The sequence below is a fragment of the Marinobacter sp. SS21 genome (genome assembly GCF_028369065.1).
Taxonomy (GTDB): Bacteria; Pseudomonadota; Gammaproteobacteria; order Pseudomonadales; family Oleiphilaceae; genus Marinobacter.
In genome coordinates this window covers 1-57,671 of record NZ_JAQNDA010000017.1, presented here as the reverse complement: position 1 = coordinate 57,671, position 57,671 = coordinate 1, and the positions used below count along the sequence as shown (strand labels likewise).

The 57,671-nt window shown below is 60.3% G+C and carries 45 protein-coding genes and 1 tRNA gene (1 of these 46 running past the window's edge); 29 read left to right on the top strand and 17 right to left on the bottom strand.

Annotation, left to right across the window (positions count from 1 at the left end; all coding sequences use genetic code 11):
- Nucleotides 1-1,369, bottom strand: the start of a protein-coding gene (gene purL / locus N6L25_RS17005; protein WP_271982808.1) for a phosphoribosylformylglycinamidine synthase. The gene continues 2,537 nt to the left of window position 1, outside the view; the window shows 1,369 of its 3,906 coding nt (coding positions 1-1,369); it begins with the start codon at nucleotides 1,367-1,369; the stop codon falls past the left edge of the window.
- A 459-nt stretch (nucleotides 1,370-1,828) separates the two neighbouring features.
- Here purL and mltF point away from each other — a divergent pair, with 459 nt between their 5' ends.
- Nucleotides 1,829-3,349 carry a membrane-bound lytic murein transglycosylase MltF gene (gene mltF, locus N6L25_RS17000; protein WP_271982805.1) on the top strand — a complete coding sequence of 507 codons (1,521 nt, stop codon included), beginning with the start codon at nucleotides 1,829-1,831 and terminating at the stop codon, nucleotides 3,347-3,349.
- 19 nt (nucleotides 3,350-3,368) lie between these two features.
- Here the strand turns inward: mltF and N6L25_RS16995 are convergent, their stop codons facing one another.
- Entirely contained in the window at nucleotides 3,369-3,848 is a 480-nt protein-coding gene (locus N6L25_RS16995; protein WP_271982802.1) for a regulatory protein RecX, read from the bottom strand.
- 155 nt (nucleotides 3,849-4,003) lie between these two features.
- On the opposite strand from N6L25_RS16995, the gene N6L25_RS16990 reads away from it, so the two are divergent.
- A complete protein-coding gene (locus N6L25_RS16990) occupies nucleotides 4,004-6,442 on the top strand; it encodes a DUF349 domain-containing protein (RefSeq protein ID WP_271982799.1) in 2,439 nt (812 codons plus the stop codon).
- 65 nt (nucleotides 6,443-6,507) lie between these two features.
- On the opposite strand, the gene N6L25_RS16985 is transcribed toward N6L25_RS16990, so the two are convergent.
- Nucleotides 6,508-6,780 carry a late competence development ComFB family protein gene (locus N6L25_RS16985; RefSeq protein ID WP_271982796.1) on the bottom strand — a complete coding sequence of 91 codons (273 nt, stop codon included), beginning with the start codon at nucleotides 6,778-6,780 and terminating at the stop codon, nucleotides 6,508-6,510.
- A gap of 255 nt (nucleotides 6,781-7,035) precedes the next feature.
- On the opposite strand from N6L25_RS16985, the gene N6L25_RS16980 reads away from it, so the two are divergent.
- The 4 genes from N6L25_RS16980 to N6L25_RS16965 all read left to right on the top strand — a co-directional run bounded on the left by N6L25_RS16980 (nucleotide 7,036) and on the right by N6L25_RS16965 (nucleotide 13,881).
- Nucleotides 7,036-8,244: an acetyl-CoA C-acetyltransferase gene (locus N6L25_RS16980; protein WP_271982793.1), complete on the top strand. Its 1,209-nt coding sequence runs from the start codon at nucleotides 7,036-7,038 to the stop codon at nucleotides 8,242-8,244.
- A 32-nt stretch (nucleotides 8,245-8,276) separates the two neighbouring features.
- Nucleotides 8,277-10,427, top strand: a complete 2,151-nt coding sequence (locus N6L25_RS16975; protein WP_271982791.1) for a 3-hydroxyacyl-CoA dehydrogenase NAD-binding domain-containing protein — start codon at nucleotides 8,277-8,279, stop codon at nucleotides 10,425-10,427.
- A gap of 414 nt (nucleotides 10,428-10,841) precedes the next feature.
- Complete coding sequence (locus tag N6L25_RS16970; RefSeq protein WP_271982828.1) at nucleotides 10,842-13,010, top strand: carboxy terminal-processing peptidase; 2,169 nt, start codon at nucleotides 10,842-10,844, stop codon at nucleotides 13,008-13,010.
- Nucleotides 13,011-13,053: 43 nt separating this feature from the next.
- Entirely contained in the window at nucleotides 13,054-13,881 is an 828-nt protein-coding gene (locus tag N6L25_RS16965; RefSeq protein WP_271982789.1) for a helix-turn-helix domain-containing protein, read from the top strand.
- Between the two features lie 6 nt (nucleotides 13,882-13,887).
- On the opposite strand, the gene mtnA is transcribed toward N6L25_RS16965, so the two are convergent.
- Complete coding sequence (mtnA, locus tag N6L25_RS16960) at nucleotides 13,888-14,964, bottom strand: S-methyl-5-thioribose-1-phosphate isomerase (protein ID WP_271982786.1); 1,077 nt, start codon at nucleotides 14,962-14,964, stop codon at nucleotides 13,888-13,890.
- A 217-nt stretch (nucleotides 14,965-15,181) separates the two neighbouring features.
- Here mtnA and N6L25_RS16955 point away from each other — a divergent pair, with 217 nt between their 5' ends.
- From N6L25_RS16955 to rdgC, 8 genes are all read left to right on the top strand, one after another.
- The gene (locus N6L25_RS16955) at nucleotides 15,182-16,522 is read left to right on the top strand and encodes a TRZ/ATZ family hydrolase (RefSeq protein WP_271982783.1); all 1,341 of its coding nucleotides are present in this window, start codon (nucleotides 15,182-15,184) and stop codon (nucleotides 16,520-16,522) included.
- Between the two features lie 56 nt (nucleotides 16,523-16,578).
- Nucleotides 16,579-17,307 carry a bifunctional 2-polyprenyl-6-hydroxyphenol methylase/3-demethylubiquinol 3-O-methyltransferase UbiG gene (ubiG, locus tag N6L25_RS16950; RefSeq protein ID WP_271982780.1) on the top strand — a complete coding sequence of 243 codons (729 nt, stop codon included), beginning with the start codon at nucleotides 16,579-16,581 and terminating at the stop codon, nucleotides 17,305-17,307.
- A complete protein-coding gene (gene gph / locus N6L25_RS16945; protein WP_271982777.1) occupies nucleotides 17,304-17,969 on the top strand; it encodes a phosphoglycolate phosphatase in 666 nt (221 codons plus the stop codon). Before ubiG ends, gph begins: the two co-directional genes overlap by 4 nt.
- Before the next feature lie 53 nt (nucleotides 17,970-18,022).
- On the top strand, nucleotides 18,023-18,772 hold the full coding sequence (locus N6L25_RS16940; RefSeq protein WP_271982774.1) for a YciK family oxidoreductase: 750 nt from the start codon (nucleotides 18,023-18,025) through the stop codon (nucleotides 18,770-18,772).
- Between the two features lie 16 nt (nucleotides 18,773-18,788).
- Entirely contained in the window at nucleotides 18,789-19,025 is a 237-nt protein-coding gene (locus tag N6L25_RS16935) for a glutaredoxin family protein (protein ID WP_271982771.1), read from the top strand.
- A gap of 59 nt (nucleotides 19,026-19,084) precedes the next feature.
- The gene (yaaA, locus tag N6L25_RS16930) at nucleotides 19,085-19,855 is read left to right on the top strand and encodes a peroxide stress protein YaaA (RefSeq protein WP_271982768.1); all 771 of its coding nucleotides are present in this window, start codon (nucleotides 19,085-19,087) and stop codon (nucleotides 19,853-19,855) included.
- Nucleotides 19,856-19,871: 16 nt separating this feature from the next.
- Nucleotides 19,872-20,072, top strand: a complete 201-nt coding sequence (locus N6L25_RS16925; protein WP_271982765.1) for a DUF2788 domain-containing protein — start codon at nucleotides 19,872-19,874, stop codon at nucleotides 20,070-20,072.
- 88 nt (nucleotides 20,073-20,160) lie between these two features.
- On the top strand, nucleotides 20,161-21,090 hold the full coding sequence (gene rdgC / locus N6L25_RS16920) for a recombination-associated protein RdgC (protein WP_271982763.1): 930 nt from the start codon (nucleotides 20,161-20,163) through the stop codon (nucleotides 21,088-21,090).
- 11 nt (nucleotides 21,091-21,101) lie between these two features.
- Here rdgC and N6L25_RS16915 read toward each other — a convergent pair whose 3' ends face one another.
- Nucleotides 21,102-23,846, bottom strand: a complete 2,745-nt coding sequence (locus N6L25_RS16915) for a bifunctional acetate--CoA ligase family protein/GNAT family N-acetyltransferase (protein WP_271982759.1) — start codon at nucleotides 23,844-23,846, stop codon at nucleotides 21,102-21,104.
- 235 nt (nucleotides 23,847-24,081) lie between these two features.
- On the opposite strand from N6L25_RS16915, the gene N6L25_RS16910 reads away from it, so the two are divergent.
- A complete protein-coding gene (locus N6L25_RS16910; RefSeq protein WP_271982756.1) occupies nucleotides 24,082-25,008 on the top strand; it encodes a histone deacetylase family protein in 927 nt (308 codons plus the stop codon).
- 7 nt (nucleotides 25,009-25,015) lie between these two features.
- On the opposite strand, the gene N6L25_RS16905 is transcribed toward N6L25_RS16910, so the two are convergent.
- Nucleotides 25,016-25,912 (bottom strand): flagellar protein MotY, encoded by an 897-nt coding sequence (locus N6L25_RS16905; protein ID WP_271982754.1) that lies wholly within the window; start codon nucleotides 25,910-25,912, stop codon nucleotides 25,016-25,018.
- 199 nt (nucleotides 25,913-26,111) lie between these two features.
- Between N6L25_RS16905 and pyrC the strand changes: the two genes are divergently transcribed.
- The 3 genes from pyrC (at nucleotide 26,112) to N6L25_RS16890 (ending at nucleotide 30,686) form a co-directional block, all read left to right on the top strand.
- Complete coding sequence (pyrC, locus tag N6L25_RS16900; RefSeq protein WP_271982752.1) at nucleotides 26,112-27,149, top strand: dihydroorotase; 1,038 nt, start codon at nucleotides 26,112-26,114, stop codon at nucleotides 27,147-27,149.
- Nucleotides 27,150-27,185: 36 nt separating this feature from the next.
- Nucleotides 27,186-27,848, top strand: coding sequence for a ribonuclease T (gene rnt / locus N6L25_RS16895; RefSeq protein WP_271982750.1), 663 nt, complete (start codon nucleotides 27,186-27,188; stop codon nucleotides 27,846-27,848).
- A 141-nt stretch (nucleotides 27,849-27,989) separates the two neighbouring features.
- On the top strand, nucleotides 27,990-30,686 hold the full coding sequence (locus N6L25_RS16890; RefSeq protein ID WP_271982747.1) for a hypothetical protein: 2,697 nt from the start codon (nucleotides 27,990-27,992) through the stop codon (nucleotides 30,684-30,686).
- A 72-nt stretch (nucleotides 30,687-30,758) separates the two neighbouring features.
- Here N6L25_RS16890 and N6L25_RS16885 read toward each other — a convergent pair whose 3' ends face one another.
- Nucleotides 30,759-31,361: a peroxiredoxin gene (locus N6L25_RS16885; protein ID WP_271982744.1), complete on the bottom strand. Its 603-nt coding sequence runs from the start codon at nucleotides 31,359-31,361 to the stop codon at nucleotides 30,759-30,761.
- Nucleotides 31,362-31,831: 470 nt separating this feature from the next.
- Nucleotides 31,832-33,817, bottom strand: coding sequence for an SDR family oxidoreductase (locus N6L25_RS16880; RefSeq protein ID WP_271982742.1), 1,986 nt, complete (start codon nucleotides 33,815-33,817; stop codon nucleotides 31,832-31,834).
- A 376-nt stretch (nucleotides 33,818-34,193) separates the two neighbouring features.
- Here N6L25_RS16880 and N6L25_RS16875 point away from each other — a divergent pair, with 376 nt between their 5' ends.
- Nucleotides 34,194-34,493: a hypothetical protein gene (locus N6L25_RS16875; RefSeq protein ID WP_271982739.1), complete on the top strand. Its 300-nt coding sequence runs from the start codon at nucleotides 34,194-34,196 to the stop codon at nucleotides 34,491-34,493.
- Nucleotides 34,494-34,518: 25 nt separating this feature from the next.
- Entirely contained in the window at nucleotides 34,519-37,365 is a 2,847-nt protein-coding gene (locus N6L25_RS16870; protein ID WP_271982736.1) for an insulinase family protein, read from the top strand.
- Here N6L25_RS16870 and N6L25_RS16865 read toward each other — a convergent pair whose 3' ends face one another.
- The 3 genes from N6L25_RS16865 to N6L25_RS16855 all read right to left on the bottom strand — a co-directional run bounded on the left by N6L25_RS16865 (nucleotide 37,366) and on the right by N6L25_RS16855 (nucleotide 39,370).
- Nucleotides 37,366-38,022: a TIGR04282 family arsenosugar biosynthesis glycosyltransferase gene (locus N6L25_RS16865; RefSeq protein WP_271982733.1), complete on the bottom strand. Its 657-nt coding sequence runs from the start codon at nucleotides 38,020-38,022 to the stop codon at nucleotides 37,366-37,368.
- A complete protein-coding gene (locus N6L25_RS16860; protein ID WP_271982730.1) occupies nucleotides 38,012-38,719 on the bottom strand; it encodes a TIGR04283 family arsenosugar biosynthesis glycosyltransferase in 708 nt (235 codons plus the stop codon). Before N6L25_RS16860 ends, N6L25_RS16865 begins: the two co-directional genes overlap by 11 nt.
- Before the next feature lie 294 nt (nucleotides 38,720-39,013).
- Nucleotides 39,014-39,370, bottom strand: coding sequence for a hypothetical protein (locus tag N6L25_RS16855; protein ID WP_271982727.1), 357 nt, complete (start codon nucleotides 39,368-39,370; stop codon nucleotides 39,014-39,016).
- Between the two features lie 317 nt (nucleotides 39,371-39,687).
- On the opposite strand from N6L25_RS16855, the gene N6L25_RS16850 reads away from it, so the two are divergent.
- Complete coding sequence (locus N6L25_RS16850) at nucleotides 39,688-41,655, top strand: AarF/UbiB family protein (RefSeq protein WP_271982723.1); 1,968 nt, start codon at nucleotides 39,688-39,690, stop codon at nucleotides 41,653-41,655.
- A 105-nt stretch (nucleotides 41,656-41,760) separates the two neighbouring features.
- Nucleotides 41,761-41,837: transfer RNA gene (locus N6L25_RS16845), tRNA-Arg, on the top strand.
- Nucleotides 41,838-41,999: 162 nt separating this feature from the next.
- Here N6L25_RS16845 and N6L25_RS16840 read toward each other — a convergent pair.
- The gene (locus N6L25_RS16840) at nucleotides 42,000-42,434 is read right to left on the bottom strand and encodes a nuclear transport factor 2 family protein (protein ID WP_271982721.1); all 435 of its coding nucleotides are present in this window, start codon (nucleotides 42,432-42,434) and stop codon (nucleotides 42,000-42,002) included.
- Nucleotides 42,435-42,618: 184 nt separating this feature from the next.
- Nucleotides 42,619-43,680, bottom strand: a complete 1,062-nt coding sequence (locus N6L25_RS16835; protein WP_271982719.1) for an acyltransferase family protein — start codon at nucleotides 43,678-43,680, stop codon at nucleotides 42,619-42,621.
- Nucleotides 43,681-44,001: 321 nt separating this feature from the next.
- Here N6L25_RS16835 and N6L25_RS16830 point away from each other — a divergent pair, with 321 nt between their 5' ends.
- The gene (locus tag N6L25_RS16830) at nucleotides 44,002-44,643 is read left to right on the top strand and encodes an MBL fold metallo-hydrolase (RefSeq protein WP_271982717.1); all 642 of its coding nucleotides are present in this window, start codon (nucleotides 44,002-44,004) and stop codon (nucleotides 44,641-44,643) included.
- 61 nt (nucleotides 44,644-44,704) lie between these two features.
- On the opposite strand, the gene N6L25_RS16825 is transcribed toward N6L25_RS16830, so the two are convergent.
- Complete coding sequence (locus N6L25_RS16825; RefSeq protein WP_271982712.1) at nucleotides 44,705-45,970, bottom strand: alkane 1-monooxygenase; 1,266 nt, start codon at nucleotides 45,968-45,970, stop codon at nucleotides 44,705-44,707.
- A 255-nt stretch (nucleotides 45,971-46,225) separates the two neighbouring features.
- Here N6L25_RS16825 and N6L25_RS16820 point away from each other — a divergent pair, with 255 nt between their 5' ends.
- Both N6L25_RS16820 and N6L25_RS16815 read left to right on the top strand, forming a co-directional pair.
- On the top strand, nucleotides 46,226-47,425 hold the full coding sequence (locus N6L25_RS16820) for an MFS transporter (RefSeq protein WP_271982710.1): 1,200 nt from the start codon (nucleotides 46,226-46,228) through the stop codon (nucleotides 47,423-47,425).
- Between the two features lie 72 nt (nucleotides 47,426-47,497).
- Nucleotides 47,498-48,133 carry a hypothetical protein gene (locus N6L25_RS16815; RefSeq protein WP_271982707.1) on the top strand — a complete coding sequence of 212 codons (636 nt, stop codon included), beginning with the start codon at nucleotides 47,498-47,500 and terminating at the stop codon, nucleotides 48,131-48,133.
- Nucleotides 48,134-48,163: 30 nt separating this feature from the next.
- Here N6L25_RS16815 and N6L25_RS16810 read toward each other — a convergent pair whose 3' ends face one another.
- Entirely contained in the window at nucleotides 48,164-48,784 is a 621-nt protein-coding gene (locus tag N6L25_RS16810) for an L-threonylcarbamoyladenylate synthase (RefSeq protein ID WP_271982704.1), read from the bottom strand.
- Nucleotides 48,785-48,794: 10 nt separating this feature from the next.
- Entirely contained in the window at nucleotides 48,795-49,127 is a 333-nt protein-coding gene (locus N6L25_RS16805; protein WP_271982702.1) for a BolA family protein, read from the bottom strand.
- Between the two features lie 136 nt (nucleotides 49,128-49,263).
- Between N6L25_RS16805 and N6L25_RS16800 the strand changes: the two genes are divergently transcribed.
- The 4 genes from N6L25_RS16800 to N6L25_RS16785 all read left to right on the top strand — a co-directional run bounded on the left by N6L25_RS16800 (nucleotide 49,264) and on the right by N6L25_RS16785 (nucleotide 56,790).
- Nucleotides 49,264-51,414, top strand: coding sequence for a DNA topoisomerase III (locus tag N6L25_RS16800; RefSeq protein ID WP_271982825.1), 2,151 nt, complete (start codon nucleotides 49,264-49,266; stop codon nucleotides 51,412-51,414).
- Between the two features lie 394 nt (nucleotides 51,415-51,808).
- Complete coding sequence (locus tag N6L25_RS16795) at nucleotides 51,809-52,525, top strand: response regulator transcription factor (protein WP_271982699.1); 717 nt, start codon at nucleotides 51,809-51,811, stop codon at nucleotides 52,523-52,525.
- A 1-nt stretch (nucleotide 52,526) separates the two neighbouring features.
- Nucleotides 52,527-54,182, top strand: a complete 1,656-nt coding sequence (locus N6L25_RS16790; RefSeq protein WP_271982696.1) for a FecR family protein — start codon at nucleotides 52,527-52,529, stop codon at nucleotides 54,180-54,182.
- Between the two features lie 34 nt (nucleotides 54,183-54,216).
- Nucleotides 54,217-56,790 carry a CHASE2 domain-containing protein gene (locus N6L25_RS16785; protein WP_271982692.1) on the top strand — a complete coding sequence of 858 codons (2,574 nt, stop codon included), beginning with the start codon at nucleotides 54,217-54,219 and terminating at the stop codon, nucleotides 56,788-56,790.
- 31 nt (nucleotides 56,791-56,821) lie between these two features.
- Here N6L25_RS16785 and N6L25_RS16780 read toward each other — a convergent pair whose 3' ends face one another.
- Nucleotides 56,822-57,154: a fibronectin type III domain-containing protein gene (locus tag N6L25_RS16780; RefSeq protein WP_271982689.1), complete on the bottom strand. Its 333-nt coding sequence runs from the start codon at nucleotides 57,152-57,154 to the stop codon at nucleotides 56,822-56,824.
- Nucleotides 57,155-57,671 lie beyond the last annotated feature (517 nt).

The following is a 57,671-nucleotide window of genomic DNA, read 5'->3' as shown; positions in this document are numbered from 1 at the left end:
CCATGGAGGATGCCGCACCACCGCCCAGGCCGATCAACATTGAGGGCCCGCCGAGGACGATCAGCTTGGCGCCCACCGGAATATGGCCCTTTTCCACATGCTCCGGGCGAATGTTGCCCATACCGCCAGCAATCATGATCGGCTTGTGGTATCCCCGAACTTCTTCCCCGTCGGGGCCGGAAACCGCTTCCTCGAAGGTTCGGAAATAGCCTGCCAGGTTGGGGCGACCAAACTCGTTGTTGAACGCCGCACCGCCAATGGGGCCTTCGATCATGATGTCCAGGGCAGAGGCAATGCGTTCCGGCTTACCGTAGCTGCCTTCCCAGGGCTGCTTGTCACCCGGGATGTTCAGGTTGGATACGGTGAAGCCCGTTAATCCCGCCTTGGGCTTGGAGCCACGACCGGTTGCGCCTTCATCACGGATCTCACCGCCAGAGCCGGTTGCCGCTCCAGCGAACGGCGAAATGGCGGTCGGGTGGTTGTGGGTCTCCACCTTCATCAGGATATGGATGTCTTCCGGATGATAACGGTAAACGCCGGAAGCCGGGTCCGGGAAGAACCGACCGCCGTGACTGCCAACAATCACCGACGCATTGTCCTTATAGGCGGACAGGACACCGTCGCTGTTCATCTGGTAGGTGTTACGAATCATCGCGAACAGCGACTTGTCCTGGGCCTCACCATCGATGTCCCAGGACGCATTGAAAATCTTGTGGCGACAGTGTTCCGAGTTCGCCTGTGCGAACATCATCAATTCCACATCGGTCGGATCACGAGCCAGCCCGGCAAAAGCATCGACCAGGTAATCGATTTCATCGTCTGCCAGCGCCAGGCCCAAGTCCTGATTCGCAACTTCCAGGGCGCGACGACCTCCGGCCAGGATACCGACCGCATTCAGCGGCCGCGGCTCTTCCCGATTGAACAGCAATTCAGCGCCGCCCATTTCGTGGAACACCTTCTGGGTCATGCGATCGTGCAGCAGCGCGGCAATCTTCTCCCGCTGCTTGAGCCCCAGCTTACCCTCGGCCTTGATGTAGTAGGCCGTACCCCGCTCAATCCGGCGAATCTGCTTGAGACCGCAATTGCGGGCAATCTCAGTCGCCTTGCTCGACCAGGGTGACAGCGTGCCTGGACGGGGCACCACCAAAAAGAGGATGCCATCGGGTTGCTCGACCGGCACGCTCGGACCGTACCGCAACAGGCGGTCGAGAACCTGCTGTTCCGCCGGTGAAAGTTCGGCTTCCAGATCGGAAAAGTGCATGAACTCAGCGTATACATGCGCCACCTCGGGCACGACGGCCTGAATCTGGGCAAGAAGTTTCTGAGAGCGGAAGGGCGAAAGCGCGGGAGCGCCGCGAAGTTCCAGCATGGTCTAAACCTGTATCACGCTAATCTGGGAATCGGGTCGGGCCTTAGCGATGGGATGCTAAGACAGTCCTCGGTCTGAACGGCCGCCATAATACTGGAAAGCGGCTTCGGGATACAGAGATGAAGGCAGTGGAATCCGACTATAAGACAACTTGATTACGCTCAACAAATCGCCAAAATGGGCTCCGACGAGAACGGTACGGCGTCACAGACAGTCATTCCAAGTCAGGCTGGCCAGTGTTGGCACTGATCAAACAACATACAATTTACAACGTTTTGCACAGATCGCGACCCGTCAGATTGACCAACTGCACAGGTGTGGGCCATGATTTCATTGAGGCATGGAATGCCTGACCCGCTTTCTGTCTGGGGCCTCTCAACTAGCCAAGACCCTGTTGAGCAAGCAGTTTTGCTACTGGCCTGAGTGACGTACACCCTCGACACCGATGTACGGGAGACTATGGATTTGGCACGACTTACGCTTACCACGACGTATAGAGACATCCGTATTGGCGCCTACTGGCTGGCAATCGCCGGATATGTCCTGCTAGCAACCGGCTGCTCCCGCCCCAGCACTCTGGAAGAGATCCGTTCCGAGGGTGTACTGCACGTCATCACCAGAAACGCCCCGTCCATCTACTACGAAGATCAGCACGGCCCTGCCGGTTTTGAATACGAATTGGCCCAGCGCTTCGCCGATCACCTGGGTGTTGCGCTGAGAGTCCGAGTCGCCGAGGACAATACTGAAATCCTGTCGGTACTGGACCGTAACTACGCCCACATTGGCCTTGCCGGCCTGGCCGAAGGACCGGAGTTCGCCGAGCGTTTTCATACCGTGCCCATCGGCATGCAGGCGCAATCCGTGGTCATCTACAACCGGGAAATAAACCGCCCGCAAAGCGTTGCCGACATCGCCGACACACCGGTGCACATCATCGCCGACAGCTATCATGTTCGCCACTTGCAGGCACTACAGTCCGAGCATCCTGCGCTGGAGTGGCAACAGCACAGCGAATTGGACGCGGCCGGCCTGCTCAAGCGGGTCGAGAGCGGCGAATTGCCCGTCGCGGTCATCGCCTCCAACGAACTCGCCATCAACCACGTCTTCTTCCCGGGGGTCAAAGAAGCGTTCAGCCTGAGCGAGCCGGAAAATCTGGCCTGGCTGCTGCCGATTGAGCAGGACCCCTCACTGGTCAACGCTGCGAAGGATTTCCTGGCACAGTTAGACGCTGAGGGCACGCTGGCCCAGCTCACCGAGCGCTACTATGGCCACCTGGACCGACTCAATTACGTGGGTGCGCGCACTTTTGTGCATCATGTCCGCAATCGTCTGCCCCGCTACGAAAACCTGTTCCGTGATTTTGGCTCCAAGCACGGGCTGGATTGGCGCCTGCTGGCAGCCATAGGCTATCAGGAGTCGCACTGGCGGCCCAATGCGGTTTCTCCCACCGGCGTCAAGGGGCTAATGATGCTGACCCGGAACACCGCCAGCTACGTCGGCATCAGCAACCGCCTGGACCCGAAACAAAGCATCGAGGGCGGCGCCCGTTACTTCACCATGGTCCATGACCGCATCCCAGAGCGCATTCCGGAACCGGACCGGACCTGGTTCGCGCTGGCCTCCTACAACGTTGGCTTTGGTCACCTTGAGGACGCCCGGCGACTGACCGAGGCCGGCGGCAAAAACCCCGATCGCTGGATGGATGTCAAAGAGTTCCTGCCGCTGCTGGCACAGAAGGAGTGGTACACCAAGACCCGATTTGGCTATGCCCGAGGCCACGAGCCGGTGATCTATGTTCAGAACATTCGCCGCTACTACGACGTGCTAGCCTGGATGCGGGACCCGTCGCAGGCCACCGAGCAAGTCGCCACCCAGGAGGTGTTCGATTTAAGCGGCGAAGTCAGGACCGAGACCGGCTCCAGCGGGCAGGACCGCGCCACGCTACCCAAGGCGTTAGGCGTCACCCCCCCGACGCTTTAGGCCACACAGTGAGACTCCATCACTCCTCGTGCGGCTCAGTCGCCGCCAGTGCCCGCTCGATCTGGCTGGCGGAGAACCCGCGTTGCGTCAGGAATCGAGCCTGACGCCCCTTTTCCGGCCAATCTTCCTGAATGTCCCGCAAGCCAAAACGCCGCTCCCGCACCCTGATCGCCCTGTCACTCCAGTCATCCTGACCGATTTCCGCTAAACATACAGGGACGCCATCAACCCCCTTCTGTTGCAGCTCGCCGCGGATACGAATCGGGCCGTAGCCGGAATCCATTCGCTGACGGACAAAAACCTCCGCAAAGCGGTCGTCGCTTAACCAGCCCTCGGTTTCGAACTCATCAAGCACGGTCTCAATCAGATCGCTTGGCAGCCGCCGTTGACGCAGTTTTGTCGACAGCTCAAGCCGGCTGTGCTCCCGGCGCGCCAGTAACCGAAGCGCGACGACGCGAATCTGCTGTTCAAGGTCTTCCGGATTCATTGCTTTTGTCAATTGACTCTTTCCGCCACCGTAACCAAAGCGATAGACTAGCCCGCGACTATTGCCGAATGTACCCGCCAGCCGGCTCGACCGGCTGCGCCGATAGTGGGTGTCGCTCCCGTTTTGCCGAGCACTTGGACCTGGTTTCAATTCTGAAGGATACCGTCATGGCCGCATTTATCCAGAAGCTGTTTAAAAACCGCAAGCCGTCTCCGCCTCCAGAACCGGAAACAGCCGCACCCCAAAAACAGGATCAGCAGGCGGAATTGCGGGAACATCAAAGCCGACTCCTGGAAGGTGCCCCCAGCCAACAGCAACTGGAAGAACTGGCCCTGACCGGACTGACCGCCGACCTGCGCCGTCGCGCCGCAGCCGCCATCGATGATCGGGCCGCCCTGCAACGCCTCCTAAAAGCCAGCAAAGGCAAGGACAAAAGCGTCTATCAGGTAGTGCGACAAACGCTGCAGGGCATCCGCGATGAGGAAGAGCGGCAACGGCGAGTTACAGACCAGATCCAGGCGCTGATCAAGCAAGCGGATGAGCAGGCCCGAAGCGAAGACACCAAGCTATACCAGGCGCGCCTGGAGGCCCTGCAGAATCAGTGGAAGGAGGTCGAGCCCCAGGCCTCGCCCGAGCAGGTTACCGCATTTCTGAACGCGGTTAGTCTTTGCAGATCGCGTCAGGCAGCCCTGGCCAACGAAGCGGCCGAACGCCAGCGCCACCAGGACCAGGCAGAGCAAAGGACAAGCACCCTCACCTTGCTGGGTTCGACCCTGAACGAACTCAAGGGCCGGACCACCGACACTTTCCCATCGGTATCGGCACTGGATGCGCTGCAGAAAACCCAGGAAATCCGGTGGCTGGAGGCGACCCGCGACACCGCCGTCGAGAAAGCGGAGCAAAAAGAATACGAAGTCCTGATGCAGGCGATAAAAAGCTGCATTGCCGGCTTGCGCCGTGCAGGCCAGCAGCGGGAGGCCATCGAGCAGCTGATCGCCGATCAGGCGTCAAACCAGGGTGACCTGCATTCCCGCGCCAGCAGCCTGCTGGAAGCGATTGATTGGCCAAAGGGAATGCCGCTGCCCTCAGAACTCCAACAGCTGCGAATCATCAGCCGGGCCCGACCTGAAGAACCGGCGGCCTCCAACGACAGCGAAGACCAGAAGGCCCAGAGCGAGGCCTTGAAGTGCGCGCTGGATGCCCTGGAGGCGACCTTGGAGGCCCGCCAGCTCAAGGAGTCCCGCCAGCATTTCAAGAAAGCCCAACACCTGGCCAAATCGCTCGATCAACGCCAGCTTCGTCCCCTGAGCGCAAGACTCCAACTGCTTGGCGGCCAGCTTCGGGACCTCAACGACTGGCAGGGCTTCGCCACCCACCCCAAACAGATCGCCCTGTGTGAGCAGATGGAGTATCTGGCCGACCAGCCCATGGAGCCTGAGGCCAAGGCCGAACGCATCAAGGAACTGCAAAACGACTGGCGCAAGCTCGGTGGCTCCTCGGATCGAACCTTATGGACCCGCTTCAAACAGGCCTCCGACCGGGCTTACGAACCTTGCCAAGCCTATTTCTCGGTGAAGTCCGATCTCAAGCAGGGGCACCTCAACAAGCGTCGGGCGATCTGCGAGCAACTCCAGCAATTTATCGAGCAAACTGACTGGAACGATGTGGACTGGAAAGCCATCGAGCAGATCCATCGCACCGCGCGGGATGAATGGAAAGCCGCTTGGCCGGTGGACTTCCGGGACAACCGGTCGGTGCAAAAACAGTTCGACGATATCCTCAAACAGATCGAGAAACCGCTGAACGAAGAGCGGCAACGAAACGAACAACGCAAACAGGCCATTGTGGATGAAGCGGTACAGCTGATCAAACACGAACCACTCGCCGATGCCATGGAACGAGCCAAGGCCCTGCAAAACCAGTGGCGCAGCATCGGCATTACCCGGCATCGGGAAGACCGGAAGCTTTGGCGCGCATTCCGGCAGGCCTGTGACACCATCTTCGCCCGTCGCGATGCCCAGCGCTCGGAGCGGGAACAGCAAGTTCGCGCCGCCGACCAACAGGCCCTGGCGGAGCTGACGCAAACCTCGTCGATCACCCCGGAAACCGGCACCAGGGAGGCCGTCCGCCAGGCTCTGGACAGCCTCGCGTCGTTAAACCAGGCCGCCGTATCCCGCGCCGTGCAGGGACGGCTGAGCGAGGAACGGAACCGGCTGCACGCGCTCCAGAGCACGCTGGCCATGACGGCGCGTACTGCGCAATGGCGTGCGCAAATTGAAGCCTGCCAAGGCCATCACGAACTGGCTGAACCGCCCACCGGCTGGCACGATCTTGCCCGGCCGCTGCAAGAGCTGTCGGCGCGGGAGCTGGTGATTCGAGCCGAAATTCTGACAGCCCGGCCCTCGCCGGAAGCCGACCAGGCCCTGCGGATGGAGATTCAGGTCAAGCGTCTGTCAAACGGACTCAACGGCACTGCTGCTGAACCCCAGGCCGAGGATCTGCTGGAATCACTGGTGGCCCACTGGTGCCTGGCGGTACCGGCAGCCGACCGCAATGAAAAACTCACCCAAAGGTTGCTGGACGCGTTGGCCAGCACCGAGCGCTGAGGACACCTGCGACCAGAGAGGGACACCCCCGTGAAAACCTGAACGGCCCGGCGCTGCCGGGTCACTCAGCACTCGTCACCCCGCTGTCGCCGCAGAACGTAATCTCGGGCCTGGGCGACTTCCACTCGCACCTTCTGCTTCATCTCATCCAGCTCCTGGTCGGGCAGATAGAATCGCATATCGATGGCATGCCGGTAGTAGCGAGGCGGCAGGCGATTCAACGCCACACAGATCACGTCTGCCAGAAAATCCTCTGTATCCTCTGGCTGCCGGGCCTCATCAATGGCCTCCGCCACCAGTCGTTCATAGAAATTATCGATTGCGTCCAGTAACGACATCTTCCCCCCCTTAGCCGTTTCTGGCTTTCCCTAACCTTAGTTGTCATCACCGTAAATTGTCATCACCGAACTTATCCTGATCGAAACGGTCCTCACACAGGCCGTCTTGAGCACTTTTGCCAATTGAAATGGCAGTGCCCGTCATTACACGCCACCGGAACGAAGGGCTATCGTTAGCTGTCGAAGGATTTCGGTTACGACCGCCCGCCATTATGGCGGTCGGCCGATTACAACAACTCCAGCAGAGGAAACAACATGAGCACCGAGGCCTACATCTTCGATGCAGTGCGTACCCCGCGAGGTCGTGGCAAGAAAGACGGCGCCCTGCACAGCGTCAAACCGGTCACCCTGATGACCACCGTCCTCAAGGCATTGCAGGAAAGAAACCAACTCGATACCGCCCAGGTTGACGACATTGTCATGGGCTGTGTCACTGCCGTCGGTGATCAGGGCGCAGACATTGCCAAAACCGCGGCTCTGGCCGCCGACTGGGACGAGGTCGTTGCTGGCGTGACCCTCAACCGGTTCTGTGCCTCCGGCCTGGAAGCGGTCAACCTGGCCGCGATGAAGATTCGCTCGGGCTGGGAAGACCTGGTGGTGGCCGGTGGCGTTGAAGCCATGTCCCGGGTGCCCATGGGCTCCGACGGTGGCGCCTGGGCCATGGACCCGGCGACCAATCTGCACACCGGCTTCATGCCCCAGGGCATCGGCGCTGACCTGATCGCCACCCTGGAAGGGTTCAGCCGGAAAGATGTCGACAACTTTGCCGTACGCTCCCAGCAAAAAGCCGCCAACGCCTGGGAGAAAGGCTACTTTTCGCGCTCAATCATTCCGGTCACCGACCAGAATGGCGTCACCATTCTTGACCGGGACCAGCATGTGCGGGGCAACACCACCCTGGAATCCCTGGGCCAACTTAAACCCTCCTTCCAGATGATGGGAGAAATGGGCTTCGACGGTGTCGCCCGCGAGAAGTACCACTACGTCGAGAAAATCAATCACGTCCACCACGCCGGTAATTCGTCAGGCATAGTCGATGGCGCCACCGCCATGCTGATTGGCAGCGAAGCCAAAGGCAAAGCCTTGGGGCTAACCCCGCGGGCTCGCATTGTGGCCACCGCCGTCACCAGTACCGACCCCACCATCATGCTCACCGGACCGGCACCGGCCGCCCGCAAAGCACTTGAGAAGGCCGGCATGACCGTGGACCAAATCGACCTGTTCGAAGTCAACGAAGCCTTCGCTTCCGTAGTGATGCGATTTCAGCGGGAGCTCTCGATTCCGGATGAGAAGGTGAACGTCAACGGCGGCTCCATCGCCATGGGCCATCCGTTGGGGGCAACCGGGGCCATCATCCTGGGCACTCTGCTCGACGAACTGGAGCGACGCGAACAACGTTACGGCCTCGCGACCCTTTGCGTAGGCGGCGGCATGGGCATTGCCACCATCATCGAACGTTGCTGAGCCGACACCCGACCCTGAAAGGAGAACCGAACATGAGTGCTATTCGTTACGAACTGGGTGCCGATCAGATCCTCACCCTCACCATCGACATGCCAGGACAATCCGCGAACACCATGAATGCGGCGTTCCGGGATGCGCTGACCGATACGGTCGACAAGGTTAAAGCCGACCTTGGCAACCTCAGCGGCATCGTCATCACCTCCGCCAAGAAGACCTTCTTTGCCGGCGGCGATCTCAACGAGCTCCACAAAGTGACCCGCGACCATTCAGAGCAATTCGAAGCGATGGTCAACGGTCTGAAAGCCAGTATGCGGGCGCTCGAAACCTGCGGTAAGCCGGTGGTGGCGGCCATCAACGGCAGCGCGCTCGGAGGCGGCCTGGAAATCGCCCTGGCCTGTCACCACCGGATTGCGCTGGACGATGACAAGGTCCAGCTGGGTCTGCCGGAAGTCACCCTTGGCCTGCTGCCCGGCGGTGGCGGCACCCAGCGTCTACCCCGGATGATCGGCCTGGAAGCGGCCTTCTCTTACCTGATGGAAGGCAAGAAGGTGAATCCAAAGGCAGCCCTCAAAGCTGGCATCGTGGATGAGCTGGCCGGCTCGGTGGAGGAACTGATCGAGAAGGCCAAAGCCTTCATCGTCGCCAATCCGGCCAGTCAGCAGCCCTGGGACAAGAAGGGCTTCAAACTCCCCGGTGGTGCGCCACATCACCCTGCCATGGCACAGAAACTCGCCATCGCACCGGCCATGCTGAAACAGAAAACCAAAGGCTGCTACCCGGCCCCGGAACGCATCCTGTCGGCGGCGGTGGAAGGTTGCCAGGTCGACTTCGACAACGGCAGTCTGATCGAAACCCGCTACTTCACCGAGCTGGTCGTGGGCCAGGTTGCCAAGAACATGACCGGCACCTTCTGGTTCCAGCTGAATGCGATCAAGGCCGGCGGTAGCCGCCCGGACGGCGTTGAACGGGAGACCTTCAAGAAAGTCGCGGTGCTCGGCGCTGGCATGATGGGCGCTGGCATCGCCTACGCCACCGCCAGCCGAGGTATCGAGGTGGTGCTCAAGGACGTATCCGTCGACAACGCGGAGAAAGGCAAGCACTACTCCGAGGCCCTGCTGGCCAAGAAAGTCAGCCGCAAGCGCATGACCGAGGAACAGAAAGCCCAGGTGCTCAACCGCATCAAGGCCACCGACTCCACCGCCGACCTGGAAGGCTGCGACTTGGTGATCGAAGCGGTGTTCGAAGACAGTGGCCTGAAAGCCAAGGTGACCCAGGAAGCGGAGCCCAGGCTGGTGGACAACGGCATCTTCGCCTCCAACACCTCCACCATCCCCATCTCTCAGCTGGCGGAAGCCTCCAGCAAGCCGGAGAACTTCATTGGCCTGCACTTCTTCTCGCCGGTGGACAAGATGCAGTTGGTGGAAATCATCGTGGGCGCCAAGACGTCGGACGAAACCCTCGCCCGCGCCTTCGACTATGTCCTCCAGATCGGCAAGATCCCCATTGTGGTCAATGACAGCCGCGGCTTCTTCACCTCCCGGGTGTTCGGCACCTTCGTCAACGAAGGCATCGCCATGCTGGCTGAGGGCATCCATCCGGCCAGCATCGAGAACGCCGGGATGATGGCCGGCATGCCGGTTGGCCCGCTGGCCATCTCGGACGAGGTCAGCCTGACGCTGATGCAGCACATCCGCGCCCAGAGCAAAAAGGATACTGAGGCCGCGGGCGGCACCTGGGCTCCCCACCCCGCGGAAGCCATCATCGACCAAATGGTCAATGAGCAGGGACGTAAGGGCAAAGCGTCCGGCGCCGGCTTTTATGAGTACCCGAACAAAGGCAAGAAGCATCTGTGGCCGCAACTGGAAGCGCTGTTTGTCGACCAGGCCAAAGCCCGTGGCGTGCAACTGCAGGATCTGAAGGACCGGATACTGTTCATCCAGGCCCTCGAAACGGTGCGTTGCCTGGAAGAAGGCGTGCTGCGCTCCATCGAAGATGCCAACATCGGCAGCATTTTCGGCATTGGCTATGCGCCCTGGACCGGTGGCGCCATCCAGTTCATCAATCAATATGGCGTACGGGAGTTTGCCCAACGGGCCGAGGAGCTCGCCCAGCAGTACGGCGACCGCTTTGCGCCCCCGGCATTGCTTCTGGAGAAGGCGGAATCGGGCAGCACCTTCGCCTAACCCTCCGGCAACGAGTGTGGGCGTGCTACGCCCACATTCCCCCGCCGCCCTCGCTGTCACCGCCAGCGAGCACCTGCAAGCCACCACCCTCGGCTTGTGAACGTCCGTGTTCATCCCCATTATTTGTGTTCACCCAATTAAGGTGGTGAAACCGTGAGGCCACGGTTGCAACCGCCCAACAGGATGGACATATTGTCACATAGCGATACTGGACACCTATGGCAACCGGTCAAGCGCTTGCCTACAATGAATCAAATAGGCAGTTTCTGAGCTGGCCCTGACACATCTCCACACAGGCTAACAGTCGTGTTCCGGTTTTGCAGAACAGCCCAAGAATCTGACAGGATTTCCGGACCGTACAGACCCGCCAACAGGCCTACCGGAAACGAAACGAAGAATCAGGTACCAAACATGATGATGATTGCGGAATGCTTCAAACTCCGTGGGGGCCCATCCGGCCGGGGACGTCTTGGCCAGATCGGGCGCGCGCTGACGGTCGCCTTACTGCTAACGCCGGTGTCCGGGGTGGCCAGCCTGGATCGCGGCGCAGCCTACGAGCCAGTGAGCCCAACCGTAGACCAGGCCAGGGCGAATATCCTGATTGCTCGCCAGCTGCAGTTCACCCATTTCCGCGATCAGTCCATCGACGACATGCTCTCCAGCGAGGTATTTGATGCTTACCTGGAGTATCTCGATGGCCAGCGTATCTACCTTACTCAGGAAGACCTTAAGTTTTTCGAACCCTTGCGTTACCGGTTGGGCGCCGCACTGAAAACCGGCCAACTACAGCCCGGCTTTGATATTTACAATCTGGTTCAACAACGCATCATCGAACGGCTTGAGTACGCCCTGTCAGTGGTGGATGCCGGCATCGACAAGCTCAGCTTCGACAGCGACGAGACCCTGCTGCTGGACCGGTCCGAATCGCAGTGGGTGGCCAACCGTACCGAGCTCGACCAGCTCTGGACCAAGCGCATCAAAAATTCGATTCTCGCCCAGAGACTGAGCGGCAAAGATGACCAGCAGATTACACAAGCCCTGCATCGCCGCTATGACAGCCAGCTGACACGAACCACCCAGGTCCGCAGCGAGGACGCCTTCCAGGCTTACATGAATGCGTTCACCGGCCTGTGGGACCCTCACACGTCCTATTTCTCGCCACGCACGTCTGAGAACTTCAATATCAACATGAGCCTGTCGCTCGAAGGCATCGGGGCGGTGCTGCAATCCGACAACGAATACACCAAAGTGGTTCGGCTGGTGCCCGGTGGCCCGGCCTCCCAGCAAGGACAGCTGCAACCCGCTGATCGCATCGTCTCGGTGACTCAGGACGATGAAGACACCCCGGTCAACGTGATTGGCTGGCGCCTGGATGAAGTGGTTGACCTGATCCGGGGCCCCCGGGAATCGACGGTCACCCTGGAGGTGATTCCCGCCAACGCCTCCGACGAGACCATGACTCGCTCGATTTCCATCAAGCGGGACAAGGTGAAGCTGGAGGAACAGAGCGCCAGCAGCGAGATCATCGAGCTGGAGCGCGACTCCGCGGCCTATCGCGTTGGCGTCATTACCATCCCGACCTTCTACGCCGATTTCCGCGCGATGCAACAGGGCGATCCGAATTACAAAAGCACTACCCGCGATGTCCGGGCGCTGATCGATTCGCTGAAAGAGCAAGGCATCGACGGCCTGGTCATTGATCTGCGTAACAATGGCGGCGGTGCCCTGCACGAAGCCAACGATCTGGTCGGTCTGTTCATCGACGAAGGCCCCACCGTGCAGATTCGTAACGCCAACAACGACGTTCAGGTTCTGACCGATCAGGACCCCTCGGTTGCCTACGATGGACCGCTGGTGGTGATGGTCAATCGCATGAGCGCTTCCGCCTCCGAGATCTTCGCTGGCGCCGTTCAGGACTATGGCCGCGGTCTGGTCGTGGGCTCCCAGACGTTCGGTAAGGGCACGGTGCAGGCGGTACGTCCGCTCAACCATGGCCAGCTCAAGATCACCCAGTCCAAGTTCTACCGGGTGTCCGGCGGCTCCACCCAACATAAAGGCGTCATGCCCGATATCGCCATTCCGTCGCGAGTCGATACCAGCCGGATCGGTGAAGACGCGCTGGAGCACGCCCTGCCCTGGGATCAGATCGAAGCGGTGCCCCACGCCCGCTACTTTGATTTCAGTGGCATCATCGATCAGCTGCGCAGCAACCACGCTCGGCGATTCGAGGGCAACCCTGAGTTCCAGTTGCTGCAACAGGAAATTGATTTCCTGGAGGAACAGCGTGCCCTGCAGTCGGTGAGTCTGAACGCCGAACTCCGGGCCGTGCAGCAACACGAAATAGAGGAAACCCGTCTGACCATTGCCAATGCACGTCGCCAGATCCGTGGTGAAACGGCCTTTGCGACGCTGGAGGATCTGGAAGACTGGCAAGATCAACAGGCAGCCGATCCGGACCGCCAGGATGAAGAACTCGACTTTATCGTACGGGAAGGTGGCCACATCATGGCGGACATGCTCGAACTGGACCGACGCTTAGCCTCCCTGGAGTCGCGGAACACCATTGCCGCCAAAGCCAATTGATGGCCTGGCGTCGAATCTAGCAACCCAACTTGTAGACAGGTGCATGTCTAAAGACGACGACAAACAGCGAGCTCGAGTCCTGGAAGGGCTTCTGATGGACGCCATGCACGCCATGGCGTCCATGGAACAAGTGGAACACCTCAGCGACGTCTCCGACGAGAACAACAGGGGATTCGGCCGTAAACGGCGGGAAACACCGGCGCCGAAATCCTCCGGTCGGGAAGACGATTCCCTGATTGATCGGCTGGCCGGCATCACCGGCTCCGCATTGCGCTTTGCCTCCCGCTCCACCGACACCTCGCTCAAGGTCGGCCGGGCCTTGATGAAGTCCCAGGATCAGTTACGCATGATGCTGGCCGCGGGCCAGTCCCTGAGTGACATACGCCAGGTGCTTGGCCTGACCATGAGCGAGATGAGCGAAGCGCTGAACCTCAAGGACAAATCCATACTGGAGGCCATCGAGAACGGTACCGCCACCCTGTCGTTTGAACTGATCCTGCGACTGGCGGCGCTGGTGGCCCGAAACGATCCGATCCCCTTCATACTGCGTACCGCTCGCACCTACAATCCAGAGGTGTGGCAAATCCTTGACGACTGGGGCGTGGGCCGGCTGCCGTTGCAATTTGAGCGCGAACGCCAGTTCATCAACATCTTCCGCCGCCATGACGACGCCCGGCACCTGTCCGATGAGGGATTCAAGAAGGTACTGGAATTCACCCGCCGCAGTTTTGAGATGTCCCTTCACTTCGTTGAAGAGCAGGAACAGCAGGCCGCGGCGCTGAAGGCGCAACTGGAAGCCGAGTTCGGCCCCGCCAGCCAGGCCGGCCCCAAGACCCGCAAGGCAAACGGCGGGTCCAAGCAAGATTCCTGACCGCCGCTAACCAAACATCCGCAACATGGCGGCCGGGTCCGGCTGCGCAATCGCGCCGCGCTCCGTGACAATGACATCAATCAGCGATGCCGGGGTCACGTCGAACACCGGATTAAAGACCGCCACCTTCTCCGGTGCCAGGACTTCGCTGCGCACCTGCCGCACTTCCGTACCCTCGCGCTCCTCGATGGGAATGGCCTCGCCCGAGGCCAGCGCCATATCCACCGTGCTGGAAGGCGCCACCACCATGAATCGAACACCGTGGTGCCGGGCCAGGACAGCCAGGCTGTAAGTGCCGATCTTATTGGCGACGTCGCCATTGGCGGTGATGCGATCGGCGCCAACGATGACCCATTTCACATCGCCACCGGCCATAATCCAGGCCGCCGCGCCATCGGCATTGAGGGTCACCGGTATGTTATCCCGTTCCAGCTCCCAGGCCGTCAGACGGCTACCCTGCAACCAGGGACGGGTTTCATCGGCGTACACCCGCTGCAGGCGCCCGGTTTCATGCAATCGACGGATCACTCCCAGCGCCGTGCCATACCCTCCGGTGGCCAAGGCGCCGGTGTTACAGTGAGTCAGCACCGAGAAGGGCTGGTCCTCATCCATCACCGACATGGCGTGATCGGCCATCGCCAGGTTCGCCGCCAGGTCCTCGGCGTGGATCTGCTCCGCCGCTGCGGCCAGTTGCTGCCGGGCCTGCTCAAGGCTGCCACATTCACCCAGCACCTGCTGCATTCGGTTTAGCGCCCAGAACAGGTTGACCGCGGTGGGACGGGAATCGGCCAATTCGGCTATCGCACCGTCAAGGTCTTCCCGCCAGCTCACCTCGGAGGCCTTGAGCGCAGCCAACACCACCCCGTAGGCGGCGCTGATACCGATAGCGGGCGCCCCCCGTACCACCATGTCGCGAATGCTGTCGGCCACGCCCGTCGCGGTATCCAGCGCCAGCCAGCGCTCCTCCCCGGGCAACAGGCGCTGGTCCAGCAGCTCCAGACGATCCCCCCGCCAACGGATCGCCACTGTCCCCAGGGGACGCTCAGGCTTGGTCTGGTCGGTAGTTTGGGAGGTTTCCGACATCGTAGTGCTCCGTTGTTGATTGAAAATGGCGCCAGTATATCCGTTTTCTCAGAAAGTGCCGCCTGGGGAATTAGCGAGGGTAGCAAGGCTGGGCTGGTGACGCCCCGACACCGTGGTTATACTTTCTGCCCTGACTTAAGGCTCCTCAACCATCGACACCCCGCGTCCTTTCCCACCATGGATGGAGCTTCGGGGAACAGCAAGATAAGGCAGCAGAATGATGGCAGACACGATCGTGGCAGCGGACATCCGCATCAACGCACGCTGGGTGATCCCCATTGAGCCGGCTGGCGTTGTGCTAGAGCACCAGGCGGTGCTGATTCAGGGCGACCGTATCGCCGCCGTGGTGGACCAGCAGCAGGCCGACCGGCAGTTCCGCGCCAAGGAAACCCTCGACCTGAATCGGCATGTGGTACTCCCGGGTCTGATCAACATGCACGGCCACGCCGCCATGTCGCTGTTTCGAGGCATGGCCGATGACCTGCCACTGATGACCTGGCTGAACGACCATATCTGGCCGGCGGAAGGCCGCTATGTCGATGAGGCGTTCATTCGCGATGGCACCCGCCTGGCGATTGCGGAAATGCTGCGCACCGGCACAACCACCTTCTCTGATATGTATTTCTATCCGGAAGTAGCGGCGGAAGTGGCCCACGATACGGGCATCCGCGCGCAGATCTGCTTTCCGCTGCTGGATTTCCCGACCATGTGGGCGTCCGGCCCCGAGGAATACCTGCGCAAAGGCGCGGCACTGATCGAACGCTGGCAGGGCGATGGCTATATCATGCCCGGCATCGGCCCCCACGCGCCCTACACGGTGTCCGACGGCCCCCTGCGTGAGACCCTGGCGCTGGCCGTGGACAAGCAGGTGCCGATCCAGATCCACCTGCACGAGACCGCCTTCGAGGTGAGCGAAGCCTTGGAAAAGAGCGGCCATCGTCCCACGCAGCGGCTGGCGGACCTGGGCCTGCTGACGCCGACCACTCAGTGTGTTCACATGACCCAAATCGACGACAGCGATATCCGGCTGCTGCAAGCGTCCGGAGCCCACGTGGTGCACTGCCCAGAATCCAACCTCAAGCTGGCCAGCGGCCAATGCCCGGTGGATCAACTGCAGCGGGCGGGAGTCAACGTGGCCATTGGCACCGATGGCGCCGCCAGCAACAATGACCTGGACCTGTTCGGCGAAGTCAAGTCGGCCGCGCTGCTTGCCAAGGTAGTGGCTGGTGACGCGGCGGCCCTGTCGGCACACGAGGCCCTCGCCATGGCGACCATCAGTGGCGCCCGGGCACTGGGTCGAGCCGATGAGCTGGGCACCCTGGAAGCCGGCAAGCTGGCCGACCTCATTGCGGTCGACCTGAGCGATCCGTTCCTGCAGCCGGTCTATGATCCAGCGTCCCACCTCGTATACAGTAGCCATAGCCGCCAGGTGAGCCACAGCTGGATTAACGGCGTGCCGCAGGTTCAGGACGGCCGGCTGACCCGCATCGACGTGCCGGACCTGATGCTACGGGTGCAAGCCTGGGCCGAGCGGATCCGCGACAAGAACCACGGCTAGCCGTGCCCAGGGCACCCTTCAGCCAGACCCTATTTGACGTCAAACTGGAATCGATCATGAGTAACCAAAACGTAGACCGAAACGAAGTGGCCAAGTTTGAAGCCCTGGCCAGCCGCTGGTGGGACCCCACCAGTGAGTTCCGGCCGTTGCACGAAATCAACCCACTGCGCCTGAACTACATCGACGAGCGCGCCTCGCTCGCTGGCAAGAAGGCGCTGGACGTTGGCTGCGGCGGCGGCCTGGTATCCGAGGGCATGGCCCAGCGCGGCGCCCACGTCACCGGCATCGACATGGGTGAGGCTCCGCTGTCAGTGGCCAAGCTGCATGGACTGGAAAGCGGCATCAAGGTGGATTACCGGCAGACAACGGTCGAGCAATTGGCGGCGGACCCCGAGCATGCCGGACAATACGACGTCGTCACCTGCCTGGAAATGCTGGAGCACGTGCCCGATCCGGCTTCGGTGATCAGCGCCTGCGCCCGGCTGCTGAAGCCCGGCGGCCACCTGTTTGTCTCCACCATCAATCGCAACCCGAAGTCGTTCCTGTTTGCCATTGTGGGCGCCGAGTACGTGCTCGGGATGCTACCCAAGGGAACCCACGAGTGGCGCAAGTTCATCCGCCCCTCGGAAATGTCCAATTACCTGCGTCAGGCCAAGCTTGAGATTCGCGAGCTAACCGGCATGACCTACAACCCCCTGACCAAGGTTTACCGACTGGGCCGGGACGTGGACGTCAACTACCTCATGCACGCGGTCGACGGCCGTGATCCTGAGAGCGCATCGTGACTAACCCGCCCGCCACCGTGCTGTTCGATCTGGATGGCACCCTGGTCGATACCGCCCCAGATTTCATTCGCTGCCTGAACGAATTGCGGGTACAGCGAGGTCTCGCCGCCCTGCCCGCCGAGCAGATCCGCCGCTCGGTGTCCAACGGCGCGCGGGCGATGATTGAGGTCGGCTTTGGCCTGGTGCCGGAAGACCCCGACTACCTGGAGCATCACACCGCCTTTCTCGACCTGTACGAGGCCGGTGTAGCGGAGGAAACCCGACTGTTTCCGGGCATGGAAGAATTGCTGAACTGGCTGGAGCAGGCGACGATTCCCTGGGGCATCGTCACCAACAAGCCCGAGCGCTTCACCACCCCGCTGCTCCACGCCCTGGGCCTGGACACCCGCTGCGCCGCGGTGATCTGTCCCGACCATGTTGAACAGCGCAAGCCCCACCCGGAATCGCTGATGCTGGCGTGCAAGCAGATCGGTGTCGAGCCGGCTCACGGTATCTACGTAGGCGATCACCACCGCGATATCGAAGCCGGTCGAAAGGCCGGAATGACCACCATTGCGGTGCGGTATGGCTATATCGAGCACCCCGAAGAGATTGATCGATGGCATGCCGACCTGATCGCAGACACGGTCAACGAGCTGACAAAGCTGATACAATACCGCTAGTTTTATCGCCCAGCTGTTATAGCCAAACCTGATTTCCCTATCGGAGAGCCACTATGCAGGATTACCAAGCACCGGCCGATTTGCTGAAGGACCGCATCATCCTGGTCACTGGCGCCGGTAGCGGCATCGGTCGCGCGGCCGCCAAGGCCTACGCAGCCCATGGTGCAACCGTGATTTTGCTGGGCCGTACCACCTCCAAGCTGGAGGAGGTCTACGACGAGATCGAAGCCGCCGGCCACCCGCAGCCGGCCATCGTGCCCCTGAACTTGGAGGGAGCCGCCGTCAAGGAATACGAAGAGGTCGCCATGACCATCGAAGAAACCTTTGGCCGGCTCGATGGCGTGCTGCACAACGCTGCCATTCTCGGGGCCCGCAGTCCGGTGGAACTGTACGATCCGGAAACCTGGAACAAGGTCATGCAGGTGAATGCCACCGCTCCGTTCCTGCTGACCCGGGCAGTGATTCCGTTGTTGCGCAAATCCGACAGTGCCTCGGTCATCTTCACCTCCTCCGGTGTCGGCCGTCGGGCCAAAGCCTACTGGGGCGCCTACGCGGTGTCCAAGTTTGCGATTGAAGGCCTGAGCCAGTTGCTGTCCGAGGAACTGGACGATGACCGCCACAATGTCCGGATCAACAGCCTCAACCCCGGAGCCACCCGCACCAATATGCGGGCCCGCGCCTATCCGGCGGAAAATCCCGGGCAAAACCCGGCCCCCGAAGACATCATGCCCATTTACCTGTACCTGATGGGGCCTGATAGCGATGGGGTCAACGGTCAGCAGCTGGATGCCCAACCCAAGTAACCGGAAACACTGCCGTATGGAACTGATTTTCTACACCACGGCCCAGTGTCATCTGTGCGAACTGGCTGAGGCGCTGCTGATCAATACCCCGATGCCCGCCCCTATCCCGGTGGAAGCGGTGGACATCGCCCAGTCCCAAGCGCTGGTGACGACCTACGGCACACGGATTCCGGTGCTTCGTCGCAACGACACCGGCGCAGAGTTGGATTGGCCCTTTGACCGGGACCAGCTGCTGGACTTCCTGCGGCCCTGATGCGACGCCCGTTTCAAGCCCCCAGATTCACGTAACCGCCCCCCATAGAGGATCTCTTCATGCTGATGGTGATTTCACCGGCCAAGACCCTGGACTATGAAAGCCCGCTGGCGACCGACACCCATACCCAGCCGGATTTTCTGGACGACGCCTGTGAACTGGTGGACCAGCTCAAGACGTTGGCACCGGACCAGATCAGCCAGCTGATGCACATCAGCGACAAGCTGGGCCAGCTCAATGCCGAGCGCTATCAGCAATGGCAGCTGCCATTCACCCCGGACAATGCCCGCCAGGCCCTACTGGCATTCAAGGGCGACGTTTATACCGGGCTGGCCGCCGAGAGCTTCAGCGACGCGGATTTCGAGTTCGCCCAGCGCCACCTGCGGATGCTGTCTGGACTGTATGGCCTGCTCAAGCCGCTGGATCTGATGCAACCCTACCGCCTGGAGATGGGCACCAAATTCGAAAATACCCGCGGCAAGGATCTGTACGCCTTCTGGGGGAGCCGCATTACCGAGGCGTTGAATCAGCTGCTGGCCGATGACGACGGCGTGCTGGTGAACCTGGCGTCCAACGAGTATTTCAAGAGCGTGCGCAAGAAGGAACTCTGCGCCCGCTTGGTCACCCCCCAGTTCAAGGACTGGAAAAACGGCCAGTACAAGATGATCAGTTTCTACGCCAAAAAAGCCCGTGGCCTGATGTGCCGGTACGCCATCCAGAATCGCATTACCCAGGCGGACGATCTCAAAGGCTTCGATCTGGAAGGTTACCAGTTCAGTGACGAGCAGTCGGATCGGGACAACTGGGTTTTCCTGCGTAAAGAATCTTAACTGTCAGGAGCAAGACATGAACGAAGCTGTCTTTTCCCAGATTGCCATGGCGGTCCTGCTGACCGCGCTGATCGGCTGGATGGGTTTTATCGTCTGGGATCTCGCCAAGAAATCCCAGGCTGGCCGGTACGGCACCATTGCCCTGTTCACCGTGCTCGGCGCCGGCGTTGTCGGCTTTATCATCAAGACCGTCTTGGTCGAAATTCTTCAGATCTGATGGCTCGACGGCCGCCACGGCTTGGCCGTACACCCTCTGACCTCTATGCCCATGTTTCCCGATCACCCCCTGACAAGGACCAATTACCATGTGGTTTCGTAACGCCCGTGTATTCCGATTCACCAAGCCTTTCGACATCACCGCCGAAGCGCTCGAAGAGAAGCTGCTGGAAGACACCTTCAAGCCCTGCGGCCCCCAGGAAACCTCCCGTCAGGGCTGGGTTCCGCCACTGGGCAAGCACGGCGAGCAGCTGGTCCACAGTGCCGGAGGCTACCACCTGATTACCTTGCGCAAGGAGGAAAAGCTGCTGCCCGGACCGGTGGTCAAGGAGCTGGTGGAAGAGAAAGTGGAAGCGATCGAGGCCGAGCAGCACCGCAAAGTTCGCCGCAAGGAAAAGGACGAACTCAAAGAACAGGTGATGCTGGAGATGCTGCCCAAGGCCTTTTCCAAGAATCGGCGCTGCTACGCCTACCTGGCCCCCAAGGACGGCTTTCTGATCGTCGATGCCGGCTCCGCCAAACAGGCCGAAGAACTCGCCTCCACCCTGCGCAAGAGCCTGGGTTCGCTGCCGGTTCGCCCGCCAGCGGTTGAACAGGCCCCCACCTTCACCCTCACCGGCTGGCTCAATGAAACGGTCGAGTTGCCCGCAACCCTGACCCTGGGCACCGAATGCGAACTCAAAGATCCGTCGGAGGATGGCGGCGTGGTTCGATGCAAGGGGCTGGACCTGCAGGGGGACGAAATCCGCAATCATCTGGAGGCCGGCATGCAGGCCACCCGCCTGTCGCTGACCTGGGAAGATACCCTGTCGTTCGTGCTGGATGAAGAACTGGGCATTCGCCGTCTGAAGTTTGGCGAGACGCTACAGGAAAAGCTGGACGACGTGGATGCGGATGATGCCGCCGCTCGCTTTGACGCCGCCTTCACGCTGATGACACTGGAACTGTCCCGGCTACTGCCAGGACTGCTGGACGCTCTGGGCGGTGAAGACCGCTCCGCCATCGTGGACGCGGCCTGATCCATGTCCGGTCAGTGGGGCGCCGAACCCAGGCGTTCCCGCTGCCACTCCTTCTCGGGCTCATTCAACACCAAGCGCAGATCCATGACCTCTTCGGTCCGGTTATAGCTCACGTCAAAACCAAGATGCTCGGCCAGCTTCAGCATCGGACGGTTGTCGGGTAACACATTGCCAACCATCTCCACGGTGCCTCGGGCGCGGCAATAGTCGATCATCTTCTGCATCAGGGTCGTTCCCAGCCCCTCGCCTTTCATTCTGTCGTGCACCATCACGGCAAACTCGCAGCGCAGGTTGTCGGCATCGGTCCAGACTCGCACGGTGCCCAGGGTTTCCTCGCCTTCGCCGTCCTCACGGGGAGCATTGGCAATGAACACCATCTCGCGGTCGTAATCGATCTGTACCATTTGCGCCACGTCTTCACGGCTAAAGTGCTTGCGGTACTGAAAGAAGCGATAGCGGAGGGATTCTGGCGATTGACGCTGGTGGAACACCCGGTGCGCGGGTTCGTCCTCTGCCAGCACCGGGCGAATGATGACCCGGCGCCCGGACCTGGGCAGCAGAATCCACTCCTCCAGCTCCCGCGGATAGGGCTGAATGATGGGGCGTCCGGGTTTCTCGGAAAGGTCAATCGCCACATCAACGGCCACTGTGCCCTGTTCGTTGAACAGCAACGGAGAAATCTCCAAGCCCTTGACCTCCGGGATGTCGATCACAATCTGGGACAAGGTCACCAGCGTTTCCGAGACCGCCCGGATATCCTCCTCAGGCCGCAGACTGTACTCCTGCAACAGCTTGAACATGTAGGTCCGCCGTAACAGCTCCCGCGCCAACACCATATTCAGTGGTGGCAGCGCGATCTGGCGGTCGGTGGTCACATTGACCTGAGCACCGGCGGCCCCGCACACCACCAGCGGTCCGAAATTGACGTCGCGGGTGATACCCACGCTGAAGGCGATGCCACCGACGTGGGGATAGGCGTGCTGCACCGAGAACCCGATAAAACCGCTGTCCGGAAAGTGTTTGAGATACTCATCCATCAGCATCTTGCAGGCGTCCAGGATCGCTGTTTCGCTGTTCAGCCCTTGCACCGTCGCCTTGTAACGACCACGGCCCGTCCGCTGTTCCAGGAACGGATGGCAGGCGAGCTCATGAACCAGGGTGACATCCACCGGCCGCCGCTCCACCGAAAACACCTCAATCACCTCCTCCACATCATCGCAGTAATGGGTGTCGATGGTGGGGATGCCATAATCGCGAATGACCTCCCGCGCCTCACGGTTTGACAGGTGGCTACGACCCGCACGCAGTGCCCTGACCACCAACCTGCGAGTGCGGGAATGGTCAGCGAAGTGATCGGTGAAAGATTCCGGTGTTTCGGTCAGCAGCCGCTGCATCCGCTGGTGATTGATGTGCTGCATGAACGCCTTGACCGCCTTCTCCGGTGCAAAAAAAGACGGTATCCCGGCCCGATAGAACTCGTCCCGGGCATCGAGTACCGTGCTCTGCCCGAGCCAGCAGGTAAACACATTCAGCCTGGTGCCCTTAACAGCCTGCACCACCGCATCGGCAATTTGCAGGCTGTCTTCGGTCAGACTCGGCGCATACATGACCAACACGTTGGACACCTCCGTATCCCGGGCCAGGATCTTGATCGCGTTGGCGTAGAGCTCCGGGGAGGCATCGTAGTTGAGATCGATGGGATTTCTGCGGGTCCAGTACTCGGGCAACAATTCCGCCAGTTCGTCGATGGTGTCCCGAGACAGCGCCGCCAGCTGGCCGCCGGAATGCGCCAACCGGTCCACCGCCAGCACCCCCGGCCCAACGCCGTTGGCCATCACCACCAGCGACTCCCGGCGCAACGGGCGCATGCGGGTCAGGGTCTCGAGAGCATCGAACATCTGCCCCAGCCCATCCACTCGCAGCACACCGGCGCGCTGGAGCACCGCATCGAAAATTGGATCGGTTCGGTAGAGTCCCGCCGGCAGTTCATAGGGCAACCACTCGGAGGCCGGCACCCGGCCGCTCTTTACCGCAATCACCGGTTTGGTCCTCGACGCGACTCGTACCGCCGACATGAATCGCCGGGCATTGGGAATGTGTTCGATGTGCAGCAAAATCGCACGGGTTTTACTGTCCTGGGCCAGATAGTCCACCAGATCATCGAGATCGATGTCCATGCCGTCGCCCAGCGTCAGAAAGTACGAAAATCCGACCCCGCGGGCAAAGGCCCAGTCGATCACCGAGCTGGCGATGGTGCCAGACTGGCCAATGAAGGCAACTTTTCCGGGAATCGCGCCCAGATGGGCATAGGTGGCGTTGAGGCTGCGGGCCGGCACCATCAGACCAATGGTATTGGGCCCCAGCACCCGGACGCCGGTCTCCCTGGCCGCATCTCGCACCGAGAACATCAAGGGTTGGCCGGTCTTGCTGTGTTCCCGGGACATTCCCCCGGTCATCACGATGGCAGTGCGCACGCCCGCCTCGCCCAAACGGCGGATCATCTTCGGCACCGTGTCCGGTGGGGTACAGACGATGGCCAGATCCGGGCTGAAGCCCATCCGCGACACTTTCTTGACACAGGTGACCCCATGCACGTTGTCATAATCGTTCTGGTTGACCACCAGCAGTCGCCCGGGATAGCCGCCGCCCATCAGGTTACGCAGCACCATGCCACCCAGGCTATCGGCGCGCTCTGAAGCTCCCACAACGACAATCGACGTCGGATTGAACAAGCTTTCGAGATACCGGGTACCCAAGATCAGGGCTCCTTGTACTGGGAAATAAGCGGTTTCCTTATCTTAGGCGTTCGGCCCCTGAAGTAAAACGCGCTATATCCCTTACTCCCTCGCCACTGGCCGGGCGGGCCCTACGACCAAAGAAAGACGACGGCGCCGGGACATCCCTGCTACCATGAGGCCAAACTGAACCGGCTTTGGCCCGCCGCTGGCGAGCCCCTCCGCAGAGTCCGATAACCACGATCCAATAACCACTATGACCACCGCGTTCTTCTCACACGACGACTGCGCCAAGCACAACATGGGGGCAGAGCATCCTGAATCGCCGGAGCGCATGTTCGCCATTGTCAGCCATCTGGCGGACACCGAACTCGCCCAGGCGCTGGACTGGATCAAACCGGAAGAGATCACCCGTGACCAACTGTTGGCCGTGCACCCGGAGCGCTACCTGCACCAGCTTGAGGTAATGCAACCGACCCGCGGCCGGGTATTCACCGATCCGGATACGGCGCTGATGCCGGCTTCGCTGCGGGCGGCCCGGCTGGCGGCCGGCGCCAACGTGCAGGCGGTGGATATGGTGCTGAGCAGCCAGGTGACTAACGCTTTTGTCTGTGCCCGCCCTCCAGGCCATCATGCCGAGCGAAGCCGATCCATGGGCTTCTGTTTCTACAACAACATCGCCCTGGCCGCCATGCGTGCGCTCAACTTTCATCGCCTCGAACGTATCGCCATCGTGGATTTTGACGTTCACCAGGGCAACGGCACCGTCGACGCGGTGCAGGGAGATGATCGCATCCTGATGTGCTCAAGCTTCCAGCATCCGTTCTACCCTCATTCCCACTGTCACGACGAGGCGGACAATATCGTCAACACCCCCATCGCCGCGGGCACGTCGGCGCTCGATTATCGCAAGCAGGTGGAGGCCGACTGGCTGCACCGGCTGCAGGACTTCAGGCCACAACTGATTCTGGTTTCGGCGGGCTTTGACGGCCACCGACTCGACCCGATGGCGGAATTGAATCTGGAAGCTGAGGACTACCGCTGGCTTACCGACCTGCTCACCAGTGTCGCCAGCGACCACGCCAACGATCGCCTGGTCTCAACACTGGAGGGTGGCTATCACCTGACGGCCCTGGCGCAGAGCGTTGCCGCTCACCTGGAAGGACTGGCCAGCGTCGGCTGATTCCGCCTCAGCCATTGCGGGGCTCGCCCCCGTAACCATTGGCCTGCTGCAGTTCGGGACGATCGCCCTGACGCTGCAAGCGAATGGTGGTACGCCGGTTATCCGCCGGACGGGAAGAGGCCGGATAGCGGTCACCATGGGCCCGCACCGTGATCATATCGGCCGGTACACCCTGAGCCTTCAGGTATTCCGCCACGATATTGGCCCGCTCCTCGGACAGCGCCCGATTGCGAATGCGACTGCCAAGGCGGTCTGAGTGTCCATCGACAAACACCCGCTCAACCGTGGTGTCCGTCTGGATGTAGAGCACGATATCGTCCAGCAGCCTCTGATCGGCTGCGGAAAGCCGAGCGCTGCCGGGTGCAAAAGGAATCCGCGAGCGCTGGACCTGATCGTAGTTCACCGGCAACAGACCGCCGACGCATTGCTGATACGCACGGTAACCGGAGGCAAAGTTGATGCTGGAGACCCGAACCCGAATCGGCTCATTGCCGTACCAGGCCGCCCGCGTTACCGTGGGCACCATGCCGTTGAGCAGGCCCTGAACCAACTGGTGGGTCTGCCCGGGCGGCACCTCAACTGGGCGCCGGCCGTCTGCCACGGCAACGACGCCGACAGGGAGTGGTGCCAGGCCCGGTCGCCAGGACGGCGCCTCAATCACCAGCTGTCCCCGCCCTGGCTTCATCAGGGGCAACGCCGGCTCCAGATAGAACTGCAGCGACTCACCTGCCCGGTGGGAAAAGATCGCTTTGCCATAACCCGGAACCTCGTGGCTCAGGCTGCAATCGAACGCCGATTCCGACAGGTACCATTGGCTGTTTTCGATGCCGGCACCGAACACATCCGCCATTACTGGTAGCGAAACCAGGGACAACGTTGTCACAATCGCAATCTTATTGAACATGGGCGCAAGCCTGCTGATACCGGGTTACCAGTCGGTTAACGGCGAGTACCTGCCAATCTTTAGCGTCCGGGGGCAGAAAGTCTCAAGCTGCGGCTCAGACACCGCCATTTCCGGCTCGGGGCTTAGCCGACGATCCACAACAATCAGCCCGCATCTGGTATACTCTCGCCGTTCGCGTACCACCTTCAGGAAAGTTCTCATGACCGATACCTTGACCATCACCCGCCCCGATGACTGGCATCTGCATGTCCGCGACGGCGCCATCCTCCAGGATGTCGTTCCGGCAACGGCCCGGTGCTTTGGCAGGGCCATCATCATGCCCAACCTGGTCCCTCCGGTGGTCAATACCGAACAGGCCCTGGCTTATCGTGAGCGCATCCTGGCAGCGGTTCCGGCGGGTAACCCGTTCGCCCCCCTGGTGACACTCTACCTGACCGAGGCCACCACCGCGGACGACATCCGCGAGGCCAAAGCCGCCGGCATTGTCGCCGCCAAACTTTACCCGGCCGGCGCAACCACCAATTCCGCTTCCGGGGTGACCGACATCCGCCGTATCGACCCGGTGCTTGAAGCCATGGCCGAGTGCGGCATGCTATTGCTTGTGCACGGCGAGGTGACGGACTCGGACATCGATATTTTCGACCGTGAGAAGGTCTTTCTGGAACAGGTGCTGGCGCCGACGCTGGAACGCTTCCCCAGCCTGAGGGTGGTGTTGGAGCACATCACCACCGCCGATTCCGCCCAGTTCGTTCAGCAGCACGCGGGCGACAACCTGGCTGCCACCCTCACCCCGCAACACCTGATGTACAACCGTAATCACATGCTGGTGGGCGGCATCCGGCCGCATCTGTATTGCCTGCCGATCCTGAAGCGCAACCGCCACCAGCAGGCGCTGCAAGATGCCGTTGTCAGCGGCAACAAACGTTTCTTCCTGGGCACGGATTCCGCGCCCCACGCCCGCGATCGCAAGGAAACCGCCTGCGGCTGTGCAGGCTGTTACTCGGCCTACGGTGCCATCGAGCTGTATGCGGAAATTTTTGAAGATCTGGGCATTCTGGACAAACTCGAAGCTTTTGCCAGCTTTAACGGCGCCGACTTCTATGGCCTGCCCCGACATCAGGACACCATTACCCTGATCCGCGAGTCCTGGACCATGCCCGATCACCTCCCGCTCGCCGATGGCGACATCGTACCGCTGCGTGCCGGCGAAACCCTGCGTTGGCGGCTGGCTTCCTGACCCGTTGGACAGGCACACTGGAATCTAGGAGATTAAGTGACTGACGAAAACCAAGTTCCTCACCCCATGGCGAGCCGCTTCCGCGGTTTTCTTCCCGTGGTGGTGGATGTGGAAACTGCTGGCTTCAATGCCCGAACCGATGCCCTGCTGGAAGTCGCCGCGGTGCTGCTGACCATGGATGAGGACGGCACCCTGCGTCGCTCCGAAACCCATGTACAGCACATCGATCCGTTCGAGGGCGCCAATCTGGAGCAGTCGGCGCTGGACTTCACCGGTATTGATCCCTGGAACCCGGAACGCGAAGCCGTGCCGGAGCGCGAAGGCTTAAGCGAAATCTTCAGTCCGATCCGCAAGGCGGTCAAAGCCCAGGACTGCAAACGGGCGATTCTGGTGGGCCACAACGCCACCTTCGATCACAGTTTCCTGTTTGCCGCCGCCGCCCGGGCCGACATCAAACGGAACCCGTTTCACCCGTTCTCAACGTTCGACACCGCAACACTGGCGGGCCTGGCCTACGGCCATACCGTGCTGGCCCAGGCCTGTAAGCTGGCCGGCATTCCCTTCAGCAACAAGGAAGCCCACTCTGCCGCCTACGATGCGGAGAAAACCGCCGACCTGTTCTGCGGTATCGTGAATCGCTGGCGGGATCTCGGCGGCTTCCCGCCGGCGACACTTGGCGAACTCGATCCCGAATCCTGACCTTGACCGACGCCATGCCTCCCCAGCGAGGCATGGCTGTGCTATAACGCGCATTTCGCCAGGGAGTTGGTTAGCGTGCGTGTTCGTCATCTTTTAGTATTCATCGCTGTATTTGGCTCATCATCGGCGTGGCCGGCCCCATTGGTTCAACCCAACACCACCGTGGTTCCGCACGATCAACCCTACTACACCTCGGACCTCCGCAATACCCGCCTGATCTACACCCGCAACCACCAGCCCTTCGCCGAACGGGTGGCGGCACTGCAAGGTCAGTTGCAACCTGACTACGAAGCCTCATTCGGCTACGAAATGAGCGAGCGGCTCTATGTGGGTCTGATGTCCGAGCACAATCAGATTGCCAACGGCTTCGCCACCCCGTTTCCGGTGAACCGCCAGATCAACTACGTCGGCGGCACCCTACTCGGCCAGGAGTTCGCCACCACCTCCTGGCTCGATACTCTGATCCATCACGAGACCGCCCACAACTACCAGATCAATCCCCGCAACAACCCGGTATCCAAAACCCTGTACCGCATCCTCGGCATGGGTTCCCTGGTCACCCCGGTGGTTCCGGCCATCACCCCCAACCTGTTCGAATCCTCGTTCCTGCTGGAAGGCAACGCGGTGTTGAACGAATCCCGTCATGGTAATGGCGGTCGCTTGTACAACGGCCACCTCAAAGCCATGACCCTGCTGCAGGCACGCGCCGGCCAACTAACCCCGGCCCTGCTGTATAACCGCCCGCTGCGTTTTCCCTATGGCCAGGCGCCTTACGTGTTCGGCGGCCATTATCAGTACTACCTGGCCAGCCGATACGGCATCGACCGCACCAACCGATACTTCTTCAACCGGTCGTCGTACTGGTACTGGCCGCTGCTGGTGAATGCCCCCACCCGAGACAGTTTCGGCGACAATTTCGAGTCCCTGCTGCAGCAATGGACACATGACCTGGCCACCGAAGCCAGCGAGCTGGTCGAAGCAACCGGAGATATCATTGCCACCTCCCAGTACTTCAGCCCGCTGAACCGAAATGAAGGTGAGGTGTACTTTCTTATCAACGAAACCGGGGTGAGGGCGCCGGAACTGGTACGACTGGATCGGCAACAGCGCCGGGCGACCCGGAACCGAGCGCCCTACCCAACAGGTAAGCTGGTGGAACAGGACGGTGCGTTGTTCACGGTAGCCGGACGCCACACCTCCCCTTGGCGGATCCACCAGGGGCTTTATGACGACAACGCCCTGATTGTTGATGGAACCGAGGGCCGCATCGTCCAGGGCTACCTGTCGGACGGACGCCCGGTTTACTTTGACGTGGCCTCGTCCTTCAGCGAGCCCCAGCTGTATGTGGGCGACCACTTCTATCGGGAAGTGAATTCCTCCGTGCTGATCGGCAGCGACGATGCGCTCTACTACTTCGTGCAGGATGGCCGACAGCGCATCCTCTATCGCAACGACACCGCCCTGTTCAGCCTCGATACCTACTATGCCCAGGTCGTCGACGTCGATTCGCAGGGCCGCGTTTACGTCATCAGCAACACCGAGCACGGTTCCGGGCTGTTTCGCGCTGACGGCGACACCCAGACCCGGATGTTAGCGGCGGATAACATCGTGGATGCCCGACTGGTGGATAACAACACCGTGCTGGCGGCGGCGGTGAGTGCCGAGAACTACTACTACACCCTGCAGACTTTGCAGCCAATGGCGGAGCCCCCATTCCCGCCGCACCTGTTTTGGGATCAACCGGCGCCAGAGCAGGCATCCGCGACCCAAGCCCGGACAACGCAGCCCGAAGCCAAGGCACACTTGCTGACGAATGAGCGCCGCTACAGCGCGCTGCGTGACTTACGCTACCAGGGCACCGACGTCATGCTGTCTACCGCTATGGCCACCATGCGCAATGGTGAAGAAGAGTCCCATTGGCTTTACTCGATTTCGGCGCAGTTTGCCGACCCATTGACCCAGAACCGTTTCAGCCTCTTCGCGGTCAGGGACAGCGACCTGTCCCACCTGGCGGGCATTGGCTACAGCAACAGCCAATATTTCGTGCTGGCCGGTGTACAGGCCTTTGGCGTGGTGAGCGAACAACTCGACAACCTGGAGATCCCGGACCAGTCGCGGGATTTTGGTCTCAGTGCGGAACTGCGCGTGCCCTTGCTGCAAAGCGGCTACTGGTATGGTGAAGTGGGCGGCTTTCGCTATCTGGATTACCGCAAGCGGGAACGGGAACCCCAGGGCGGCCAGGCAGTGTTACGTCGGCAGACCCGTTTTGGCCACAGCCTATATCCGAACAGTCGCTTCGAGCTGGAAGCCTTCGGTGTGGATGATCGCGGCGATACCGTGTCCGGGGGCGGCGTGCAACTGGCTACGGACTTTCCCTGGCAACTCTATGGTGGCGTCAGCGGTCGCTATGCACGCAGCGACGTGGAGCGCGCAACCCAGCTGGACCGACGCGGCGTCAACCTGGAAAACTCGCCCCAGGTGCTCAACAACGACCCCAGCATTCTGGTGATTCCAGGTCTGGTCGACTCCACTTACGCCCGCGAGGCCGCCTATGGCGAGATCCAGCTCACCAAGGTCATGAACCTGGACGCCTATGCCTTCCGGTTCCCCCTCTCGCTGAGACGGGAGGCGCTGTCACTACGCTACCGGCACGTCAACGTCAATGGCGCCACCCGTGGCGGCGACGTGGCATTCGACCAGTATGGCCTGGGACTGACCCTGGATCTGGTGGTCTTCAACATCGCACCGATTCAGCTAACGGTGGAGTACGTCCACAGCGACGCCACCCCAATGACCGACGAGGACAGTGTCAACGCCGCGATTGCCTTCGGATTCTGACCGGCATGACGGTTCCGGCCCTAAAAAAAACCCCGCTGACGCGGGGTTATTTCGATATCGCTTAGCCCGGATTTACAGGCCTTCAGCGTTCTCGCTCAGGTACTTGGCAACACCTTCCGGAGAGGCGTTCATACCCTTGTCGCCTTTGTTCCAGCCTGCCGGGCAAACTTCGCCGTGCTCTTCGTGGAACTGCAGGGCGTCAACCAGACGGACCAGCTCGTCGATATTACGGCCCAGCGGCAGGTCGTTAACGATCTGGGAGCGAACCACACCTTCCTTGTCGATCAGGAACGCGCCACGGAACGCCATGCCACCGTCAGACTCAACGTCGTAAGCCTTGCAGATGTCGTGGTTCATGTCTGCGGCCATGGTGTAAGTCACTTTGCCGATACCGCCTTCGTTCTCCGGGGTATTCCGCCAGGCGTTGTGGGTAAAGTGGGAGTCGATGGACACACTGATCACCTCAACGCCGCGCTCGCGCAGGGCGTCCATGCGGTGGTTCAGAGCAATCAGCTCAGACGGACAAACAAAAGTGAAGTCCAGCGGGTAGAAGAAGATGATCGCCGGCTTGCCTTTGATGGAATCCGCCAGGTTGAATTCGTCTACGATGGTACCGTCGCCGAGGACAGCCGGAACGGTGAAGTCAGGAGCAGGTTTGCCTACGAGTACGGCCATGTTTCAATCTCCGTTTGGTGTGTGATTGCAATTGACGCCCGGCCAGCAACCGGGCTGAAAAATCTGGGCATCGGTTGATATGCGGCCGAATCAGCCTATTTCAACCCGATGCAGGGAACTATACACAGCCGGAGATAACACCTCCACGCCAGATTGATGGAAATTGGCTCACCAGGCCGTCCAGCGAGGCCATTGGTCCGATTCACCGCTATTCAGATTCACGACTGTGGAGAGCTGCCGGTTAAAGGTTGATGCGGTTCGCTTTGCTCACCGGCATCCTACGTGACTACGCAGACCGATGGGTTAATTGGAAGGCTCACCGAGAAAGGGGCGAAGAGAAAGGGGTGAAGAGAAAGGCGATGAAGCGGCATGCGATAAAAAAAGCCTCGCCGGAGTCGCAGCGAGGCTTTCATTAATGCCGAATCATGCTCAGCGGCACTGGCACGAGGCTGCCAGTGCCGAGGCGGGATTTACCAGTAAATCCCGCGCATGATGGCGGCAAAGGCGACCTGCTCGGTGGAGACCTTGGGCTTTTCGCTGGACTTGGTGCCAGCGGCCGCTGCGGAATCCGGGAACATCCGGTAGCCGGTGTTCATGACAATTTCACCCATCTTCGGCGCCAGCGCATGCAGCACCTGGGCGAAGATACCCAGTCGGGTTGCAATCCGCTTGGGCCGGTAAACAATGGCGTCCGCCACCATCTGGGCCGCCTCGTCCGTAGACAGGGTCGGCACCGAGTCGTAGATCTTGGTAGGCGCGATCATGGGCGTCCTCACCAGCGGCATGTTGATGGTGGTAAAGGTAACGTTTCGATCCGACCATTCGGCGGCGGCGCAGCGACTGAAGGCGTCCAGCGCGGACTTGGAAGCCACGTAGGAGGAGAACCGCGGCGCATTGGTCAGCACCCCGATGGACGAAATGTTCACCACATGGCCACGACGCTGTTCCAGCATGTTGGGCGCGAAGCCCATGATCAGCCGCACCGCGCCAAAGTAGTTGAGCTGCATGGTGCGCTCGAAATCGTGGAAGCGGTCAAACGACAGCGCCAGGGAGCGACGGATGGAGCGACCGGCATTGTTCACCAGTACATCCACCTGACCGTGGTTATCCAGCACCGTCTTCACAAAACGGTCACAGTCTTCCATGTCGGCGAAGTCGCACTGGTAGGCGTGGACATTGCCGCCCCGCTCTTCCAGATCCGCCGCAACCTCATCCAGGGTTTCCTTGGTACGGGCGCCGATGACCAAAATAGCGCCGGCATCCGCCAGCTTTTGCGCGGTGGCCAGGCCGATACCGGACGTAGCGCCGGTGACCACGCACACCTTACCCTCGACAGTGCCCTTGAGGGTACGATCCTTGAACAGATCCGGATCCAGGTTGCGCTCCCAGAAATCCCAGATGACCGATGCATAGTCTTCCAGACGCGGCAGTTCAATACCGGAATCCTTCAGCACCCGCTCGGTTTCGCGGGCGTCGAAACGGGTCGGATAATTCAGGAACGACATGACGGAGGGCGGAATGCCCAGGTCGTCCAGCACGGCATTGGTGAGACGCTGTACCGGTGGCAGGCTCTTCAGGCTCTGACGGATAAACGGGGGAATGAAGCCGAACATGCGGGAGTCAATACGCATGGCCATGCGCGGTGCGTGGCCGGCATCGGAAAAGATGTTCAGCACCTCACCCACTTTATTGGGCTCCGGGTCCACCAGATGGAAACAGTTGCCATCCTCGCCTTTGGCGTGGGCGATGTGATCCATGGCATCAACCACGTAGTCCACCGGCACAATGTTCAGTCGGCCACCCTCAATACCGATGGTGGGCACCCACTGCGGCAACGCGTGGCGGATCTTCTGGATCATCTTGAAGAAGTAATAGGGACCGTCGACCTTGTCCATCTCGCCGGTTTTGGAGTGACCGATCACCATGCCGGGACGGTAAATACGGAAGGGTACCTTGCAGCTTTCCCGCACCACCTTCTCTGACTCGTGCTTGGTCAGCAGATAGGGGTGGTCCAGCTTCTCAGCCTCTTCGAACATGTCTTCCCGGAAAGTGCCACGGAACAGCCCGGCGGCGGCAATGGAAGAAACGTGGTGGAAACAGCCGGCCTTGAGATCTGCGGCGGCTTTCAGGGCGTTGCGGGTGCCCTCGATGTTAGCGACCTGCTGGGACTCTTCATCAGCGCCCATGTCGTAGACCGCTGCAAGATGGAAGAAGTGATCGATATTGCCCTGGAGATCCTTGAGCGCGGCACTGTCAATGCCCAAACCGGGGCTGGACAGGTCGCCAATCACCGCGACCACTCGGTCGCTGTTGCTGCCCCAACGCTCCCGCAGCCGGTCCAGCTTCTCCTGGGACTGCTCGCGTACCAGCACATACACGGTGCCCCCTCTCGCCAGCAGCTTGTCAACCAGAAAACGTCCAATGAATCCGGTTCCACCCGTCAAAAAGTAGTTCATGTGTGCTTCCATCCTGCATTAATGCTCTGAATTATTATTCCGCGACCTTACAGCGCTGCGCTTACCCGCTCAGCCTGATGGGCCATCTCTCCAAAAACGCTTCGCAGTGTACTCAATTGCAATCAACAAGTACCGAACTTTATTAGAGCTTTTGCTCTTTAAGTTATTGTTTTAATTAGAGTGATAACTCTAAACCTCACCTCCTGACCGGACCAACAGAGTGTCCGGAGTGCCGACATATCTACTGAGACTAGCACAGCCGAGACTCACTGCCGCCACAAACAGGATTCTGACAAAGTCGACATGATTCCGAGGAGCAGCAATGACATAATTCAATAAGATCAACTTTCATTGTCCCTATTTCGGATGCAGATTCATGGCAAAGCAAGACCCGAATGCAGAACGTTACATCTCCATCGCCCGCGCCTGCCTCAAGGCCATCAACGATAGCGCCTCGGACAGTGGGTCTCGGGAGGAAAAGATTCAGGCGGTGTACCAGGCAATCGACAACGCCTTTCAGGCTGAATTTTCCGAATACCGGCAATCCGTCGCGGTGATGGCCTCGGTACTCGAACGCATCGGCTCCGGCCAGCTCGATGCCAAGGCCGCGGCTGAGCTGGCCCGCAAGACACTGGCGCAGCAGCCAGCAAGCACCCGGAACGCGATCATCCACTGACCCACTGAGATAAGTGCCTTCCATTATGCGTCACTACCTGAACCTTTCCACGGGATCGATTGTCGGTGCCGTTCTCGCACTGCTGGCTTTGACGCCGCTGCTGGCTCACGCTCAGGCGGACGCCACCCCGGTACAGAGCGTTAACGACGGGAACGCCTACCGTTTCCTCACACTGGACAACAACCTCACCGTCTTGCTGGTATCCGACCCGGAGTCGGAAAAGGCAGCGGCCTCGCTCAATGTTGCGGTGGGCAGTGGCGACGACCCCCGAGGGCGGGAAGGGATGGCGCACTTTCTGGAGCACATGCTGTTCCTGGGTACGGAAAAGTACCCCCAGGCTGGCGAATACCAGCAATTCATCAAGAGCCACGGCGGCTCTCACAACGCCTTTACCGCGTTTCAGGACACCAATTACTTTTTCGACATCCAGGCGGAATTTCTGGAACCCGCTCTCGACCGTTTCGCTCAGCAGTTCTCGGCACCACTGTTTACCGCCGATCTTGTGGAGCGGGAACGGCGCGCGGTTCACTCTGAATTCTCATCGAAGATCCAGGAAGACGGTCGCCGGTTCTATGACGCCAGGAAGGCCGCGTTTAATCCGGAGCACCCGTACACCCAGTTTGCCGTGGGCAACCTGACCACCCTGGAAGACACCGAGACGCATCCGCTGCGACCGGACCTGGTGGCGTTCTGGCAGCAACACTACTCCGCCGACCGAATGACCCTGGCGGTCTATGGCCCACAGTCCCTCGACGAGTTGGCCCAGCTGGTACGCCTCAGGTTTGCCGCCATTGAGAACCGCCAGCGCCCCGCCAGCGAGGCCACGGCGCCATTGTTTGGCGATGGCCAGCTGCCCCGACTGATCGAGGTGGAGTCACTCCGGGACATCCGCAGCCTCAGCCTGATCTTTCCGATTCCGTCCCAGCAGCCGCGATACCGCACCAAGCCCGCCAGTTACATTGCCAACCTGCTGGGGCATGAAGGCCCGGGCAGCCTGTTTGACGTCCTCAAGTCTCGCGGTTGGGTCGAGATGCTATCCGCTGGTACCAGCACCGACACTGGTCAGGAAGCGGTGCTGGAACTCAGCATGGAACTGACGCCGGAAGGCTTGAGCAATCGCGAACAGATTGTGCGTCTTGCCTTTGCCTACATCGACAAGGTTCGGGCCCAGGGGCTCAGCCGGGACCGTTACGAGGAAATGGCCCGGTTAGCTGACATCAGTTTCCGGTTTCAGGAACAGCAGGAACCTGTCCACAAAGTGACGAGGCTATCGATGCAGATGTCACGGGTCGCCCCCGTTGATGTCTTGCGTGCGCCGTTCATGATGACGGAGTTCGATCCCCGGGGCTATCAGGCGGTGCTGGATCGACTCACCCCGGACAACGTTCTTATCGCCGTACTCAGCCAGCAGCCATTGGGCGACTCGAGCCAGCAGGCCCAGTGGTATCAAACCCGATACCGCCTCAGCGCGCTAAACGCCGAGACCCTGGCCGAAGCACCCCGGACGGCGATGGTGGCACAGCTGGCCCTGCCGGAGGCCAACCCCTTCGTTCCGGAAAACCTGGAGCTGGTATCCGGCCCCTCCATGCCCGTTCCTGTGCAACTTGGCGTTCAAAACGGCCTGACCACCTGGTACGCCCGGGACACCCGATTCGACACGCCCAAGGCCAACCTTTACCTGAGCCTGCGCTCGCCGGTGGCCCGGGAATCCGCCCGTGAGCAGGTGCTGGCCGAGCTGTTTGTCGATGCCATCGAGACCAACCTGAATGCCTACGCGTATCCCGCCCAACTCGCCGGTCTCCACTACAAGATCTATCCGCACCTGCGCGGTATCAGCATTCGGGTGGGCGGCTACAGCGACAAACTCCATGTGTTGCTGGGCCGGGTCCTTACCCAGGTCGCCGATCCGATTCTCTCGCCACGGCGCTTTGACATCGCCCGCCACCAACTGCTGGATGCCTTGCGCAACAAGGCCAAGGCTCGCCCGGTCGAGCAAACCGGAGAGTTTGTACAGACTACCCTGATTGAAGGCGCCTGGAGCATCGACGCCCAGATCACCGCGGCCGAGGAAGTGCGGTTTGAAGACCTGCAGCGGTTTGCCGCACGATTCCTTGACCAGCTGGATCCGGTGATGCTGGCCCACGGCAACCTGACAGAGGCGGGCACGCTGAATGTGGCCCAGCAGGTCAATGCGTTCCTGCTCGACCACAGCGAGTCGGTGACGGTTACCCGCAATGGCGTTCGAGAGCTGCCGGAAGGTGAAACCCGGATTGCCCTGGAGGTCCACCACCCCGACACCGGTTACACCCTGTACCTGCAGGGCCAGAACACCGGATACGATGAGCGGGCCCGCTACCGGCTGCTCAGCCAACTGATCGCGGCACCCTTCTATGAAGACATCCGCACCCAACGCCAGATGGGCTACATTGTCTACGCCACATCGTTCGAAATTCTGGAAGCGCCCGCTATTGGCCTGGTTGTGCAGTCACCCGAACAAACCGCTGAAGACATTGACCAGGCAGTTGCAGCCTTTGCGGCCACCATGGCCTCCCGATTGGAAACCCTGACCGAGCAGCAACTGGCCCAGGAAAAGCAGGCGGTGATCAGCCGGCTACTTGAAAAGGACCGACAACTCAGTGACGCAAGCGAACGGTTTTGGCGGGAAATTGACCGCGAGAATACTCTCTTTGATTCCCGCGAAAAGTTGGCCCAAGCGGTGGCCGAAGTGACAAAAGCAGAACTGCTGAGGGCGTTTAACCATGCCCTGGTGGCCCGAGCACGGGCGCTGCGGGTAACCACCGCGGCGGAAATCCAGGACAACGAGCGGGTGCTGAACGCCCTTTCCGAACGTCACCCGGTCCCCAACAGCTGATCAGGGGCCGCACTCCGGAAACTGGCGGAGAAAGCGCCGCCAGTCTTCCGGCTCATCCACATCCCAGCGGGTATCCAGCAGCCGGCAACTCACACCGCAGTCCACGGCCCTACTCCGGGTCTGCGTCAGCACCTCACCGGTTCCCCACTCGATGCCCGCAAGCATTCCGGGAACCAGCCGGCGGACACCGATCAGCACGTAACCGCCATCTTCCGACGGCCCCAACACCAGGTCTGAGTCCAACAGTGCGTCCTGCGCAGCGTGAACATAGTCAGCGTCCACCGAGGGGCAATCACTGCCGACGATCAGTACCCGCGAGTACTCCGCCAGCCCTGCCTGCAGGGCGGCTTCCATTCGCGCACCGAGATCCCGGCCACGCTGGAATCGCTGTTCGACACCGGCCCGGGTGAGATCGCTCAGCAGGCTGGTGGATTCTGGTGGCGGCGAAGCCAACGCCCGGTCCCAGTAAAAGTGCAACGGCAACCCGGTGGCCAGCAGACGCGATAGCACCAGGCGGGAGAGCTTGATATGGGCCTGTAACGCCCCATTGTCGCCAAGCAGAGGAGCCAGACGGGTCTTCACCCGGCCCTGTTCCGGCCATTTGGAGAACTGGATCAGCAGGGTTGTCGTTTCGGGCTCGAGGTTATCAACGGACATCGGAACGATACTCTCGGGCTAAAGATTCCGGGGACTCGCCACGCCAATAGCGCCAGCGTAATCGCCACATCAACCAAATGGTTCGCCAGGGCCCGAATTGCTCCCAACGGCGACTGTCCGTCTCGACCGGGTCCGCCACGCAATAGGGGGCGGAGACCGTTTTCAGACGAGTCGACATTTCCACATCTTCCATCAGCGCGATGGGCGGGAACCCCTGCAATGCTTCAAACACCGAACGATGCACAAACAGGGCCTGATCGCCGGTCGCAATTCCGGTCAGGCGGGAGCGCCAGTTGATCAACCAGCCAATGAGGTGATAGACCGGACGTCGGCCACTCAGGCGCACATCAAACCGCCCCCATTGCCGGTCACTGGCAACAAACGCCTTGAGCTCCTCCAGCACCGTGGCCGGCAAGCGGGTATCGGCATGGAGAAATAACAGTATGTCGCCCTTGGCCACGGCGGCGCCCGCATTCATTTGAACCGCCCGGCCCTTCGCGGAGACCAGGACGTGATCACACCAGGGCTCGGCAAGTCGCACCGTGGCATCTTCACTGCCACCATCAACCACCAGCACTTCATTACCGGCATGACGCAACGGCGCAAGGCGTTTCAGCGATGCTTCAATCGTGTTCGCCTCCTGCCAGACTGGGATGACAATACTGATTGGGCAGGAATGAGCATTCGCTGGTTTCACAGGTCACACACCACGACGGTGTCCATAACGCGTTAATTTCCAGCATTCTAGAAGGGCTATCCAAACAGCGCAATCAGGCCCAGGATGGGTACCGGCGACGAGAGGAATAGAAAGAACCACAGGATAGAAAGGAAAATCGACTGGTCAAGCCAGTCTCAGGATGGCCGGAGAATGCTGCTAACGCATCGGTAACCGATCAAAAAACACATCCGATGCACGTCATACCCTGGCCAACCCGAGTGGGTTCGATCAGCAGATCGAAAACAGAACTAAAGACCGACGTCGCTACCGCACTTAGGCAACGGCCGGAACCTGAGCTACGCCACTTGTGCACAACTGTTTTTCGATATCACGTTTCAGCGCCTCAACATCCACCGCCCATTCCTCGGTGACACTACCGCCCAGCAAGCGGGCCAGACTGCGGGACTGACTCGGCACACGCACGAAGCGCAACGTAGGCACAAATTGGCCTTGATCGCCACCAACCCACCAGGTTACCAGCGGCGCCCGGAATACTCGTCCGTCTGGAGCACTCTGCCGCTGCTCCTGGCACTCCTTCTGCCAGCCGATATGAAGCTCATCAACACCGGAACGACGGTTCATTTCACGCTCTTCACTTGCACCAATCAATCGAATTGTGGAAATACTCATAACTGTCTCCTGTAAAGTTAGAGATGAGACGAGACTGCTCGACTCATGTGAACAACTGTACACAAGACTTTTGAAATTCGGCTATAGCGGAAATCCGAAATGGCCCACCATGACAAGACAAAATGGTTGAACTTGCCCCCATACCTGAAGAACCTGCATTTCGGCCAGCTGAACCCAACCTAAATTACGTGATTAGGCCTGAAAAACAGCCTAAGTCTGCCGGTTATCTGGCATAGTACTAACCTCCAAGCATAGTACTAACCTTCAAACATAGTACTAACCTCCAAAACAGAGTATTGAGTTCGATCAGCGAAAGTATGCCGAACAAGGACCAAGAAAAAGTCATTCAGATCAACCTGCCGGTACTCAGAGAGCGCACCGGGAGCGTGATCCGTGGTGTCAGCAATTTCACCACCATGACCATCCGTATTCCCCAGGCCTTTTGGCCCGTGGCCAAGTTGTTGGCAAACAACGAACACATAACCCGCGACCAGCTGGCACTGTCCCTGGACCAATTGTTTGCCTCGCTCTATGAACATCCGCTGAACGAGCAGTCCCGCGCCCTGACCCGGGTGCTGCGCAAATACAAGCTGATTCCCAACGAGGACACCACCGAGAACCTGATTCGGTTCGTGGTCGGCCAGGTGGTTAACCGCAGCCCCATAGAAGTGCCGGAAAGCATCGTCAACGAATTCTGGAGCTTCTTCCATGAGCTGCTCTCGGCCCCCGAGCTCAAGGGCCTGATCGAGCTGAACCTGGAAATCGTACGGCTGGTGTTGCGTACCTACGAGCCGCTGATTGTCGAGTTGGTGAACCGGCTCAAGGACATCCGCCAGGCCAATCAGGAAGGACTGTCCGACATGGGCCGCAAGGTCAGCGTGCTGCGTCGGGACCTGGTGATCCTGCGCCGCCAGATCAAGGCCATTCGTTACATCAAACCCTTCCTGCAGACGGATCCAAAGGACTTTTCCACCCAGGCCCAGATCGTGGCCAAGATGGTCCGGGAATTTGGTCCACTGTTCATCAAGATGGCCCAGGTAGCCGCGGCCAACGCCGATTTTCTGCCGGACGAGATCGCCTCCGAGCTGGAAGTCTTCCAGCAGGACGTCGATCCGATGACCCCCGAAGAAGTCAACGAGGCCTTCCTTGACTGCTTCGGCAAGCTGCCGACCGACATCTACTTTCAGTTCGCCGTCGACAAGCCGCTCAAGTCCGGCTCCATTGGATCGGTGTATCTGACCAAGAAGGCGGTCATCGACGACGACGGCCTCGAACGCCTGCAACCGGTTATCGTCAAAGTTGCCCGTCACAACCTGGAGCGGGAGTTCCAGATGGGCAACCTGGCCATTGAGCTGATGCTGGTCAGCAGCCAGTTCTGGGCCCCCCACTCCAAGCTGCTGCCCTTCCTGCACGCATTATCCGACCAGGTGAAGGAATTCACCCGGGGATTTGAGCAGGAGCTGAATTTCGAAGACGAAGCGATGATTCAGCGCCGATTCGCCCGACGCGCCAGTCAGGCTCAGGTGTGGCACGTCCCTGACGTCTACCTTGCCACCAACCGGATCCTGGAAATGGAGTACGTGGACGACGCCGTGTCCATCAAACAGGCCATCCGTGATCTGCAAGGAAGGCAACGGCGAAAATTCCAGCGCACCCTGGGCGAAAACTTTCTATACACCCTGCTGGAACACATTTTTATCTACAATGAACTCCACGGCGACCTCCACCCCGGCAACATCATGGTCTCTCCGGACGCCGAGCTGCACTTGATCGACTGGGGCAATACGGTGAACATGCAAGGCAAGTGGGGGCTGGTCAGGGATTATCTGATCAGCGTGCTGGTGGCGGATACTGATCGACTGGCCGATATGCTGATCGATATGAGCACCCTTCCCGACCAAAACCGGGCCCGGCGCGACCAGATCGTGGAGCGGCTGAGCGAAACCCTCAAGCGACGCGAAGTGGCGCCGCTGACCAACGACGTCCTGCCAACCTTATGGCGAGAGGGCCTGCCTGGACTGCACCGGCGGATGCAAACCAGCATGCAGCTGATGTCGAACACCTACCAGCTGGGCATCGTCATCCGCAGTGACTACCTGCACCTGTCCCGCTCCTTCGTCGCCATGGCCGGCGCCTACATGAACATCTACGACGGCCTGCCAACCAGCGTGATGCTGCGCGACACCCTGAAAAGCGTGGTGCTATTCCCCATCAACCTCGGCCTCACCCGCCTCAGTCACGGACTGGACCGGCTACGGGGTAACGAACTGGATTACCTGACGTAGCGTCACCGCAGGCTCCCCCCACTCCCGCTGGCAGACGACCCACCAGCGGGTTCCGGGGCCAAGGCTTGAGTCTGTGGTGATCGCTGGCTATCATACATCGCCGCTGCCCCCGTAGCTCAGTAGGATAGAGCGAGCGCCTCCTAAGCGCTAGGTCACAGGTTCGATTCCTGTCGGGGGCACCATTCATCCATCGCCCCACCCTGCATCTCAAAAACACCCACCCCTCTGTTGGAAAACACTTTGCCAGTTAAATCCTGCCCACCAACACCCCTGCGCAGCCATGAATGTTGGGATTACGGCGACCGGCGCGGTTCCAGGCAATCAGAGGCTCACGCTGTGGCCTATCACGCCTTGCCGGCCAGCACCGCCTTGTAAGGCTCCATGCGTTTGGCCATTTCTGCGCCCAACGCCTGCAACCCACTCAGCGGCCGCACCATCACTTCGAACTCACGAATCTTGCCACGCTCATCGAAGCGCAACATATCGATGCCCTTGAGCGCCTTGCCCTTGACCTCTGCACTGAACTCCAGAACCACACTGGAACCACAGTCGCTGACGAAACTGCGGTGATAGCAAAAGTTCTCGAACACCTGATTGACGTTCTTCAGCACCAGTTTAATGGCGGCACGTCCCGGGTAGGGAGAGTGCGCCACTGGAGACCGAAATACGATGTCATCGGCAATGAGCGGGTCCAGTTCTTCCATGGCATTTCGCTCAAGGATTTGATGCCATTGGTCAAGAGTGGCTTGCGCAGACGGTGAGAGGTTGGTCGATGGCATGTCGTACTCCTTTTCGTTTGGAAATATACGAGGTAGTGCAGAAGAGTATGCCGGAGCCACGCAATATGCAACCAGTTGCATACTGTATGCTTGATCGGTCGACTGAAGGGCCATGCACATAGTCGCCCCCAATGGCTGCATGCTCGGTACGACGGGACCAGTGGCAGGGCAAACCGAATCCGCTTCAACGGATCGACGGCCGCCCTCGCAAGAGGCCTGCGGACCGCAGGTAGTCAGGCAGGTTGTTGCCAACCCGGCGCATCCAGCGGCTCACTGGGCGTTCGACATGGCGGTTGATGGCATAGGACAGCGCCAGCACGATGACGGTGGCGCCAGCGACCGCTAGCCACTCGGGAACGGCGGGAAGCACTGAGTCGATCATCGCCTTCCCGGCCCGGTTATGAATCAGGTATAAGGGATACGTCATGGCTCCGGCGAGCGCGACCCGAGGGCTGGGACGAAGACTCAATCGGCCGGTGGCAATGGCCAGCACGAGTGCGGCCGCGCCCAGGGTAAGCAGGCTCGCCAGACTGGCGTCCGCCAGCGACGCATCCGGGATGAAACCGCCCACTCGGTGAAAGCTGTGAACACTCGCCAAACTCAGGCTGAGCCCCAACACCAGAGCATTAAACCAATCCATCTGGTGGTGGTGGATTTGATACGCCACCACCCCGATCATGAAATAAGGCGACCATCCCGGGCTGATGAACCACCCCATAAAACCTGGCTGCCCGGTGGTGTGCCACAACACGGTCATCGCCAGCCAGATCCCCATCCATAGCCGGTATCGATTGAATAGGCCCAGTGCTACCAGCAGGAAGACACAGCCATAAAACTTGATCTCGGCATGTAGGGTCCACAGCACCACATCAACATCCGCATATCCCAGGTAGTCGTTCAGCAGGGTCATGTTGGCCAGAATCTGCAGCGGATCGATGCGGTCACCCGCCAGCATGGCACTGATGAGGACGGAGCACAGGATACAGACCCACAGGGCAGGATACAGGCGGGCGACCCGGGACACCGCGAACTGGTAGGCAGTGCGGCCGTTAGCCGACAGCGCGATGACAAACCCGCTGATCATGAAAAACAGCGGCACCCCGAGATATCCGAATTGCGTCACCACAGGCAGCCACTCAAAGCCACTGCCCGGGCGAGCGGTGAAGTGATACAGCAGGACGGCGAAAGCGGCAAAGAAGCGAAGCAGGTCCAGCGCGTGAAGGCGCTCCGTCGAGAATCCATTCATAACGGCATCCATAAATAACGCATTGATCAAACTGAACAATTAGGCAACTATCATACCGCCACCCGGTTTTTCTTCTAATGCCAGATAGATGGCATAGCGCCTTTCATTTACTGGCTGGCCGACTGCTAAGAATCCTGACACCCGAGGATCCTTCCAGCTCCCGCGACCGTCTGGCCAGGCTTGCAGAACTGACCCAATGCCGGTAATTTCTCCGCCACACCCTGACCGCGCCTTTCGCCTTTCACCAGGCCCCGTCGCGGGCCTTCCGTTACACCGGGTCCGATCATGGGCACGGGAAAAACAGCAAGAGTCGAATCATCCATGAAATACCGCATTATTCCCGTCACCCCATTCCAACAGAACTGCACCCTGCTGTGGTGCGAAGACACTTTAAAGGCGGCGGTGGTGGACCCCGGCGGCGATCTGGAGCGTATTGAGGCGGCGGTTGCGGAAGAAGGGGTAGCGGTGGAAAAAATCCTGCTCACCCATGCCCACATCGACCATGCCGGCGGCACCGCCGAGCTGGCCAAGACACTGTCGGTGCCGATTGAGGGGCCACATCGGGACGACGATTTCTGGATCCAGGGCCTGGCCATGCAAAGCCAGATGTTTGGCTTCCCCGCGCCCGAAATCTTCACCCCCGACCGGTGGCTGGAAGACGGCAACGAGGTTAACGTGGGCAACCTGACATTCCAGGTCATTCACTGCCCGGGCCATACCCCGGGGCATGTGGTGTTCTACCAGCCGGAGGCGGAACTCGCGTTGGTGGGCGACGTGATCTTCCACGGCTCCATCGGCCGCACCGACTTCCCCAAGGGGGACCACGCCACACTATTGCGTTCCATCAAGGAAAAGCTGCTACCACTGGGGGACGACATTCGGTTCATTCCGGGCCACGGCCCCATGTCCGATTTCGGCACCGAACGAAAAACCAACCCCTTCGTCGGCGACCGCTGGGGCTGATTCGTTCAATAGCCCCTGAAAGCCCCAACCGTAACAACGGCGGGGCTTTCGAGTTGGCGACTTAGGCCGCGCTGGACGCCTCGCTCTCGGAGCGATGGCGCTCAGCGACCTCGGCCGCAAACTCACGATACTTCTCCATCAGCTCATCTTTGCGATCCGGGTCCATGTTGATCTTGCTCAGATCCCCCTTGTAGTGCTCAATGACCCGCTTATCCATCATCTCAAACCACTGGGACGGTACGTAGGCCGGCAGCAACATGGAGGCATAACCGGCAGGCAGCTGCGGGGCTTCCTCGAAATGGCGCAGGGCCTGGAAGCTGCGGGTGGGATGGGCATGATGATCGGAATGCCGCTGCAACTGGTACAGGAACAGGTTGGTCACGATGTGGTTGCTGTTCCAGCTGTGCTCGGGCTTGGTCCGCTCGTACTTGCCGTTGGCGTCCTGCTCGCGCTTCAGGCCATAGTGCTCAAGGTAGTTGATGACTTCCAGCAGACTGGCCCCGTAAGCCGCCTGCCCCACCAGGAACGCCAGCCCCCGAGGACCGGTGACCAGGGTCGTCACGCCGAAGAAGCCGGCCGTCATCGCCCATCCCTGCAGCAGCTCGTTCTGCAGACTCCAGAATCCCTTGCCCCGACGGGCCAGGCGGGCCTTTTCAATTTCGACGGCAGACTTGAGGCTTCCCACCACCGTACGGGGCAGGAACTTCCAAAAACTCTCGCCCATGCGGCTGCTGGCGGGATCTTCCGGGGTGGCGACGTTTTTGTGGTGACCGTAGTTGTGCTCGACCACGAAATGGGTGTACGCGGTCGGTGCCAGGGCCGCCATCGCCAGTAACTTGTTCAGTTTGTTGGTCTTATGCCCCAGCTCATGGGCCGTATTGATGCCAATGCCGTTGACCGCGCCCACGGTAAGTGTCAGACCGATACGATCGCTCATGGGGGTCTTCTTGCGACTGGCCAACCAGGCGCCCATGAAGGTCAATGCGTACTGGGTTGGGATGAAGGCCTTCACGAGCCGGCTGTAGTACTTGTCGTTCTCAAGCCCCTTGACCGCAGATTCCGGCGGATTACTGGCGTCTTCGCCAATCCATTGATCCAGCGCAGGGATGATGCCATGAACCAGTGCCGGACCAGCCCAGGCAAGGGCTCTCAGCTTTTTGGGTGCGATCGCATAACCGGTCAGCGCGGTCAGACCAATGACTGGCAGGCCCGGGCCCAGCAGCCATAGGTAACGTTTCGGATCTTTCCAGTCAGCACTTTTTGTTTTCTCTTGCCTCGTTTTGTCTTGCGCCGTTTCGATCAGCTCATCAGCAACTTTCGCATTCATGGGACCCTGCCTCCATGTACATATGACTTATTGTCGAACAATATTGCACTATATCAAAAGATAAGTACGGATCCATGTGATCTTGGGACAACCTCTTGGCCGCACAGAGCCATTGCCGACCAGAGTCAATTTGTAGACCATAAGCCGTTGGACAACAGGCGTTTTCCCCATCACGTCGTTTTCTCCCAACTGCATGAGCCTCCTACGCCAATGACTGCAAACAGACCCCACGCCACTAGCCCGCAGGCGCGCGCCGTGCCAACCACCTATCTGGCGTTGACCGCGCTCTATCTGGCACAGGGCCTACCTTCGGGGCTGTTCGCCCATGCGTTACCGGTGCTTTGGCGGGAAGCGGGCGTAGCCCTGGGCTGGATCGGCGCCTTGAAGCTGCTTGCCCTGCCCTGGGTGTTGAAGGCGATATGGTCGCCCTGGGTGGATCGCAGTCTGCACCGAGGCACCACGCCCGCTCGTTGGATCGGCTGGCTTCAGCTTTCCGCTGCCGGACTGCTATTGGTGCTCGCGGCCATCGGCCTGACACCCTCGGGGGGCGGCGTGTGGGGGGCTGCGGCGCTGATCATGGCCATCAACCTGCTGATGGCCACTCAGGACATCATTACCGATGGTCTTGCGGTGCGCTGGCTGCCGGCCCATCGGCGCGGGCTGGCCAACGCCATCCAGGTGGCCGGGTATAAGGTGGGGATGCTGGCGGGTGGAGCATTGCTGCTGATGCTGGCGGCACAAACGGGGGCCTCCGAAGCCTTGCTGTTTCCTGCGGCCATGCTGCTGGTGCTCTATATTGCAATCCGCCGGCTCTCACCGCTGCGGCAACCCGTTGCTTCGACCGGAAAGGTCGGCGCCCCGCTGCGCGAGGGCTTGAGCGGACTGCTCAGACAGCCCGGAATCTGGCCCTGGTTGGGGATCTTGGCGAGTTATAAGGTGGCCGATGCCATGGCATCGGGAATGACACGGCCGTTACTGAGCGATGCCGGCTGGACCACCCAGGCCATAGGCACGTTTACACTGGTCTCAACGCTGGTGGGGCTGGTGGGCGCCGCATTGGGTGGATGGCTCTATCAGTGCTGGGGCAGCCGCCGCAGCCTGATCCTCACAGGCCTGGCCCAGGCAGCCACCATCGCCGCCTGGGCCCTGGTGACACCGGCCTCCGCGACCACGGCGCTGGTGTACTCGGTTGGCCTGCTGGAACAACTGGCGGATGGCGCCTCGACGGTGGCGCTGTTCGCGGTGATGATGAGTCTGTGCCGAAAGGGCTGGGAGGGCACCGACTTCACCGTTCAGGCCTCCATTCAGGTGGTGTTTGCCGGACTGTTCGGCCTGGCCGGGGGGCTGCTGGCCGGGGTGGCCGGTTACCCCACGCTGTTTGCCGTGGCCGCCCTGGCCGGCGCCGGGGTGATCCTGGCACTGGCCCTGAAAACCCGGCACCGTCAGCTGAGCTAGGAAGCCCAGGCACGTAACTTGCTTATCTTCTCCTGAACGCCCGAAATACGTCGACACAGGAGAGAAATTGCCGTGTCCTTACTCAACTCGCTTGCCCGCATGAGTGCCGGCCTGCAACAGGCCAGCAGCCAACGAACACCACCGCAGGCGACGCCGAATGCCGCGGCAGGCGCGTCCGAGGACACTGCCAGCGGGCGCGACGACGTCACCCTGTCGGGTGGCCCCCTGCCGAAAGCCTCGGCCAAACTGGCCATCAACCAGTACAAATCCAGCCTCGGGCAGGATACCCACTTCGTAAAGGAGACCCTGCGGCATAAAATTGCCGAGTATGGCATTCACCCCGGCACCAGAATGTCGGTGACCAAATCCGACCAGGGGACACTGCGACTTCAGGCCGCCATTCCTGCCGAGAAGCGGGAGCGCATCGAACAGGATCTGAACAACAACAAGAGCTTCACAGACGCGTTTCACCGACTCAGCAGCCAGCAACCGACTCTGGCCTTTGTCGATGGCGCACTCAAGCTGAACCAGGCCTACGGCGTGAATAATGCGTTGCTGGAATCCCTGGTCAGTGAAAACGACCAGTTCAATGGCCTCGGCGACCTCGTTCACCGCTACGACAACATTCGCCGGATGGTTGGGGCCGAGGACATCGCCGCCGCCGGCAATCAGCGCGATTACGCCTTCAGTTTAAACACCCGCGCCTGACGACCAACCCTTGCCATCGCGAATCCAGCGCTACTGAAATGGCGTCGGATCGCCTTTACCGACGCGGGTAACCACCGGCACATCATCCAGCATGTTCACGACGGTTGTGGCCTCAAAACCACAGAAGCCGCCGTCGATGATCAGATCAAGATCGTGCTCCAGGGTCTCCCGAATCTCGTAGGGGTCGGTCATTGGCTCCTCTTCCCCAGGCAGAATCAGGGTACTGCTCATGATGGGCTCCCCCAACGCACTCAGCAGAGCCTGCACGATGGCGTTGTCTGGCACCCGCACGCCAATGGAGCGCCGTTTCGGATGCAGCAGCCGACGTGGCACCTCGCTGGTGGCATCGAGGATGAAGGTGTAGGGACCCGGCGTGTAGGTCTTCAGCAGCCGGTATTGGCTGTTATCCAGCTTGGCGTAAGTCCCAATGTCTGAGAGGTCGCTGCATACCAGCGTGAAATTGTGCTTGTCGTCGAGCCGACGAATACGCTTGATACGATCCGCCGCCTGTTTGTCGCCGAGATGGCAACCGAGGGCGTAGCCGGAATCGGTAGGATAGACAATCACCCCGCCCTTGTTGAGGATCTCGACGGCCTGGTTCACCAACCGCTTTTGTGGGGTTTCCGGATGCATCTGGAAGAATTGGCTCATAGTGGGTGTCCTATCCCTTGAACGCTGGATCGTGTTTGGAGCCGCCCATGCAGTTGGGCGAGGCCGGCGCCTCTTCCCCCTTGGCCTGCCACTCCGCTGGGGTATACAGGTGAAGTGCCAGCGCATGAACGCCCGCTGCCAGCTCGTCGGCGAGTACCTTGTAGATGGCCTGGTGGCGCTTGACCTTGCCAAGCCCCTCAAATACAGAAGAGACCAGAGTCACCTTGAAATGGGTCTCGGAGTTGGGCGGCACGCTGTGCATGTGGCTTTCGTTCTCCACAGCCAGGTGCTCGACGGAAAATTCATCTGTAAGTTTCTGTTCAATGGTCTGTTGAACCGACATAGACCGCAGCGCTCCTCGTTCACGGATATCGTATTGCAATACAGTCTACTATACGGCGCCTCTCACCGGCTTGACAGTTTACCGGCAAACCGCCATCTTCCCTCTCCCCCATTTTCACGTGACCGACTCGCCTGCCATGCGCCTATACATTGCCGAAAAACCCAGTCTTGGTCGCGCTATTGCGGAGGCCCTGCCCGGCCCCGTTCAAAAAGGCCCGGGCTGGCTCAAGGTGGGTTCCGGTGACCACGCCTGCACCGTCAGCTGGTGTATCGGCCACTTGCTGGAGCCGGCCGAACCCGCCTGCTACAACCCACGCTGGCAGAAATGGCGGCAGGAAGACCTGCCACTCTTTCCCGAGCAATGGCAGCTCACCCCGAAAGACAGTGTGCGCAAACAACTCAAGGTGCTCGAATCGCTGATCCGCAAGGCGGAGGTGATCGTTCACGCCGGAGACCCGGACCGTGAGGGGCAGCTGCTGGTGGACGAAGTGCTCCGTTATTGCAACGCCAACTGTCCGGTGGAACGGGTGCTGATCAGCGATCTGACCAAGTCCGCAGTGGCTCGGGCCCTGGCCGCCCCACGGGATAATCGGGAGTTCCGCCGGCTGTCCCACTCCGCACTGGCCAGGCAGCGCGCCGACTGGCTGTATGGCCTCAACCTGACCCGGCTGTATACCCTCAATCACCGCCATCAGGGCGAACAGGGGGTGTACTCGGTGGGCCGGGTGCAGACCCCGGTATTGGGCCTGGTGGTGGCACGGGATCAAACCATCGCCGATTTCGAGCCCAAGCCCTATTATCGGTTACTGGCACACACCCGCGATCTGGACAGCGCCCCCGGCAGCCCCACCTTCGCAGCCCGCTGGCTACCAGACGAGGCCTATCGGGAGCATCTGGATGACGAAGATCGGCTATTGAATCAGAGCGTGGCACAGCGGATTGCAGCCGACGTCGAGGGCCGGCCGGGACGCATCTGCGAATCCCGCTTTCGCGACCGCAAGGAATCGCCCCCGCTGCCGTTCTCCCTGTCCGCCCTGCAGATCGAGGCCGGCCGGCTGTTCCGGATGGGCGCCAAGGAGGTGCTGGACACGGCACAAAACCTCTATGAGCGCCATCAACTCATCACCTACCCGCGATCCGATTGCCGCTACCTGCCGGAGGAGCATTTCAACCAGCGAGCGGGGGTGCTGCAGGCCATTTCCCGAACCGTCGCCGAGCTCACACCGGCGGTCGATCAGGCCGACACCAGCCGGCGCAGCCCAGCCTGGAACGACGACAAAGTGGATGCCCACCACGCCATCATCCCCACAGCCCGGGCCATTGGCCAAGCCAGGCTGTCCAAGGCGGAACTCAATGTTTACGGTCTGATCAGCCGTTACTACCTGATGCAGTTCTACCCAGAGGCCGTCCATCAAGAGGGCCGACTTACCCTGGCCATTGGCGAACACCGATTCCGCGCCACCGAAACCGCGGTGTCTCAACCGGGCTGGAAAGCACTGGAGCTGAAACAGCGGGAAGCCACCAGCGAGCCCCCGGCGGCACCACTCCCCCGACTACAACAAGGCGATGCGGTGCTTTGCGAGCGCACCGAGATCAAGGGGCGGCAGACCCAGCCGCCGCAGCACTTCACCGACGCGACGCTGCTGTCGGCGATGACCAACATCGCCCGTTTCGTCAGCGATGCCGAGTTGCGCAAGACCCTGCGGGAAACCGATGGCCTGGGCACCGAAGCCACCCGCGCCTCCATCATCGAGACGTTATTCCGCCGTGACTACCTCCACCGGGATAAGCGCTTTATCAAGTCGACGGACAAGGGCCGCACGCTGATCACCGCGCTGCCCGACGCCATTACCCAACCGGATATGACCGCGCTATGGGAAGCCGCCCTGGAACAGATCCGCCGCGGCGAGGGCGACCCCAGAGCATTCCTCGAAGAACTGAAAGGACAGATTCGCGGCTACGTCGGCACCGCCAGCGCGCCAACACCCGAGCCCGATTGCGAGGATGCCCCGCAGATCCACTGCCCCAAGTGCCGGGCCCCGATGCGCATCCGCGACGGCAAGTTCGGCCGCTTCCATGCTTGCAGCCGCTTTCCCAAGTGCAACGGCACGCGCGCACTGGAAGATGCCACGCCACAGGATGGCACCGGCCAGAAACCGATACCCTGCCCACACTGCTATTCCCCGCTGGTACGACGCAAAGGGCCCAAAGGCTGGTTCTGGGGCTGCAGTAACTTCCCCGCCTGCCGACAAACAGTGAGTGACGCAGACGGCAAGCCGGCGCTGTAGAAGCCGTGGGCTTATGCGTGGGGCCAAATTTACGCAAATCTACACTTTGACACTGACCGCGACACCCCAATTTGTCAGAATAGACCACAGCCCGGCGCAACTGGCGTCCCGGCTGGTTAATTCGCTGACCTACTGGGATCCCGAAGGGCATGTCCCTGAGGACTCCGAGCCAGTGTTGCCACTCTTTGATGTGGAACCACAGCTGCAGACTGGGGCCTTGGTCAGAACCCTCTGAGACAGGCAGTAGGTCAGCGAATTAACCTGACGGGAGACTGGGGCAGCCGAACACCAACTTGCTTCAGGAGCCCTTGGATAACTCGCTATCATCTACGGCGTTCAGAGTTATTTAGCGGCTCTCTCAGTACCGGACGGACATTTAGACAGGAGAATCTGGATGCGAATTGCTCTTCTGGAAGACGAGCAGGAACAGGCGCAACACGTCAAAGCCGTGATGTGTGAACAGGGCTACCAGTGTGATGCCTATCCAAACGGGCAATCATTCCTGAGCTCAGTCCTGCATCGCAGCTACGACCTGCTGATTCTTGACTGGCAGATTCCTGACATGACCGGCATCGATGTCCTGAAAAGTGTCCGGGCCCAGATGAACTGGCGCATTCCGGTGCTTTTCCTGACCCAGCGGGACAGTGAACAGGACATTGTCAGCGCCCTGGACGCCGGGGCCGACGATTACCTGTCAAAGCCCGCCCGACCTGCGGAACTGGTTGCCCGCATCAAGGCCCTTGCGCGCCGCAGCGCCCCGGAAACGGACAAGGAAATTCTCGAGTTCGGGCCGTTTGTCATCAATGCTCAGTTGCGGACCATTGCCCTGAATGGCGAACCTCTGACCCTGACCGACAAGGATTTTGACCTGACCCTGTTCCTGTTCCAGAATCAGGGCCGCTTGTTGACCCGGGAAATGCTGCTGGAACGGGTCTGGGGGCTGACCCGGGATATCAACACGCGCACCGTGGACACCCATATGAGCCGCCTGCGCCGGCGTTTGGGACTGAACCCGGATAACGGCTTTCGGATCAAGACCATCTATCAGCGCGGTTACCGACTGGAAGCCATGAGCGCCACCGAAACACCGGATCAGGTCGAGCAAAGCTAGGATGACGAATCGGTTCAGGACTCGGAAGGACACCGCGCTGCATCGCAGCGCTCTTCTGTGCACCGCCTTGCTGGCCTTCAGCATTGAGGCAGGCGCGGAGCTTCCGATCGGCCTGGGCTCCCAGGTTGCTGGACAAACGCAAACTGGCCACGCCCCTGTCCCCCACTGGGTGTACACCCTGCGGCAGGGTGAAACCGTGGAGAGCGTTGCCAGCAAACTGCTGGCAAGCCCCTACACTGCGGCTCAGCTGTCGAGCTATAACCAATCCATCCCGACCACCGCAATCCACGCGAACCAAGCGCTACGCATTCCCCTGGCATGGCTGAAGCAACAACCCGAGCCGGCCACCGCAACTTCGGTATCGGGCCAGGTACGGATAATCTCCAGCGTGGATGGCCGCCAACGCGCACTCACCGAGAACACGCTGATCCGTGTCGGTGACGAGATCCTCAGCCGGAGCGGGAATGCGACCATTGAGCTTGCGGATCGATCTGTCGTTCGCATCGGCCCGAATTCCCGAGTGATCTTCAACAAGCTTACCCAGTACGGCCAGAGCGGGATGACCGATACCCGCATCCGCCTGAACCATGGCGAAATAGACACCCAGGTGATACCGCGGGCAGGCAGCGGCGCCCGATTTGAGGTGGAGACTCCGTCAGCGGTGGCCGCCGTACGGGGTACCGCTTTTGCCATGCAAGCCCAACCCGGCACCACGGCACTCCAGGTAACCGAAGGCGTAGTCAGTTTTGGCCCGACCGGCCGTACCCGCAACATTCCAGCGGGCTACAGCGCATTGGTGGACAGCCGGACGCCCAGCCCTGTCAGTATCTTCAGGCTACCCCCAGCGCCTGTGCCTGTCCCGCTGGCAGAGTCGTTACAGAGCCTGCCGGCGAGTCTCGACTGGGCCCCCGATGGCGCCAGCCAGCATCGAGTGGATATTTACGACGCCGACAATGGCCGCTGGCTGAAGAGCGATACGGTCAACGGCCAGAACTACGAACTGAACTATCTCGATAACGGCCGCTACCACATCCGCCTCGCCGCGCTGGACAACCGGGGCGTCGCCGGGCTACCAGCGACCTTGTCGGTGGACGTGGCACTGCAGGCACGGCCGGCAACGCTGGAGTTCCCGACAGCCAGTGCCAGCGTTAGTGACGACATGCCGGAGTTCCGCTGGCACTACCAGGGTCACAACGAAGTCGCCCGGGTGGAAATTGCAGCATCCGAGGATTTCAGTAATCTCATCACCACCAGCGAATGGGCGCCGGATACCAGCGCCATTGCCAAACGCCCACTCAACCCTGGCCAGTACTACTGGCGAGTGGTCACCGAGGCCGGCGGCACCTCCGTTGCCACCAGCGAGCCACGCGCCCTGGTCATCAACGGCAGCTTGCCGCCGGTTCGAATCATCAGCATCAACTACGTTGACAGCCAGGTTAGGGTGTTCTGGGAATCCACCGATACCGCCACCGGTTACCTGATGCAACTCGCGGAAGAGCCCAAGTTTCAGAACGTTATCAAGGAGGCAACGGTAAAAGATACCACTGCAGCCTTGCGCCTGATTCCCGGAAGACGGTATTTTGTGCGCCTGAAGGCTCTATCCGATGGCCCAGCGACAAGCCGCTGGGGGCCTGGGAGGGAGCTATTTATTGAGTAAATCGAGAAAAACAACATAGAAGACCCCACGCTTCATGAATCGAGACAGGTTTCTGACCACCAACGCATTCTGGACCCTTGGCCTGTCTCTCCTCGCCATACTTGTGCTGGCCCAGCTCAGCGGCATCCCCCAGCGGGCCAACCTTTGGCTTTACGATTCGCTGATTACCTCCGTGCCCGCGCCGCTCAGCGAGGACGTGGCGGTGATTGCCATTGATGAATACAGCCTGGAGCAGCTGGGCCAGTGGCCCTGGCCGCGATCAACCCACGCCGAGTTGATCCAGCGGCTGGACGCGGCCGGCGTCAGGACCATCGTCTTCGACGTGTTATTTCCCGAGCCGTCCATTGGCGACGAGGAACTGGCCAACGCCATGCAGGCTCACGGCCGGGTCGTTCTGCCGGTACACCTTTCTGTACCGGCCACCAATCAGCCAATGACCGACCAGCTTCCCATCCCACCTCTGCAACTGGCTGCGACTGGGTTCGGCCATGCCCATGTCGAGCTGGACCGGGACGGCCTTGCCCGGGGAATGTACCTTTATAATGGTCTGGCAACCCGCCTGTGGCCAAGCCTTGCCAAAGCCGCCGCCGCGCCCGGCACTCCCCCCCTGGGGAACCTGGACGGCGATGCCGCCCCCTACATGAACGTGCGCACGGACTATGTTGCCGTGCCACTGGCGGGCCGTCCGGGCACCCTCCCCACCGTGTCCTATGCGCAGGTCCTGCAGGCTGAGGCCCCAATGACCCAATTATCAGGCAAAACCGTCTTCATCGGCGCCACAGCGGTCGGTTTTGGGGACATATTGCCAACGCCGTTTTCCAGCTTGGCGTGGCCCATGTCCGGGGTCGAGTTCCACGCCAACGCCTATTCCGCGCTGGTCAAGGATCGACTGATTCGACCGGCCGCACCCGGCCTGTCACTGCTGCTGACGGCATTGGTACTGTTATTGATCGCCGATGCCCTACCCCGCCTGCGCCCCCATGAGACGCTGGTGTTATGCACCGGGGTGCTGGCGTTACTGCTGGCGCTGTTCACCACGTTGCTGCTGGCCTATCGCGTTTGGCTGTCGGTGACCCTCCCGCTGCTCATTCCGATTGCCGCCTACCCGTTGTGGAGCGCGCAGCGGTTAACGATAACCAACCGATTTCTAAATCGTCAGCTTGACGAATTGGGCACGGGCCAGCAGTTCACCTTGCCAGAGCCGGCAGACAGACAACCCAGCCAGCTGCTGGAGCACCTGATCGCCCTGTTCAACCCGATCGGCTGGTATCTTTCAGTGAACGGCCGGCCACTCGCCCAGCAGCAGCTGCAGGCAGACGACAGCCCCAAGCTCACGGCCCCGGGTCAGTGGGTACACAAGGACAACCAAAGCTGGATTCAACTGAAACGGGCCGACCGGGTGTTTGAGCTGGGTCTGGCGTTCCCCGCCTCCCTGATTCGTGACGCCAGTCAGCGCTATCTACGCCGCCTGGTGCTGGATCCGCACCAGAAACCCGATCTGAGCGACCGCCCCCGAGAACACGTCTCGGCTCGTATTGAACGAGTCCGCCAAGCCACCGAACGACTGAACCAGATGCAGCTGTTCATTCGCAAGAGCTTCGAGCGCATGCCCGATGGCATCATCGTCACCGATGAGCTGGGAGTGATTCAGTTTGCCAACGGTCACATTGAGGAATGGTTCGGTGAACCGCGCCCAAGTCTGGCCGGCACGCCGCTCACCCGACTACTGCAGGGACACGACCCGCGCGATAACCCACCCTGGCAGGAAACGGTTTCGGAAACACTCACCCTCCATCAAAGTCGCACCGTCGATCTGCGGGTGCGGGAAATGGATTTCCTCATCCATTTCGCCCCCTTCAAGCTGTCTGACGATTCCCAGAATGGCATCATTGCCAATATCTCCAATATCTCGGAGCTTCGAGCCCAACAACGCCAACACCGGGAAGCCATTGACTTCATTTCCCACGATGTCCGCTCCCCGCTAGTCTCCCAGCTCGCGCTGATTGAGCAGCTGAAACGCAACCCCAGCGACATTCAGTCGCAACAACTGGAACAGCTTGGCCGCCTGGCACGTCGGAGTTATCAGTTAGCGGAAGAGTTTGTACAACTGGCCCGGGCCGAACAGCTCACCGAGACCCGATTCTACGATTGTGAACTGCTGGCCATCGTCGAGAACGCGCGGGACAGCGTCAGCGAGCAGGCGGTAGAGAAAGGCATTCAGCTGGTTCTGCAGGGCAACGAGGATCTATGGTTGCTGGGCAATGCAGAACTGCTTGAACGGGCGATCATCAACTTGCTGACCAACGCCGTCCAGTACAGCGATACAGGGTCTGCCGTGACGATCCAGGTGTTTCAGGCAGGGCATGAAGCGTACCTGAGAGTTACCGACGAGGGTAATGGCATAGCACCGGAGGAAATCCCTTTCCTTTTTGACCGGTATCGTCGACAGCGAAGTAGCGAGCTGTCCGGAAGCCGAGGCACCGGTCTGGGCCTGTCCTTCGTTAATGTGGTCGTTCAGAAGCACCGAGGCGACATCAGCGTCGAATCCGTGCTGGGCGAAGGCTCATCCTTCACCATCAAACTGCCCATCACCGACCCCCTGCCCTAAGGCAGGAGGTATCAGACGCCCACCAGCTTCGTCAGATGATCTTGCTCACCAGCTGGGACGGCGCGCTCTTCAGGCCGTTAGTATCCACCACCTGGACACTGAAGTACCACTCACCCTCGGAAAGACCACCGATGGTGTAGTCCATCACGCTGGCATCGCTGATCTCAACCTGTTGGGAAAGACTGTCCTGGCTCTGGCCGTAATGAATCACGTAGCCCTTCAACTCCCCCATCGCCAAGCCCTCACCATTCTCGCGGGAAGCCGGCGCATTCCAGCTCAAGGTGGCCGAGCGTTGCGGATCGATAACCTGAGCGCCGCCGCTACCGCCGCTGCCACCGCCACAGCCAACCAGGACTGCGCTCAACAGCGCCGCCGCAACATACCGAAAAGACATTTTAATGACGCGATTAGACATAATTTAGGCCCGTTTATTCGTCGTTTTAGTGGAGTTGTTCAAAACTTGGCCGATTATCAAGGCGAATCGCGTCGTCTTGCTAGTTACCAAAATGTCAATTTCCCGACAGAATTCGGTAAGAAAAGGAAGCAGGCTATTGATTTTTTGAGCAAAAAATGAACTTAAAGATTATTTTTTATACATTTTGAGATTAAAAAAAAGCCGATCAAAGACCGGCTTTATTCATGTTGGTAGCGGGAAGCGAAAGCGATCAGCTTTCGCGGCAGCAGCGTTGCCGCGCGCAGCGTAAACAAAGAGCGCTGACTCAAAAGCCCCCAACAATAACAAGAAAAGCCGGTCACAGGAGGCTGTGTAAAAACGAGTTATACAGCCTTCAGGCGGCCAAGCAAAAATGCCCCGGACTCTCTCCGGGGCATTTTTCGTTCCAGGCGTCCGACCTGAATTGGCTCAGATCCGGCAAAAATCG

Excerpts from the sequence above, each read along its gene's own strand:
- mltF (WP_271982805.1), top strand. The coding sequence starts at position 1,829 with ATGGATTTGGCACGACTTACGCTTACCACGACGTATAGAGACATCCGT.
- N6L25_RS16990 (WP_271982799.1), top strand. The coding sequence starts at position 4,004 with ATGGCCGCATTTATCCAGAAGCTGTTTAAAAACCGCAAGCCGTCTCCG.
- N6L25_RS16985 (WP_271982796.1), bottom strand. The coding sequence starts at position 6,780 with ATGTCGTTACTGGACGCAATCGATAATTTCTATGAACGACTGGTGGCG.
- N6L25_RS16980 (WP_271982793.1), top strand. The coding sequence starts at position 7,036 with ATGAGCACCGAGGCCTACATCTTCGATGCAGTGCGTACCCCGCGAGGT.
- N6L25_RS16975 (WP_271982791.1), top strand. The coding sequence starts at position 8,277 with ATGAGTGCTATTCGTTACGAACTGGGTGCCGATCAGATCCTCACCCTC.
- N6L25_RS16970 (WP_271982828.1), top strand. The coding sequence starts at position 10,842 with ATGATGATTGCGGAATGCTTCAAACTCCGTGGGGGCCCATCCGGCCGG.
- N6L25_RS16965 (WP_271982789.1), top strand. The coding sequence starts at position 13,054 with ATGTCTAAAGACGACGACAAACAGCGAGCTCGAGTCCTGGAAGGGCTT.
- mtnA (WP_271982786.1), bottom strand. The coding sequence starts at position 14,964 with ATGTCGGAAACCTCCCAAACTACCGACCAGACCAAGCCTGAGCGTCCC.
- N6L25_RS16955 (WP_271982783.1), top strand. The coding sequence starts at position 15,182 with ATGATGGCAGACACGATCGTGGCAGCGGACATCCGCATCAACGCACGC.
- ubiG (WP_271982780.1), top strand. The coding sequence starts at position 16,579 with ATGAGTAACCAAAACGTAGACCGAAACGAAGTGGCCAAGTTTGAAGCC.
- N6L25_RS16940 (WP_271982774.1), top strand. The coding sequence starts at position 18,023 with ATGCAGGATTACCAAGCACCGGCCGATTTGCTGAAGGACCGCATCATC.
- N6L25_RS16935 (WP_271982771.1), top strand. The coding sequence starts at position 18,789 with ATGGAACTGATTTTCTACACCACGGCCCAGTGTCATCTGTGCGAACTG.
- yaaA (WP_271982768.1), top strand. The coding sequence starts at position 19,085 with ATGCTGATGGTGATTTCACCGGCCAAGACCCTGGACTATGAAAGCCCG.
- N6L25_RS16925 (WP_271982765.1), top strand. The coding sequence starts at position 19,872 with ATGAACGAAGCTGTCTTTTCCCAGATTGCCATGGCGGTCCTGCTGACC.
- rdgC (WP_271982763.1), top strand. The coding sequence starts at position 20,161 with ATGTGGTTTCGTAACGCCCGTGTATTCCGATTCACCAAGCCTTTCGAC.
- N6L25_RS16910 (WP_271982756.1), top strand. The coding sequence starts at position 24,082 with ATGACCACCGCGTTCTTCTCACACGACGACTGCGCCAAGCACAACATG.
- N6L25_RS16905 (WP_271982754.1), bottom strand. The coding sequence starts at position 25,912 with ATGTTCAATAAGATTGCGATTGTGACAACGTTGTCCCTGGTTTCGCTA.
- pyrC (WP_271982752.1), top strand. The coding sequence starts at position 26,112 with ATGACCGATACCTTGACCATCACCCGCCCCGATGACTGGCATCTGCAT.
- N6L25_RS16885 (WP_271982744.1), bottom strand. The coding sequence starts at position 31,361 with ATGGCCGTACTCGTAGGCAAACCTGCTCCTGACTTCACCGTTCCGGCT.
- N6L25_RS16880 (WP_271982742.1), bottom strand. The coding sequence starts at position 33,817 with ATGAACTACTTTTTGACGGGTGGAACCGGATTCATTGGACGTTTTCTG.
- N6L25_RS16875 (WP_271982739.1), top strand. The coding sequence starts at position 34,194 with ATGGCAAAGCAAGACCCGAATGCAGAACGTTACATCTCCATCGCCCGC.
- N6L25_RS16870 (WP_271982736.1), top strand. The coding sequence starts at position 34,519 with ATGCGTCACTACCTGAACCTTTCCACGGGATCGATTGTCGGTGCCGTT.
- N6L25_RS16865 (WP_271982733.1), bottom strand. The coding sequence starts at position 38,022 with ATGTCCGTTGATAACCTCGAGCCCGAAACGACAACCCTGCTGATCCAG.
- N6L25_RS16855 (WP_271982727.1), bottom strand. The coding sequence starts at position 39,370 with ATGAGTATTTCCACAATTCGATTGATTGGTGCAAGTGAAGAGCGTGAA.
- N6L25_RS16850 (WP_271982723.1), top strand. The coding sequence starts at position 39,688 with ATGCCGAACAAGGACCAAGAAAAAGTCATTCAGATCAACCTGCCGGTA.
- N6L25_RS16840 (WP_271982721.1), bottom strand. The coding sequence starts at position 42,434 with ATGCCATCGACCAACCTCTCACCGTCTGCGCAAGCCACTCTTGACCAA.
- N6L25_RS16835 (WP_271982719.1), bottom strand. The coding sequence starts at position 43,680 with ATGAATGGATTCTCGACGGAGCGCCTTCACGCGCTGGACCTGCTTCGC.
- N6L25_RS16830 (WP_271982717.1), top strand. The coding sequence starts at position 44,002 with ATGAAATACCGCATTATTCCCGTCACCCCATTCCAACAGAACTGCACC.
- N6L25_RS16825 (WP_271982712.1), bottom strand. The coding sequence starts at position 45,970 with ATGAATGCGAAAGTTGCTGATGAGCTGATCGAAACGGCGCAAGACAAA.
- N6L25_RS16810 (WP_271982704.1), bottom strand. The coding sequence starts at position 48,784 with ATGAGCCAATTCTTCCAGATGCATCCGGAAACCCCACAAAAGCGGTTG.
- N6L25_RS16805 (WP_271982702.1), bottom strand. The coding sequence starts at position 49,127 with ATGTCGGTTCAACAGACCATTGAACAGAAACTTACAGATGAATTTTCC.
- N6L25_RS16800 (WP_271982825.1), top strand. The coding sequence starts at position 49,264 with ATGCGCCTATACATTGCCGAAAAACCCAGTCTTGGTCGCGCTATTGCG.
- N6L25_RS16795 (WP_271982699.1), top strand. The coding sequence starts at position 51,809 with ATGCGAATTGCTCTTCTGGAAGACGAGCAGGAACAGGCGCAACACGTC.
- N6L25_RS16790 (WP_271982696.1), top strand. The coding sequence starts at position 52,527 with ATGACGAATCGGTTCAGGACTCGGAAGGACACCGCGCTGCATCGCAGC.
- N6L25_RS16785 (WP_271982692.1), top strand. The coding sequence starts at position 54,217 with ATGAATCGAGACAGGTTTCTGACCACCAACGCATTCTGGACCCTTGGC.